Source organism: Methylobacterium haplocladii, from assembly GCF_007992175.1.
GTDB lineage: Bacteria > Pseudomonadota > Alphaproteobacteria > Rhizobiales > Beijerinckiaceae > Methylobacterium > Methylobacterium haplocladii.
This window is the reverse complement of record NZ_BJZT01000028.1, coordinates 1-56885: the sequence shown is the minus strand read 5'-3', so window position 1 is coordinate 56885 and position 56885 is coordinate 1. Positions and strand designations below refer to the sequence as shown.

Annotated in this window: 51 protein-coding genes and 3 tRNA genes (1 of these 54 running past the window's edge); 28 read left to right on the top strand and 26 right to left on the bottom strand. The window is 67.3% G+C overall.

Annotated elements, in window-relative coordinates; all coding sequences use genetic code 11:
* Nucleotides 1–938: the 3' portion of a glutamine synthetase beta-grasp domain-containing protein gene (locus MHA02_RS13035; RefSeq protein ID WP_147079277.1), read on the top strand. It extends 106 nt beyond the left edge of the window; only the last 938 of its 1044 coding nucleotides appear in the window; its start codon lies off the left edge, out of view; the stop codon is at nt 936–938.
* Nucleotides 939–1046: 108 nt separating this feature from the next.
* On the opposite strand, the gene MHA02_RS13030 is transcribed toward MHA02_RS13035, so the two are convergent.
* From MHA02_RS13030 to MHA02_RS13020, 3 genes are read right to left on the bottom strand one after another with little or no spacing between them, the layout of a single operon-like run.
* Nucleotides 1047–1976: a glutaminase gene (locus MHA02_RS13030; RefSeq protein ID WP_147079403.1), complete on the bottom strand. Its 930-nt coding sequence runs from the start codon at nt 1974–1976 to the stop codon at nt 1047–1049.
* Between the two features lie 46 nt (nt 1977–2022).
* Entirely contained in the window at nt 2023–2802 is a 780-nt protein-coding gene (locus tag MHA02_RS13025) for an isocitrate lyase/PEP mutase family protein (protein ID WP_147079275.1), read from the bottom strand.
* Between the two features lies 1 nt (nt 2803).
* Complete coding sequence (locus MHA02_RS13020; protein WP_147079273.1) at nt 2804–3142, bottom strand: P-II family nitrogen regulator; 339 nt, start codon at nt 3140–3142, stop codon at nt 2804–2806.
* Nucleotides 3143–3346: 204 nt separating this feature from the next.
* Between MHA02_RS13020 and MHA02_RS13015 the strand changes: the two genes are divergently transcribed.
* Nucleotides 3347–4867 carry an NAD(P)H-hydrate dehydratase gene (locus MHA02_RS13015; protein ID WP_147079272.1) on the top strand — a complete coding sequence of 507 codons (1521 nt, stop codon included), beginning with the start codon at nt 3347–3349 and terminating at the stop codon, nt 4865–4867.
* Here the strand turns inward: MHA02_RS13015 and MHA02_RS13010 are convergent.
* Nucleotides 4860–6278, bottom strand: coding sequence for a multicopper oxidase family protein (locus MHA02_RS13010; RefSeq protein ID WP_147079270.1), 1419 nt, complete (start codon nt 6276–6278; stop codon nt 4860–4862). The genes MHA02_RS13015 and MHA02_RS13010 overlap by 8 nt on opposite strands.
* Nucleotides 6279–6449: 171 nt before the next feature.
* Between MHA02_RS13010 and MHA02_RS13005 the strand changes: the two genes are divergently transcribed.
* The 6 genes from MHA02_RS13005 (at nt 6450) to MHA02_RS12980 (ending at nt 13695) form a co-directional block, all read left to right on the top strand.
* Nucleotides 6450–6534: transfer RNA gene (locus MHA02_RS13005), tRNA-Leu, on the top strand.
* A gap of 159 nt (nt 6535–6693) precedes the next feature.
* Nucleotides 6694–8097, top strand: coding sequence for a trigger factor (tig, locus tag MHA02_RS13000; RefSeq protein WP_147079268.1), 1404 nt, complete (start codon nt 6694–6696; stop codon nt 8095–8097).
* A gap of 124 nt (nt 8098–8221) precedes the next feature.
* Nucleotides 8222–8848 carry an ATP-dependent Clp protease proteolytic subunit gene (locus tag MHA02_RS12995; protein ID WP_147079266.1) on the top strand — a complete coding sequence of 209 codons (627 nt, stop codon included), beginning with the start codon at nt 8222–8224 and terminating at the stop codon, nt 8846–8848.
* A 225-nt stretch (nt 8849–9073) separates the two neighbouring features.
* A complete protein-coding gene (clpX, locus tag MHA02_RS12990) occupies nt 9074–10345 on the top strand; it encodes an ATP-dependent Clp protease ATP-binding subunit ClpX (protein ID WP_147079264.1) in 1272 nt (423 codons plus the stop codon).
* Nucleotides 10346–10602: 257 nt separating this feature from the next.
* The gene (lon, locus tag MHA02_RS12985; RefSeq protein ID WP_147079262.1) at nt 10603–13026 is read left to right on the top strand and encodes an endopeptidase La; all 2424 of its coding nucleotides are present in this window, start codon (nt 10603–10605) and stop codon (nt 13024–13026) included.
* 351 nt (nt 13027–13377) lie between these two features.
* The gene (locus tag MHA02_RS12980; RefSeq protein WP_147079260.1) at nt 13378–13695 is read left to right on the top strand and encodes a porin; all 318 of its coding nucleotides are present in this window, start codon (nt 13378–13380) and stop codon (nt 13693–13695) included.
* Nucleotides 13696–13699: 4 nt separating this feature from the next.
* On the opposite strand, the gene MHA02_RS12975 is transcribed toward MHA02_RS12980, so the two are convergent.
* The 3 genes from MHA02_RS12975 to MHA02_RS12965 are packed head-to-tail and all read right to left on the bottom strand — an operon-like array spanning nt 13700 to nt 15692.
* Nucleotides 13700–14179, bottom strand: a complete 480-nt coding sequence (locus MHA02_RS12975) for a hypothetical protein (RefSeq protein ID WP_147079258.1) — start codon at nt 14177–14179, stop codon at nt 13700–13702.
* Nucleotides 14166–14528: a rod-binding protein gene (locus tag MHA02_RS12970; protein WP_147079255.1), complete on the bottom strand. Its 363-nt coding sequence runs from the start codon at nt 14526–14528 to the stop codon at nt 14166–14168. Before MHA02_RS12970 ends, MHA02_RS12975 begins: the two co-directional genes overlap by 14 nt.
* 24 nt (nt 14529–14552) lie before the next feature.
* Nucleotides 14553–15692 carry a flagellar basal body P-ring protein FlgI gene (locus MHA02_RS12965; RefSeq protein WP_147079253.1) on the bottom strand — a complete coding sequence of 380 codons (1140 nt, stop codon included), beginning with the start codon at nt 15690–15692 and terminating at the stop codon, nt 14553–14555.
* Nucleotides 15693–15936: 244 nt separating this feature from the next.
* Between MHA02_RS12965 and MHA02_RS12960 the strand changes: the two genes are divergently transcribed.
* Nucleotides 15937–16368 carry a flagellar assembly protein FliX gene (locus MHA02_RS12960; RefSeq protein ID WP_147079401.1) on the top strand — a complete coding sequence of 144 codons (432 nt, stop codon included), beginning with the start codon at nt 15937–15939 and terminating at the stop codon, nt 16366–16368.
* 6 nt (nt 16369–16374) lie between these two features.
* Here the strand turns inward: MHA02_RS12960 and MHA02_RS12955 are convergent, their stop codons facing one another.
* On the bottom strand, nt 16375–18030 hold the full coding sequence (locus MHA02_RS12955; RefSeq protein ID WP_170249217.1) for a sensor histidine kinase: 1656 nt from the start codon (nt 18028–18030) through the stop codon (nt 16375–16377).
* Between the two features lie 244 nt (nt 18031–18274).
* Here MHA02_RS12955 and MHA02_RS12950 point away from each other — a divergent pair, with 244 nt between their 5' ends.
* From MHA02_RS12950 to MHA02_RS22185, 4 genes are all read left to right on the top strand, one after another.
* A complete protein-coding gene (locus MHA02_RS12950; RefSeq protein ID WP_147079249.1) occupies nt 18275–19648 on the top strand; it encodes an MBOAT family O-acyltransferase in 1374 nt (457 codons plus the stop codon).
* Between the two features lie 4 nt (nt 19649–19652).
* Nucleotides 19653–20681 (top strand): hypothetical protein, encoded by a 1029-nt coding sequence (locus tag MHA02_RS12945; RefSeq protein WP_147079247.1) that lies wholly within the window; start codon nt 19653–19655, stop codon nt 20679–20681.
* A gap of 330 nt (nt 20682–21011) precedes the next feature.
* Nucleotides 21012–21431 (top strand): RNA polymerase-binding protein DksA, encoded by a 420-nt coding sequence (gene dksA, locus MHA02_RS12940; RefSeq protein ID WP_147079245.1) that lies wholly within the window; start codon nt 21012–21014, stop codon nt 21429–21431.
* A 423-nt stretch (nt 21432–21854) separates the two neighbouring features.
* Complete coding sequence (locus MHA02_RS22185; protein WP_170249210.1) at nt 21855–22022, top strand: hypothetical protein; 168 nt, start codon at nt 21855–21857, stop codon at nt 22020–22022.
* Between the two features lie 13 nt (nt 22023–22035).
* On the opposite strand, the gene MHA02_RS12935 is transcribed toward MHA02_RS22185, so the two are convergent.
* Nucleotides 22036–22854 (bottom strand): FTR1 family iron permease, encoded by an 819-nt coding sequence (locus MHA02_RS12935; protein ID WP_147079243.1) that lies wholly within the window; start codon nt 22852–22854, stop codon nt 22036–22038.
* A 359-nt stretch (nt 22855–23213) separates the two neighbouring features.
* On the opposite strand from MHA02_RS12935, the gene MHA02_RS12930 reads away from it, so the two are divergent.
* The 4 genes from MHA02_RS12930 (at nt 23214) to MHA02_RS12915 (ending at nt 26071) form a co-directional block, all read left to right on the top strand.
* The gene (locus MHA02_RS12930) at nt 23214–23507 is read left to right on the top strand and encodes a hypothetical protein (RefSeq protein WP_147079241.1); all 294 of its coding nucleotides are present in this window, start codon (nt 23214–23216) and stop codon (nt 23505–23507) included.
* A 194-nt stretch (nt 23508–23701) separates the two neighbouring features.
* A complete protein-coding gene (locus tag MHA02_RS12925; protein WP_147079239.1) occupies nt 23702–24142 on the top strand; it encodes a hypothetical protein in 441 nt (146 codons plus the stop codon).
* A 169-nt stretch (nt 24143–24311) separates the two neighbouring features.
* Nucleotides 24312–25208 carry a GGDEF domain-containing response regulator gene (locus tag MHA02_RS12920; protein WP_147079237.1) on the top strand — a complete coding sequence of 299 codons (897 nt, stop codon included), beginning with the start codon at nt 24312–24314 and terminating at the stop codon, nt 25206–25208.
* A 215-nt stretch (nt 25209–25423) separates the two neighbouring features.
* Nucleotides 25424–26071, top strand: coding sequence for a response regulator transcription factor (locus MHA02_RS12915; RefSeq protein WP_147079235.1), 648 nt, complete (start codon nt 25424–25426; stop codon nt 26069–26071).
* A gap of 25 nt (nt 26072–26096) precedes the next feature.
* Here MHA02_RS12915 and MHA02_RS12910 read toward each other — a convergent pair whose 3' ends face one another.
* Complete coding sequence (locus tag MHA02_RS12910; protein WP_147079233.1) at nt 26097–27257, bottom strand: DNA topoisomerase IB; 1161 nt, start codon at nt 27255–27257, stop codon at nt 26097–26099.
* A gap of 101 nt (nt 27258–27358) precedes the next feature.
* Here MHA02_RS12910 and MHA02_RS12905 point away from each other — a divergent pair, with 101 nt between their 5' ends.
* From MHA02_RS12905 to MHA02_RS12885, 5 genes are all read left to right on the top strand, one after another.
* The gene (locus tag MHA02_RS12905) at nt 27359–28504 is read left to right on the top strand and encodes a glycosyltransferase (RefSeq protein WP_147079399.1); all 1146 of its coding nucleotides are present in this window, start codon (nt 27359–27361) and stop codon (nt 28502–28504) included.
* Nucleotides 28501–29157, top strand: coding sequence for a class I SAM-dependent methyltransferase (locus tag MHA02_RS12900; protein ID WP_147079231.1), 657 nt, complete (start codon nt 28501–28503; stop codon nt 29155–29157). The genes MHA02_RS12905 and MHA02_RS12900 overlap by 4 nt, the downstream gene beginning before the upstream one ends.
* 115 nt (nt 29158–29272) lie before the next feature.
* On the top strand, nt 29273–29782 hold the full coding sequence (locus MHA02_RS12895) for a DinB family protein (protein WP_147079228.1): 510 nt from the start codon (nt 29273–29275) through the stop codon (nt 29780–29782).
* A gap of 123 nt (nt 29783–29905) precedes the next feature.
* Nucleotides 29906–30394 carry a hypothetical protein gene (locus tag MHA02_RS12890; protein ID WP_147079226.1) on the top strand — a complete coding sequence of 163 codons (489 nt, stop codon included), beginning with the start codon at nt 29906–29908 and terminating at the stop codon, nt 30392–30394.
* Between the two features lie 554 nt (nt 30395–30948).
* Nucleotides 30949–31179, top strand: coding sequence for a hypothetical protein (locus MHA02_RS12885; RefSeq protein WP_147079225.1), 231 nt, complete (start codon nt 30949–30951; stop codon nt 31177–31179).
* A 46-nt stretch (nt 31180–31225) separates the two neighbouring features.
* Here MHA02_RS12885 and MHA02_RS22980 read toward each other — a convergent pair whose 3' ends face one another.
* The 3 genes from MHA02_RS22980 to MHA02_RS12870 form a co-directional block, all read right to left on the bottom strand.
* Nucleotides 31226–31822: a septal ring lytic transglycosylase RlpA family protein gene (locus MHA02_RS22980; RefSeq protein ID WP_373318353.1), complete on the bottom strand. Its 597-nt coding sequence runs from the start codon at nt 31820–31822 to the stop codon at nt 31226–31228.
* A gap of 264 nt (nt 31823–32086) precedes the next feature.
* A complete protein-coding gene (locus MHA02_RS12875; protein WP_147079223.1) occupies nt 32087–33457 on the bottom strand; it encodes a sensor histidine kinase in 1371 nt (456 codons plus the stop codon).
* A complete protein-coding gene (locus MHA02_RS12870) occupies nt 33441–34121 on the bottom strand; it encodes a response regulator transcription factor (RefSeq protein WP_147079221.1) in 681 nt (226 codons plus the stop codon). Before MHA02_RS12870 ends, MHA02_RS12875 begins: the two co-directional genes overlap by 17 nt.
* A 417-nt stretch (nt 34122–34538) precedes the next feature.
* On the opposite strand from MHA02_RS12870, the gene MHA02_RS12865 reads away from it, so the two are divergent.
* Nucleotides 34539–36665: a TonB-dependent receptor gene (locus MHA02_RS12865; protein WP_147079219.1), complete on the top strand. Its 2127-nt coding sequence runs from the start codon at nt 34539–34541 to the stop codon at nt 36663–36665.
* Between the two features lie 172 nt (nt 36666–36837).
* On the opposite strand, the gene MHA02_RS12860 is transcribed toward MHA02_RS12865, so the two are convergent.
* The 9 genes from MHA02_RS12860 to MHA02_RS12820 all read right to left on the bottom strand — a co-directional run bounded on the left by MHA02_RS12860 (nt 36838) and on the right by MHA02_RS12820 (nt 47086).
* Nucleotides 36838–36911, bottom strand: a tRNA-Gly gene (locus MHA02_RS12860).
* Nucleotides 36912–36968: 57 nt separating this feature from the next.
* Nucleotides 36969–37052, bottom strand: a tRNA-Tyr gene (locus MHA02_RS12855).
* 109 nt (nt 37053–37161) lie between these two features.
* Nucleotides 37162–38853, bottom strand: a complete 1692-nt coding sequence (recJ, locus tag MHA02_RS12850) for a single-stranded-DNA-specific exonuclease RecJ (protein WP_238180289.1) — start codon at nt 38851–38853, stop codon at nt 37162–37164.
* Nucleotides 38854–39010: 157 nt separating this feature from the next.
* On the bottom strand, nt 39011–40345 hold the full coding sequence (locus tag MHA02_RS12845; RefSeq protein ID WP_147079217.1) for an aminotransferase class I/II-fold pyridoxal phosphate-dependent enzyme: 1335 nt from the start codon (nt 40343–40345) through the stop codon (nt 39011–39013).
* Between the two features lie 254 nt (nt 40346–40599).
* Nucleotides 40600–43704, bottom strand: coding sequence for an efflux RND transporter permease subunit (locus MHA02_RS12840; RefSeq protein WP_147079214.1), 3105 nt, complete (start codon nt 43702–43704; stop codon nt 40600–40602).
* Nucleotides 43701–44801, bottom strand: coding sequence for an efflux RND transporter periplasmic adaptor subunit (locus tag MHA02_RS12835; protein WP_147079212.1), 1101 nt, complete (start codon nt 44799–44801; stop codon nt 43701–43703). The genes MHA02_RS12840 and MHA02_RS12835 overlap by 4 nt, the downstream gene beginning before the upstream one ends.
* Before the next feature lie 180 nt (nt 44802–44981).
* Nucleotides 44982–45701, bottom strand: a complete 720-nt coding sequence (locus MHA02_RS12830; RefSeq protein ID WP_147079210.1) for a cytochrome c biogenesis CcdA family protein — start codon at nt 45699–45701, stop codon at nt 44982–44984.
* A gap of 9 nt (nt 45702–45710) precedes the next feature.
* Nucleotides 45711–46103: a thioredoxin family protein gene (locus MHA02_RS12825; RefSeq protein WP_147079208.1), complete on the bottom strand. Its 393-nt coding sequence runs from the start codon at nt 46101–46103 to the stop codon at nt 45711–45713.
* Nucleotides 46104–46285: 182 nt separating this feature from the next.
* A complete protein-coding gene (locus tag MHA02_RS12820) occupies nt 46286–47086 on the bottom strand; it encodes a pentapeptide repeat-containing protein (RefSeq protein WP_147079205.1) in 801 nt (266 codons plus the stop codon).
* Between the two features lie 207 nt (nt 47087–47293).
* On the opposite strand from MHA02_RS12820, the gene MHA02_RS12815 reads away from it, so the two are divergent.
* The 3 genes from MHA02_RS12815 (at nt 47294) to MHA02_RS12805 (ending at nt 49772) form a co-directional block, all read left to right on the top strand.
* Nucleotides 47294–47968 carry a Crp/Fnr family transcriptional regulator gene (locus tag MHA02_RS12815; protein WP_147079203.1) on the top strand — a complete coding sequence of 225 codons (675 nt, stop codon included), beginning with the start codon at nt 47294–47296 and terminating at the stop codon, nt 47966–47968.
* Nucleotides 47969–48057: 89 nt separating this feature from the next.
* A complete protein-coding gene (locus tag MHA02_RS12810) occupies nt 48058–48255 on the top strand; it encodes a hypothetical protein (RefSeq protein ID WP_147079201.1) in 198 nt (65 codons plus the stop codon).
* 293 nt (nt 48256–48548) lie between these two features.
* On the top strand, nt 48549–49772 hold the full coding sequence (locus tag MHA02_RS12805; protein WP_147079199.1) for a GGDEF domain-containing protein: 1224 nt from the start codon (nt 48549–48551) through the stop codon (nt 49770–49772).
* Nucleotides 49773–49803: 31 nt separating this feature from the next.
* Here MHA02_RS12805 and MHA02_RS12800 read toward each other — a convergent pair whose 3' ends face one another.
* From MHA02_RS12800 to MHA02_RS12790, 3 genes are all read right to left on the bottom strand, one after another.
* Nucleotides 49804–50814 carry a GNAT family N-acetyltransferase gene (locus MHA02_RS12800; protein ID WP_147079197.1) on the bottom strand — a complete coding sequence of 337 codons (1011 nt, stop codon included), beginning with the start codon at nt 50812–50814 and terminating at the stop codon, nt 49804–49806.
* Nucleotides 50815–50929: 115 nt separating this feature from the next.
* Nucleotides 50930–52027, bottom strand: a complete 1098-nt coding sequence (locus MHA02_RS12795; RefSeq protein ID WP_147079195.1) for a CobW family GTP-binding protein — start codon at nt 52025–52027, stop codon at nt 50930–50932.
* Nucleotides 52028–52088: 61 nt separating this feature from the next.
* Nucleotides 52089–53555, bottom strand: a complete 1467-nt coding sequence (locus MHA02_RS12790; RefSeq protein ID WP_147079193.1) for a D-alanyl-D-alanine carboxypeptidase family protein — start codon at nt 53553–53555, stop codon at nt 52089–52091.
* A 243-nt stretch (nt 53556–53798) separates the two neighbouring features.
* On the opposite strand from MHA02_RS12790, the gene queE reads away from it, so the two are divergent.
* Nucleotides 53799–54431: a 7-carboxy-7-deazaguanine synthase gene (gene queE, locus MHA02_RS12785; RefSeq protein WP_147079191.1), complete on the top strand. Its 633-nt coding sequence runs from the start codon at nt 53799–53801 to the stop codon at nt 54429–54431.
* Here queE and MHA02_RS12780 read toward each other — a convergent pair.
* The gene (locus MHA02_RS12780; protein WP_147079190.1) at nt 54428–55585 is read right to left on the bottom strand and encodes a ceramide glucosyltransferase; all 1158 of its coding nucleotides are present in this window, start codon (nt 55583–55585) and stop codon (nt 54428–54430) included. The two genes, queE and MHA02_RS12780, sit on opposite strands and share 4 nt — an antisense overlap.
* Nucleotides 55586–55843: 258 nt before the next feature.
* On the opposite strand from MHA02_RS12780, the gene MHA02_RS12775 reads away from it, so the two are divergent.
* Nucleotides 55844–56740, top strand: coding sequence for a histone deacetylase family protein (locus tag MHA02_RS12775; RefSeq protein WP_147079187.1), 897 nt, complete (start codon nt 55844–55846; stop codon nt 56738–56740).
* Nucleotides 56741–56885 lie beyond the last annotated feature (145 nt).

Here is a 56885-nt window from a genome sequence, read left to right as displayed (position 1 = left end):
AGCAGCTTCCGATGTGGGGCTTCGACGGATCGTCGACCAAGCAGGCCGAGGGCGGTAGCTCCGACTGCATGCTCAAGCCCGTGCGCCACTTCCCGGATTCGACCCGGAAGAACGGCATCCTGGTGATGTGCGAGGTCATGATGCCGGACGGCGTCACCCCCCACGCCTCGAACAAGCGCGCCACCATCATCGACGACGACAACACCTGGTTCGGCTTCGAGCAGGAGTACTTCTTCTACAAGGACGGCCGCCCGCTCGGCTTCCCCACCGCCGGCTACCCGGCCCCGCAGGGCCCGTATTATTGCGGCGCCGGCTACTCAAACGTCGGCTCGATCGCGCGCCAGATCGTCGAAGAGCATCTCGACCTCTGCCTCGACGCCGGCATCAACCATGAAGGCATCAACGCCGAAGTCGCCAAGGGCCAGTGGGAATTCCAGATCTTCGGCAAGGGCTCCAAGAAAGCCGCGGACGAGATGTGGGTCGCCCGCTACCTGCTGCAGCGCCTCTGCGAGAAGTACGAGATCGACGTCGAGTATCACTGCAAGCCGCTCGGCGACACCGACTGGAACGGTTCGGGCATGCACGCCAACTTCTCGACCGAGCACCTTCGGACGGTCGGCGGCAAAGAGTACTTCGAGAAGCTGATGGCGGCCTTCAAGGACAACATCGCCGACCACATCGCGGTCTACGGCCCCGACAACCACATGCGCCTGACCGGCAAGCACGAGACCGCGGCGATCGACCAGTTCAGCTACGGCATCGCCGACCGCGGCGCCTCGATCCGCGTGCCGCATTCCTTCGCGAACAACGGTTACAAGGGCTACCTGGAAGACCGCCGCCCCAACAGCCAGGGGGACCCCTACCAGATCGCCTCGCAGATCCTGAAGACCATCGCCTCCGTGCAGATGGAAGCTTCGATGAGCGAGGCCGCCGCCTAACTTTTTTGCGAGACGATCAACACGGTGTGCGGCGCGGTCCTTCGGGGTCCGCGCCGCTTCTCTTGCTACGGTCGAAATCGCGCGGATGCCATTCGCCGTATTTCGACGTCAATTCCCGAAGATCGACCAGCCCATGCGCTTCGTCAGCCGCTCCAGACTGAGCCGGCCGAGATGCGAGTTGCCGGCGGCGTCGAGCCCCGGCGACCACACTGCGATCGAGGCCTGACCCGGCGCAATGGCCAGGATGCCGCCGCCGACACCACTCTTGCCCGGCAGGCCGACCCGGTAGGCGAAGTCCCCGGAGCCGTCGTAGTGGCCGCAGGTCAGCATGATCGCATTGATGCGGCGTGCGCGCTCGGGCGAGATCACCAGCAGGCCCGTCGAGGGGTTGCGTCCGTTATGGGCGAGGTAGCGCCCGGCCATGGCGAGCTGCCGGCACGACATGGCAATGGCGCAGTGATGGAAATAGACGCCGAGGGTGAAGTCGACAGGGTTCTCCAGCACGCCGTAGGACTTCATGAAATTGGCGAGGGCGACGTTGCGGAAGCCCGTCCGCTTCTCCGAGGCCGCCACGGCCTGATCGATGGCGATGGTGGGGTCTTCGGCCAAGAACTGCAGGAAGCGCAAGATCTCGCCCAAAGCTTCGCGCGGCTCGTGCCCGGACAGGATGGCGTCGGTGACGGCAATAGCACCGGCATTGATGAACGGGTTGCGCGGTACGCCCTTCTCCAGTTCGAGCTGGACGATCGAGTTGAACGGGTTGCCCGAGGGCTCGCGGCCGACGCGCTGCCAGAGCCGGTCGCCGATCTTGCCCAGTGCCAGCGTCAGCGTGAATACCTTGGTGATGCTCTGCACCGAGAACGGCACGTCGCAGTCGCCGGCAGCCACGACCTGACCGTCGTTGCCGATGACGGCGATGCCGAAGGCCTGCCGGTCGGCGCGGGCCAGCTCGGGGATGTAGGTGGCGACCTCGCCGCGATCCGGCCGGCGCCGCATCTCTTCGGCGATCTCGCTCACGACGTCGTTGAGGTTCGGCAGGGGATCGCTCGCAGTGTTTTGCGGGTTCAGCGAAGCGCCATGGCGCTCAGGCGCCCTTGAAGCTCGCGGCCGGCAGCGCGCCGTCCTCCAGCAGCATCCGTGCCGCCGCCTCGAAGCCGGCCCAAGCCGCGAAGGCGAGGCGGCTGCCGGTGCTGACCCGGCGCACGCCGCTGTCCGCGAGGTCCGCCACGCGCATCGCCGGCGACGCCAGCAGCACGTTGACGGATTTGGGCGCGACGGCCCGCACGATGGCTCGGATGTCGTCGGGATCGGAAAATCCCGGCGCATAGAGGCAATCCGCTCCGGCCTCGGCATACGCGACGAGCCTGTCGATGGTCTGCCCGAGGTCCGTCCGGCCGATCAGAAACCCCTCGCTGCGGCCGATGAGCACGGCTTCGGAATCGACGGCATCGACCGCAGAGCGTGCCGCCGCGATCCGCTCCACCGCCAGTGCCGTCTCGTAGAGCGTGTCGCCGGTGCGATCCTCGATCGACAACCCGGCGACGCCGGTCGCCATGGCCAGCGTCACGTTGGTGGCCACGCCCTCGGGATTGTCGGCGAAGCCGGATTCATAGTCCGCGTTCACAGGCAGGTCGGTCGCGGCGCAGACGTTACGGAGGTGGCCAAGCACCGCGTCGCGGGTCATGGCCCTGTCGTCGAGTCCGGCGCTCCAGGCGAAGCCCGCGCTGGTCGAGGCGAGCGCAGGAAAGCCGAGCGCTTCGAGGCGCCTCAGGCTGCCGATATCCCAGGGATTCGGAAGGACGAAACAGCCCTGCGCGTGCAGGCTGCGGAAGGCGCGGCGGGCGGCTGTCGCCTTCTCGCCCATCTCAGATGGCGTCCGGCCCCGTCTCGCCGGTGCGGATGCGGATGGCGTCCTCGATCGTCGAGACGAAGATCTTGCCGTCGCCGATGCGTCCGGTCTGCGCAGATTTTCGGATCGCCTCGACGGCGGCCTCGACCTGCGAATCGCCGAGCACGATCTCAAGCTTCACCTTGGGCAGGAAGTCCACGACATATTCCGCGCCGCGATACAGCTCGGTGTGGCCCTTCTGCCGCCCGAAGCCCTTCGCCTCGATCACGGTTATCCCTTGAAGCCCGACATCCTGAAGGGCCTCCTTCACCTCATCGAGCTTGAACGGCTTGATGATCGCTTCGATCTTCTTCATTCGGGGCGCCTGATCTGCGCTTTCGCGAGGATACGGATTCGTAGCACCGCCTCCCGAGGACCGCCACGGCGTTCTGCCACGCCACCGGCGTAAACTGCGCAAGCACTGAGCAGATTCTGCACATCATTCGGGCAGTTTGTTCGAAACGGCCCATTCCAAAGGCAACGCCTGAGCGATGCGCGAGCAGAGAGCCGAATGCCGCCGATGACGACCAACCGCCTGCTCACGGTCGCGGCGATGCGGCGGGTCGATGAAACCGCGATCGCCGACGGCATGCCCGGCTACCGGCTGATGCAGGCCGCCGGCGCTGCCGTGGCCGAACGCGTCCGCGCCCTGGCACCGTCCGGCGGACGCATCCTGATCCTCTGCGGCCCGGGCAACAATGGCGGCGACGGCTTCGTCGCCGGCAGGCTGCTCTCCCGAGCCGGTTTCGGCGTCGTATTGCGGCGGATGGGGGAGGTCGCCGGCCTCTCCGGAGACGCGGCCCTCGCCGCAACCGATTGGGTGGCAGCGGGTCAGCCGGTCGACCCGGCAGGGCCGGGGAGCGACCTTTCCGGTTTCGACCTGATCGTCGACGCGCTGTTCGGCGCCGGGCTCTCGCGCGACATCGATGGCGAGGCGCGGGCGTTGATCGCCGCGATCGACGCCTCCGGAACAGCCGTCCTCGCGGTCGACGTGCCGAGCGGCCTCGACGGCGACAGCGGCGCGGTTCGCGGCGCGGCGGTCACGGCGACGGAGACGATGACCTTCGTGGCCCTCAAGCCCGGTCACCTGCTCCAGCCGGGACGCTCGCTCTGCGGCGCGCTCCACATCGCCGATATCGGCACTGGCGAAGCGGCTCTGGAAGCGGGGCTCGCGGTCGACAGTCTCGCGGCCTTCCGCAACGGACCGGATCTCTGGATCTCCGCTTTTCCGAGGCCCGGCGCGCAGGGCCACAAATACACCCGTGGTCACGTCCTCGTCCTGTCGGGGCCGGCCTTCAAGACCGGCGCGGCGCGGCTGGCTGCCCGCGCGGCGCTCCGCGTCGGGGCGGGGCTGGTGACCGTGGTCGCCCCGAGCGGCGCCATGGCCGAGAACGCCACCCATCTCACCGCGATCATGCTGCGCGCCTGCGACAGCCCCGACGACCTCGACGACATCCTCACCGACGAGCGCCTCGACACCGTGCTGATCGGACCGGGCCTCGGCATCGGAGAGGCGACCCGCGACCTCGTCGCCGTCGCAGCCTCGGCTGGCCGCAAGCTCGTCCTCGATGCCGATGCGCTGACGAGCTTCAAGGGACAGGCCCCGCTGCTCGCCGACCACATCGCTCAGGGCGACTCACAGGCCGTGCTGACGCCGCACGAGGGCGAGTTCGCCCGGCTGTTCGCCAACACGGACGCCACCGACGAAGGTCTTAACAAACTCGAACGTACCCGGCGCGCGGCGGCGATCCTCGGCGGCGTCGTGGTACTCAAGGGCTCCGACACCGTCATCGCCGCGCCCGACGGCCGGGCCGCGATCAACGACCACGGCACGCCCTATCTCGGCACTGCAGGCTCCGGCGACGTGCTCGGCGGCCTGATCGCCGGGCTGCTGGCGCAGGGCATGCCGCCGTTCGAGGCCGCTTGCGCCGGGGTCTGGCTGCATGGCGATGCGGGGCTGCGGCACGGGCCGGGGCTCATCGCCGAGGATATTTCGGAGCTGATGCCGGCGGTGCTGTCGGGGCTGCTGGCGCTTAGCTGACGTCGAAACTCGTCCACAGCCCCGTATCGAACCGCTCCAGCACCGTCGAGCTGATCAGCCAGCGGCCGGGGTTGTCGGCAAGGAAGGCGATGCGGGCGAGCTTTCCGTCGAGAAGCTGGAAGGTATCGAGCCAGTAGGGCTCCCAGCCGTCGTCGAGGGGGTGGAGCAGGCGGAAGGCGTGGCCGTGGACGTGCAGGGTCTGCAGGAACGATGTGTCGTTCCGGACCGTCAGCACTACGACTTGGCCGCGCTTCACGCTGAAGGCGGGGGCCGCGCCGGCGGTCCCGCTGACGCCGTTGACCTGCCAGATCCGGGTCGGGTCGCCGGTGAAGGCCGGCTCGACGCCCGGCTTGTTCGTGTCGATCTTGGCCCCGCCGGTGAGGACGAGGTCGCGGCGGAACGCGTTCTGCAACCGCACCTCGGCCGGCAGCAGCGTGTTGTTGCCGATGCCCTTGATCTCCGGACGCTTCTGCGTGAGCGGCGCGCCATTGGCGGTGATGGTGGCCAGCGCCAGTCCGCTGCCGATCAGCGCGTTGATCGTCACCGCGGCGCCGGCCTCGGCCGGCATGTCGAGCAGCAGGTCGTAGCGGGTGCCCGGCGCGAAGGGCAGCGTCGCGCGCAAGGGCTCGAAGGTATCGGTCGGCTGGCCGTCGACGGCGACGACATAGGCCTTGGCCCCATCGAACCTGATGCGGGTCGTGCGGGCGTTACACGCATTGGCGATCCGCAGGCGCAGGCGGCTTCCCGGTGGCACCTCGACCGCATCCGGGATCGGCCGGCCATTGAGGGTGACGAGATTGCCGAGCCGGCCCGAGGCAGCGGCGAAGGACACCTGTCCGAACGGCAGCGGCTGGCCATCCTCTTCCAGCCGCACGTCCTGCAAAAGGAAACTCAGGTCGCGGTCGACGGCCGGCGGCGTCTTCTCCTCGACGACGAGCAGTCCGGCAAGGCCGCGGCCCGACGGCTCGCTCGAACCGCCGACGACGAGGGGCCGGATCACCGACGTGCCGGCATCCGGCGGCGTGAAGGCGTAGGTGAAGCTCGCGCCCGGCGCGATGGGAGGCTGCGTCACCCCGCCGACGCCGTCCATGGCGTTCTGGTTCCGCACGCCGTGCCAGTGCAGCGAGAGTGGTTTCTCGGTTTTGTTGTCGAGCTTCAGTCGCACGGACTCGCCGTGCTTGATCCGCAGAACCGGCGGCGCCGACTTGCCGTCGAAGCACCAGATCGGGGTTTCCTTGGCCGGCTCCGGCTTCAGTCGCGTCTTGCCGGGGCCGGCCGTCCAGATCGTCTCCGCCTGCGCCGCGCCCGGCGCTGCTTGCGAGAAAGCCGGCCGCGGTACCCAGGCGAGCGCGGCGGCGCCTCCGAGGAGGGCGCGTCGGGACGGTCCGGACCGGGCTTTGCGTGACGGCATGGCACTCGGGTTCGCGATGGAGGAGCGGAACGCTGCGGCTGTTCCTTAACGGCGTGTGCCTGCCGCCGCCACCGGGCCGCCGGACGCCTGAAGTTTTTTGCTGCGGCCCGGAATGCCCGTGTTATAGAGCCGCCCCTGTGCGGCCGGACGTGTGCCTCCTCGCAGGTGCCCGCGGGCGTGGCGGAATTGGTAGACGCGCTGGTTTTAGGTACCAGTGTCGCAAGACGTGGGGGTTCGAGCCCCTCCGCCCGCACCAGTCCAGCCGCCGTGACCGCCGAGGGGCCTGTGACGGGCTGACCCGCGGTCGCGTCGAGACGGCCCCCGACCCCCGGATCGGTCCGTCGCCCCGTCACGGGTTCGCCCGCGGCGGACGAAGCCATTGCGTACGAATTTCAGAGAAGCGGACGAGACGACGATGCAGGTGACCGAGACGACTTCCGAAGGGCTGAAGCGCGAGTTTCAGGTGCTTCTGCCCGCGAGCGAACTCGAGGATCGCCTGAACACCGAGCTCTCGAACATCAAGGGCAAGGCCCAGCTCAAGGGCTTCCGCCCCGGCAAGGTGCCGGTGGCGCATCTGCGCAAGGTCTACGGCAAATCCGTCATGGCCGACGTGCTGCAGAACGCAGTCAACGAGGCGAACCAGAAGATCGTCGCCGACAACAGCCTCAAGCTGGCTCTCGAGCCGCAGATCGAGTTCCCGAAGGACGAAGACAAGAACATCGTCGAGCGCGCGCTCGACGCCAAGGGCGACCTCGCCTTCAAGGTGAAGCTCGAGGTCCTGCCGACCTTCGAGCTCGTCGATCTCTCCGGCGTCACGCTGACGAAGCCCGTCCTCAAGCCCTCCGACGAGGAGGTGCAGGAGGCGCTCGACCGCATGGCCAAGCAGAACCGCGACTTCACCCCGAAGGACGAGGGCGCCGAGGCTGCGACCGGCGACAAGGTCACCATCGATTTCGTCGGCAAGATCGACGGCGTCGAGTTCGAGGGCGGCAAGGGCGAGGACGTCGAGCTGGAGCTCGGCTCGAACAGCTTCATTCCCGGCTTCGAGGACCAGCTCGTCGGCGCCAAGGCCGGCGACAGCCGCGTCGTCAAGACCGCCTTCCCCGAGGGCTACCAGGCCGAGCAGCTCGCCGGCAAGGACGCCGAGTTCGACGTCACCGTGAAGGCGATCCAGGCGCCGGGCGAGGTCGTGATCGACGACGAGCTCGCCAAGCGCTTCGGCATGGACGATCTCGAGAAGCTGAAGGAGGCCGTCAGCAAGGCGATCGGCACCGACTACGAGGCGCAGTCGCGCCGCAAGCTCAAGAAGGCGCTGCTCGACGCCCTCGACGAAAAGTACGCCTTCGAGCTGCCCCCGAGCCTTGTGACCCAGGAATTCGCGAGCGTCTGGGCCCAGGTCGAGCAGGACCTCAAGACACGCGAAAAGACCTTCGAGGACGAGGGCACCACCGAGGAAAAGGCGACCGCCGAGTACCGGACCATCGCCGAGCGGCGGGTGCGTCTCGGACTGGTGCTTGCACAGGTCGGCGAGACGGCCGATATCAAGATCTCCGACGAGGAGGTCAACCAGGCCCTGTTCGCCCGGGTGCGTCAGTTCCCCGGCCAGGAGAAGGTGGTCTACGACTTCTATCGGAATAATCCGCAGGCGCTCGCCGAGCTTCGCGCGCCGCTGTTCGAGGAAAAGGTCGTCGACCACGTCCTCGGTCAGGTCACGCTCGTCGAAGAGCCGGTCTCCAAGGAGACGCTCTTCGCCGACGACGACGAAGAGGCCGCACCTGCCGAGACGAACGAGGCGGCGACCGAGACGGCCGCCGGCTGAGGCCCGCACCCGGGTTCAGGGAGGCGGGCCTGATCAGGCGGTGTTAAGAACCGCCGTAGTTGGCTTGTAACACCGGCTTCGGAGCGATTCGCTCCGGCCGGTCCCTGACCTTGAGGGCGTGACGATGAGAGATCCGGTCGACTATTTTCAGAGCAACCTCGTCCCGATGGTGGTCGAGCAGTCGAGCCGCGGTGAGCGCGCCTTCGACATCTATTCGCGCCTGCTGCGCGAGCGCATCATCTTCCTCACCGGCCCGGTTGAGGATTACGGCGCTTCGTTGATCGTCGCGCAGCTGCTGTTCCTCGAAGCCGAGAATCCGAAGAAGGAAATCTCCTTCTACATCAATTCGCCCGGCGGCGTGGTGACCTCGGGCCTGTCGATCTACGACACCATGCAGTTCATCCGCTGCCCGGTGACGACGCTCTGCACGGGTCAGGCGGCCTCGATGGGTTCGCTGCTCCTCTGCGCCGGCGAGCCCGGCCAGCGCTTCTCGCTGCCGAACGCCCGCATCATGGTCCACCAGCCCTCCGGCGGATTCCAGGGCCAGGCGACCGACATCCTGATCCATGCCCGCGAGATCGAGGCGCTGAAGCGGCGCCTCAACGAGATCTACGTGAAGCACACCGGCCGCGACTACGAGACCATCGAGAAGGGCCTGGAGCGCGACAACTTCATGACCGCCGATGCCGCCAAAGAGTTCGGCATCATCGACGACATCCTGCACAAGCGGCCGGAGCCTGCGGCGGCGTGACCTGCGGCCGGGGGAACCCGGCGGCGGCCCGATGCGTCCTTTTGGCGACGGATCGGGGTGCTCCGCCGGTTGATCCGGAAGCGGCAGCATGATTGCATCGTGGTTCTGACTCCTTCGGCACCGATGTAAGCCCCGAGGTGACTGTTTCTTTAGGCAGATACCTTTAACTATGAGCGATGCGCGTTCGTCCCTTGCCGGCGTCGCGCTCGCGGAGCGGAGACCGACATGAGCAAGACTGGCGGCAACGACTCGAAGAGCACGCTGTACTGCTCGTTTTGCGGCAAGAGCCAGCACGAGGTCCGCAAGCTGATTGCGGGCCCGACGGTGTTCATCTGCGACGAGTGCGTCGAACTGTGCATGGACATCATTCGCGAGGAGTCGAAATCCTCGCTCGTGAAGTCGCGCGACGGCGTCCCGACCCCGAAGGAAATCCGCCGCGTCCTCGATGACTACGTCATCGGCCAGGACTACGCGAAGAAGGTCCTCTCGGTCGCGGTTCACAACCACTACAAGCGCCTCGCCCACGCGACGAAGCACTCGGACGTCGAGCTGGCAAAATCCAACATCATGCTGATCGGGCCGACCGGTTCGGGCAAGACGCTGCTCGCGCAGACGCTCGCCCGCATCCTCGACGTGCCGTTCACGATGGCGGATGCGACCACCCTCACCGAGGCCGGCTATGTCGGCGAGGACGTCGAGAACATCATCCTCAAGCTGCTCCAGGCCTCCGATTACAACGTCGAGCGGGCGCAGCGCGGCATCGTCTACATCGACGAGATCGACAAGATCTCCCGCAAGTCGGACAACCCCTCGATCACCCGCGACGTTTCGGGCGAGGGCGTGCAGCAGGCGCTCCTGAAGATTATGGAAGGCACCGTCGCCTCCGTGCCTCCGCAGGGCGGCCGCAAGCACCCGCAGCAGGAGTTCCTGCAGGTCGACACGACGAACATCCTGTTCATCTGCGGCGGCGCCTTCGCCGGGCTGGAGCGGATCATCTCTCAGCGCGGCAAGGGCACATCGATCGGCTTTGGCGCCACCGTGCAGGCCCCGGACGACCGCCGCACAGGCGAGGTGTTCCGTTCGGTCGAGCCTGAGGACCTTTTGAAGTTCGGCCTCATCCCCGAATTCGTCGGCCGTCTTCCGGTCCTGGCGACGCTTGAGGATCTCGACGAGACCGCGCTGAAGCGCATCCTGCAGGAGCCGAAGAACGCCCTGGTGAAGCAGTACGCCCGCCTCTTCGAGATGGAGAACGTCGAGCTGACCTTCCAGGACGAGGCTTTGTCCATGGTCGCCCGAAAGGCGATCGAGCGGAAGACCGGCGCCCGCGGCCTGCGTTCCATCCTTGAGACGATCCTGCTGGAAACGATGTACGACCTGCCCGGCCTCGAATCGGTCGAGCAGGTGGTGATCGGGCCGGAGGTGGTGGAGGGCAAGTCGCGGCCGCTCTACATCCACGGCGATCGCAACAAGGAAGCGCCCGCCAGCGTCAGCGCGTGAGACATCCGGGCCGTGCCGCACCAGCGTCACGGCCCGTTCGCTGCGGCGAATGTGAAACTTGAAAGCGGTGGCGGCGAGCGCCACCTCAGCACCAGCGCAGTGGCCGCACGCTCCCTTTTCGAGGTGCGGTGCCGCGCCACCAGCCGCACACGTTCGATCCGATACCCGACCATACGCGGCCCGGTCGGCCCGTGGCAGGATGCTTGCTCGTCAAAGAGGAGCGAATGCCCGGCGTCAGAGCACGAGGGAAGCCACTTATGACCCAGTCGAAATCGCGCCAGCCGGTCGTCCCGGGCTCGACGGGCTCCTATGCCGTCCTGCCCCTGCGCGACATCGTCGTATTCCCGCACATGATCGTGCCCTTGTTCGTCGGGCGCGAGAAGTCGATCCGCGCCCTCGAGGAGGCCGTCCGCACCGATCGGCACATCTTGCTCGCCACGCAGATCAACGCAGGCGACGACGACCCGTCGACGGACCAGATCTACACGATCGGCACGCTCGCATCCGTGCTGCAGCTGCTGAAGCTGCCCGACGGCACCGTGAAGGTGCTGGTCGAGGGCGCCGGCCGCGCCAAGATCGAGGCCTTCACGCGTTCGGACGAGTATTACGAGGCGACCGCTGAGACCCTCGCCGACGATCTCGGCGACCGCGTCGAGGCGGAGGCGCTTGCGCGCTCGGTGATCTCCGAGTTCGAGAACTACGTGAAGCTGAACAAGAAGATCTCGCCCGAGGTCGTCTCCGCGGTCACGCAGATCGACGAGCCCTCGAAGCTTGCCGACACGGTCGGTTCGCATCTGGCGGTCAAGATCGCGGACAAGCAGGCGATCCTCGAGATCCCGACGGTCGCAGCGCGCCTCGAGCGCGTGCTCTCGCTGATGGAGAGCGAGATCTCCGTTCTGCAGGTCGAGAAGCGCATCCGCACCCGCGTCAAGCGGCAGATGGAGAAGACGCAGCGCGAGTACTACCTCAACGAGCAGATGAAGGCGATCCAGAAGGAGCTCGGCGACGGCGAGGACGGCCGCGACGAGCTGGCCGAGCTCGAGGAGAAGATCGAGAAGACCAAGCTCTCGAAGGAAGCCCGCGAGAAGGCCACCGGCGAGCTCAAGAAGCTCCGCCAGATGTCGCCGATGTCGGCGGAAGCGACCGTCGTGCGCAATTACCTCGACTGGATGCTCGGCATTCCGTGGAACAAGCGCTCGAAGATCAAGAAGGATCTCCTCGGCGCCCAGGCCATGCTCGACGACGATCACTTCGGCCTTGAGAAGGTCAAGGACCGGATCGTCGAGTACCTTGCCGTGCAGCAGCGCGCGAACAAGCTCACCGGTCCGATCCTCTGCCTCGTCGGCCCCCCTGGCGTCGGCAAGACCTCGCTCGGCAAGTCCATCGCCAAGGCGACGGGCCGCGAGTTCGTGCGCATGTCGCTCGGCGGCGTGCGAGACGAGGCCGAAATCCGCGGCCACCGCAGGACCTATATCGGCTCGATGCCGGGCAAGGTCGTGCAGTCGATGCGCAAGGCCAAGACCTCGAACCCGCTCATCCTCCTCGACGAGATCGACAAGATGGGCATGGATTTTCGCGGTGATCCGTCGGCCGCTCTGCTGGAGGTCCTCGACCCCGAGCAGAACGCGACCTTCAACGACCACTACTTGGAGGTCGACTACGATCTCTCGAACGTGATGTTCGTGACGACCGCCAACACGCTGAACATCCCTGCGCCGCTGATGGACCGCATGGAGATCATCCGGATCGCCGGCTACACCGAGGACGAGAAGGCCGAGATCGCCCGCCGCCACCTGATCCCGAACACGCTGAAGAAGCATGGCCTGGATGCGAAGGAGTGGTCGATCACCAACGACGGCCTGATGATGCTCATACGCCGCTACACCCGCGAGGCGGGCGTGCGGAATCTCGAGCGCGAGATCTCCAACCTCGCCCGCAAGGCGGTGAAGGAGATCCTGATCAATAAGGTCAAGACCGTCGAGGGCACGCCGGAGACCCTGCCGGAGTTCCTCGGACCGCCGAAGTTCCGCTACGGCGAGATCGACGCCGACGATCAGGTCGGCGTGGTGACAGGTCTGGCCTGGACCGAGGTCGGCGGCGAGTTGCTGACGATCGAAGGCGTCATGATGCCCGGCAAGGGCAAGATGACGGTCACGGGCAACCTGCGTGACGTGATGAAGGAGTCGATCTCGGCGGCGGCGAGCTATGTCCGCTCGCGGGCCATCGATTTCGGCATCGAGCCGCCGCTGTTCGAGCGCCGGGACATCCACGTCCACGTTCCCGAGGGGGCGACCCCGAAGGACGGTCCGTCGGCCGGCATTGCCATGGCCACCGCGATCATCTCGACGCTGACCGGCATCCCGGTGCGCCGCGATGTCGCCATGACCGGCGAGGTCACCCTGCGCGGCCGCATCCTGCCGATCGGCGGCTTGAAGGAGAAGCTGCTCGCTGCGCTTCGCGGCGGCATCAAGACGGTGATGATCCCGGAGGAAAATGCCAAGGACCTCGTCGAGGTACCCGATAGCGTGAAGAACGGCATGCACATCATCCCGGTCGCCCGGATGGATCAGGTCCTGATCCACGCCCTGGTGCGTCAGCCGATCGCGATCGAGTGGGACGAGCCTCTTCCGCCAGTGAAGAAGCCGGGCCAGGACGATGGCGCGGCGGTGGTCGCTCACTGAGGCGATCATCCGAGACCAGACGACGACGAAAGACCTCCGGGGCGCGCCTCGGAGGTTTTTTCTTGCAATGACATGATGGTTGGCCGATCGATCCGGTCCATCCCGGCATCCATCGTCTGCCAAATAGGACATCCCCTCCTCGTCGTTGCGAGCGCAGCGAAGCAACCGACGGCGATGTCTTCAACGGTGGGGACATTGGCTCTGGGTCGCTTCGCTGCACCCATGATGACGGGGGAAGGCCGATCCCATCACTTGGAAGCCGAGCGTAACCCGTTGCTGCGAAGCGCTTGGCCCGGCCGATCCGATGGCTTAGCTTGAGGCCATCGCTCGGTGCCCGATGGAGTTCGCGCCATGGCACGGCTCTCCTGCTGCCACGCAATCGCTCTGCTCATGACCGTGGCTCCGGCGGCGGCTTTCGAGCGCGCGCCGCTGCCTTCGGAAGGCGCGCTGGAAGCGTGCCCGGAGCAGGGCGCCGGCTTCGGGCGCATCCCCGGCACCACAACCTGCATCAGGGTCTCGGGCCGTATCGCCGTCGGCACCGATGCCGGCGCGCGGGTCCGCTCACCGTCGACGGCGGCGAGTTACGGCAGGCTCTCGGTCGACACACGCAGCCAGACCGATGCCGGCCCGCTGCGCTCGTTCGTGCGGATCGACGCGGGGCAACGCTGACCCCTCAGAGGCTCCGCGAAAACACCAGCGGTGCTCGGCCGGCGTTGCGTCCGTAGGGGGAGGGAGGCGACGATGGCCGGCCGTAGACGGCAGACGTGCTGGCGTTGCCGAGTTCATCGGCCAGCGTCCGGATCAGGCCCTCGGAAACGGTGCGCGCGGTGGCAAGTACGGCCTGGTTCGTCTCGACGACGGCCGTGAAGCGGCGATGGGCCGCCTTGAGGGCCTCGATGCCTGTGGGTGCGAAGCGGGTGAGCGCGATGGCATTGGCCTTCGCCGCCTCGAGGCCGTTGAGATAGGCGGAGGCGAGCTCGGCCTTGCGCGGTGCATCGACCATGGCCTCGCGGATGCGCCCGATGCGGACGCCGTCGCTCTCGCTGGCGAGTACCGCATCGAGATCCCGCATCGTTGCCATCAGCCCGGCGACGAACGCGTCCGCCGAGGCCTTGTCGTGAATGCGGACGGCGTGCGGATCAGGCGCCTGCACGGCCGGCCTCCTGCATCTTCATCATCTCGCCGTAGACTTGGCTGGCGATGCCGACGCCGCCGCTCTTCACGATGGCGCCGGCATATTCCTTGGTGAGCATCGAGCGCCAGACGCCGCCGCCGTTGCCGTTCTCGCCGAGCGGCCCCTCGGTGCCGCTCGATTGCGTGAGCGTTTCCATGCTGTTCTCGAGGAACATCGACTCGAAGTCGTTGGCGGTCTTGCGCGCCTTGGCCGAGGCCGTGGCCTTGGCGGTGTCCATGGTGTCGCTGTCGGTCTTGGCGAGCGCCCCGGCCAGGGCCTTGCCGACGCCGACGGCGGCGGATGCTGCGAAAGTGGCGAGAGGAAGCATGATCGGGTCCTCGTTTTCTGGAAATCACATGAGTTCGATGTCGGCCTGGAGAGCGCCGGCGCTCTTGATGGCCTGGAGGATCGAGATCAGGTCGCGCGGTCCGACGCCGAGGGCGTTGAGGCCGTCGACGAGCTCACGCAGCGTCACGCCCTCCTTCACCAGCGCGAGCTTGTTGCCGTCGCCGGTATCGACCTTCACGGCGGTGCGCGGCACCACCACGGTCTGACCGTTCGAGAGCGGAGCCGGCTGGCTCACCTGGGGCTGCTCGGTGATGGTCACTGTCAGGTTGCCCTGGGCGATGGCCACGGTGGAGACGCGCACGTCGCGGCCCATCACGATGATGCCGGAGCGCTCGTCGACGATCACGCGGGCGGTCTGGTCGGGCTCGACCTTCAGCTGCTCCACCTCGGTGATCAGGCGGATCATGTTGCCGTGGTACTTCGCCGGGATCTGCAGCGTGACGGTGGCCGGGTCGGTGGGCTCGGCCGTGTCGGTTCCCATGAAATCGTTGATCGCCGAGGCGATGCGCTTCGAGGTCGTGAAATCGGGGTTCCGCAGCGACAGGCGCAGGGTGCGCGCATCGTTGAGCTTGAACGCGACCTCGCGCTCGATCATCGCGCCGTTGGAGATGCGGCCGTTGGTCGGCACGCCGCGGGTGATCTTGGCGGCCTCGCCCTCGGCAGAGAAGCCGGCGATGGCCACCGATCCTTGCGCGAGCGCATAGACCTCGCCGTCGGCACCGAGCAGCGGCGTCACCAGCAGCGTGCCGCCCTGCAGCGACTTGGCGTCGCCGAGGGAGGACACGGTGACGTCGATGCGGTTGCCCTGCGTGCCGAAGGGCGGGAGGCTCGCCGTCACCATCACTGCAGCGAGGTTCTGCGTGCGCATGGTCGCGCCGCGCGTGTTGACGCCGAGCCGCTCGAGCATCGCCTGCAGCGACTGCTTGGTGAAGGGGATGTTGTTGAGGGTGTCGCCGGTGCCGTTGAGGCCGACGACGATGCCGTAGCCGACGAGCTGGTTCTGCCGCACGCCCTCGATCGAGGCGAGGTCCTTCACCCGCGACAGGGCCGAGGCCGTGCCGGTGGCCGACAGCCACAGGGCGAGCCCCAGCGCCAGGAGCGCCAGGAGGGGGAGGGAACTTAGCCGGACGGGACGCGGGGTCATGAGGGACTCGATGAATGTCGAGACCTAACCTGCGAGGGCCGTGCCATCGTTCCGGTTTATCTAATGCGTTGAAATATCTCCAATTCCTCGTCTCGGCCCGGTCGTCGTCACGGCTCTGCCACACGTCTGTTCCTGCCGGCCCGGCAGCTTCTGCCGAGCCGTTTACCGGTGGTTAACCATGGCGGCCGGAAGACTGGACGGGCCGAGCCCTTCGGGGCACCCGTTCCCACCCGTGGCCAGGATCATGCGCGTCGAGCACCGCTTTGCCACGACCGCCACCGGACCGGCTTCCGCCGGGCGCAGAACCGAAGGCGCGCGAGCGTTCGTGCTCGCCGAGAGCGCACAGCCGGCTCGCGCCGGCACGAGCGCAACCGCGCAGACCGGGATGCTCGCCGGCCTCGACGCCATCTTGACGCTACAGGGCAACGCGGACGAACCGCAGGAGCGCCGCCGCCGTTCGGTCAAGCGCGGACACGATCTCCTCGACGGCCTCGACCGCCTGAAGGCCGCGATCCTCGGCGGCCGCGTCGCCACACACGAATTGCAGGCGATCGCGGGCCGTCTGTCCGACCGGGCCGAGTCGAGCGGCGACCCCCGCCTGGACGGATTGGTCGCCGATATCGAGCTGCGTGCAGCAGTGGAATTGGCCAAGCTCGAAGCCCTACGCGGGGTCTGACGCCGGTCAGCCCCCCAGCGGCGCCTCGAGCCTGCAGCTCACACCCTCCGGCGCATACTCCGTCCTCACCGTTCCGCCCGCCAACCCGCGTTCGATCAGACGCGACCCGAACCCTTTTCGCGATGGCGGCGCGATGGTCGGCCCGCCGCGCTCGGTCCAGGTCAGACGGAACGTGGCATCCTCGCCGGCGCCGTCGACCGCCCAGACCACCGAGACATGTCCGCCAGCCTGTGAGAGCGAGCCATACTTCGCGGCGTTCGTCGCCAGTTCGTGCAGGATCAGAGAGAGGGACAGGGCGACGGCCGGGTCGACATGCACCGTCGGCCCGTCGATGGCGAAGCGGCCGACGCCGTCGGCGTGGAGAGCCAGCGCGCCGGTAACGATATCGGTCACCTCGGCGCTTTCACGGCTGCCGGCGAGCAGGATGTCGTGTGCCTTGCCGAGCGCGATCAGGCGCGGGACGAGGTCCTCGCGGGCCGCGTCGAGGTCCGCGGCATTGCGCAGGGTCTGCGTCGCGATCGACTGCACCATGGCAAGCGTGTTCTTGAGCCGGTGGCTCAGCTCGCCGTTGAGCCAGCGCTGCTGTTCCTCGGCGCGCACCCGGGCGACGGCGGCCTGGGTCCGGTCGGCCACCGTGCGCACGAAGGCGACCTCCTCCTGCGTCCAGGCATGCGCCCGGTCGTAGTGGACGAAGGCGACCGCCGCGAGCCGGCCGCGCTCGACGATCGGTACGTTGACGAGCACGCGGATGCCGAGACCGAGCAGTGCGTCCGACATGGCGCGGGTGCGCGGATCGGCCGTCACGTCGGGGATGATCACGGTCTCGCCGCGCTTGAGGTCGTCGATGAACGAGCCGTAGTCCCGGAAGCGGTGCAGGCCGGCGATGCTGGCGGTGCCGGGCATGCGCCAATCCGGCTGCATCGTCACGGTCTCGCGGGCGTGGTCGACGAGGCCGTAGCCGGCTCGCGTCGCGCCGAGCGCACGGGCGATGACTTCCGCCGCCGCGTAGGCGATCGCCCCGACCTCGTCGAGATCGCGAAGGCGGTCGCCGAGCTCCACGAGCGCGTCCTTGCGCTGCTCGGCGGACTTCCGTTCGGTGATGTCGATGGCTATGCCGGGATAGCGCGAGGGCCGTCCCTGCGCGTCGTGATAGCAGCGGCCGCGGGCGTAGATCCATGTGACGGTGCCGTCGCCGGACAGCAGTCGGTACTCCTCGCGGAACTCGCCGGCCGTGGCGATCGCGTGTTCGATCCGCTCGCCGACGAAGGCCCGGTCGTCCGGATGGATGCCGTCGATGAAGTCGAGGATCGGCGCGCCCGCAGCGGCCACCGTCGGATCGACCTCGTACATGCGGGCGAAGGTCTCGCCCGCATAGACGCGATCCTGAGTGATGTCCCAGTCCCACCAGCCGAGCGACCCCGAAGCCTCGACGGCGAAGGCGAGCCGCTCTTCGCTCAGCGCCAGCGCGGCGCGGCTGACGCGGAGCTCGGATTCGAGGTCGTCGGAGGCCGCGAGTTCGGAGACGGCACCCGCGAGATCGAGCTGATAATCCCGGTCGGCCGCCTGCATCTGCCGCTGCACGAGCCGCCGGGCATCGAGCCCCGCATCCCGCAGCAGGGCGCGTAGGCGCGCATTCTCCGCCGCAAGCTCTTCGACCGACATGTGTTTCTGGTTCTGCCCGGTCACGCGCCGCTCGTCTCGACGCATCCGAGCTTAACGGGAAAACACTGTCCGGACAACGAGATGGAGACGATGCGGGCGCAAGCGCATCGCCGCAGGATCGGTTTCCCCGGCAGGCCGGGTTCAACGCTTCGTTGACGGTGCCGCAACGATCCTCGACAAAGCGCCCGCGTGAGGGGGCGAACGCAAGCGACGCGCCCGGGATCGCGCGGCCGATGCAGCGTCGATGCTCTTCAACTCCTTCATCTTCCTCCTCGCCTTCCTGCCGGCCGCCCTCGCGCTGCATGCGCTCGCCGAGCGCTTTCGGCCGGCCTGGCGTTTGCCGCTCCTCGTCCTGCTGTCCTTCGTGTTCTACGGTTGGTGGGACGTGCGCTTCGTGCCGCTGCTGCTGTCCTCGATCGGGCTGAACTGGCTGGTGGCGCGGGCCTTCCTGGCGCGTCCCGTCGCATGGCTGATCCCGGCGGCGATCGGCGTGAACCTGCTGGTCCTGGCGCTCTTCAAATATCTGAACTTCTTCGCCGATCTCGTCTCTCTGCTGCCCGGCATCGCAGCGCCTCACCTGGACTGGGTGCTGCCGCTCGGCATCTCGTTCTTCACCTTCCACCACATCATGTACCTGACCGACTTGAAGGCCGGCCGCGCGCCGGCCTTCGGGCTGACCAAATACGCCCTCTACATCGCCTTCTTCCCGCAGGTTCTCGCTGGCCCACTCGTGCGCTGGAGCGAGATCATGCACCAGTTCGACGAGCGCCCCTATGCCCGCGCCGACGCCATGGAGCGGATCGGGCGCGGCATCCTGCTGCTCACGGTCGGCCTGGCGAAGAAGGTGCTGCTCGGCGATCCGCTCAGCGTCTACGTGAATCCGGTCTTTCAGGCCGCCGCCGCCGGCAAGGTCGTGACCATGGCCGAGGCTTGGCAGGCGACGCTCGGCTTCACCTTCCAGATCTATTTCGACTTTTCCGGCTACACCGACATGGCGCTCGGGATTGCCCTGCTGTTCGGGCTGGTGCTGCCGCAGAACTTCGATGTGCCCTATCGTGCGACGTCGCTGCGCGATTTCTGGCGGCGCTGGCACATGACGTTGTCGCGCTTCCTGCGCGATTACCTCTACATCGCGCTCGGCGGCAATCGCCGCGGTCTCGCGCTCCAGATGGCGGCATTGTTCGCGACGATGACGCTCGGCGGCCTCTGGCACGGCGCCGGGCTGACCTTCGTCGCATGGGGCGCGGCACACGGACTCGGCCTCGCCGTTGGCGTGCTCTGGCGCAAGGCCGACCGAACCATGCCGGCGATTCTCGGCTGGGCGCTGACGCTGCTCTTCGTGATGCTGAGCTGGGTCCTGTTTCGCGCCACCTCCTTCGAGGCGGCGCTCGCCGTCTTCAAGGGACTGTTCGGGCTGGCGCCCGTCGGGTCCGGCTTCAAATGGCGCACCATCGCCATCGCAGCCGCAGTGGCGACGCTCGGCCCGAGCGCCTGGGCGGCGGTCCACAAGGCGCCGCCGAGCCGGGCGCTGGCCATCGGCGTCGCCGTACTGTTCGTGGTCGTGCTCCTGAAGATCGGGGACGATGCGAATTACGAGTTCATCTATTTCCAGTTCTGAGCGGATGACCGGCCCCGAAACACCCACTGCGGAGACACGCTGGGCCGGTTGGGCCCGGACCTTCGCCTATGGGCTCGCCGGTCTCGTCGCCGGCTATCTCGCGCTCGCCTACGCCATCGATCCCTACGACAGCGGGCGTTCATCCCTGCTCTCCGTCGATGCGGTGCGGCCCCAGGGGCCGCGAACCTCGGCGGCCGTGCGCGGCCGCGATCCGGCCTATCGGGGCGCGATCTTCGGCAACTCGCACATCCAGCTCATCGACCCGGGCCGGCTCTCGCAGGCGACCGGCATTCCGTTCGTCCAGCTTTCGGTGACGGCGACGGGGCCTGGGGAGCAATTCACGCTCATGGACTGGTATCTGCGCCATCACGCGGCACCGCGTGCCTTGGTCGTCTCAGCCGACAATTTCTGGTGCACGGACGACCCGCATCTCTCGAACGACAAGCCGTTTCCGTTCTGGCTGTTCTCGGACCGCACAGTCGTCTACCTGCGCGGCCTGCTGCGCTGGTCGGTGCTCGAAGAGCTGTCGGACCGGATCGGCTGGCTGCTGCGCAAACGGCACGAAACGGCGCCACGCGACGGCTGGTGGGACTACGAGGCGGACTATTCTGCCCTCGGCTATGCCGGCGATCCAGTGAAGGCGGCCGAACGCGAAAAGCCGGCACCCGAGGCACCGGAGGCCGGCCGTGCCGGACCGTCCTTTCCGGCGGCCGAGCGCTTCACGGCCATCGCGGCGGCTCTACCGGCTGAGACGGCGCTGATCCTGGTCTTCCCGCCGATCTACGCCGCCGCCCTGCCGCGGCCCGGTACGCCGCGTGCGCGGGCGGAGCAGGCCTGCAAGGCCGCTCTCATCGCATCGGTGCGCGGTCATCGGCGGAGCGCTGTGCTCGATTGGCGCCGCGACGGGCCGGAGGCCCGCGACCCGGCACTGTTCTTCGACCAGTCACATTACCGGCACCCACTGGCGCGCAAGGTTGCAGCAGACATCGCCGCCGCGATCGCGCGCCTGGAAGGCGACGCCAGAGCGCATTGATCGTCGAAAACCTGCGGTTGAACGAGACGCGTCGCTGACGACGCGCCGGCGCGAGACTGCCGAGCGGCGTGCACGTTCCGAAATGCTCTATTCGCGGCAGGCCACATCCCGGCAAAAAAGATTTTCTTGAAACTCGATCATTGAAATTCGGATCAAATTTGATTTTTCTCAATGTTTGATACGAAGGACCGTGACGCGTTTGCCGCATCGCGGCGACTTTTCGTGTCGAACGGTCCGATTGCCGCGCCGTACGTTGTGAACCGACAATCCCTCGCTTATACGCTCGCCCACTATCGCGGCTGACCGACAGGGATTGGCGTGAGGCGGACCATGACGAAGGTGACGATCGACGAGAGCTACGCGCCCTCCGACGCCGAACCTTTCATGAATGAGCGGCAGCGTGAGTACTTCCGTCGCAAGCTCATGAATTGGAAGAGCGAAATCCTTCGCGAGGCACAGGGCACGCTGACGGCTCTGCAGAGCGAGAACGAAAACCATCCCGATCTGGCCGACCGCGCCTCGTCCGAGACCGACCGAGCGATCGAGTTGCGGGCCCGCGACCGTCAGCGCAAGCTGACCAGCAAGATCGACGCAGCGCTGTCGCGGATCGAAGACGGATCCTATGGCTTCTGCGAAGAGACCGGCGAGCCGATCTCGCTCAAGCGTCTCGACGCCCGGCCGATCGCTACGCTGTCGCTCGAAGCACAAGAGCGGCACGAACGCCGCGAGCGCGTCTATCGCGACGATTGATCGCTGAAACCAAACGCCGACTAGAATATCACGAAACAGCCAAGATAATCTTGGCTGTTTTTCTTTATCTCAGCGCCAGAACTATTGTGCTCAAGGCCAGGAACAACGGTGGCCGGATCGGCTTCTCCGGGAACCCACTCGGAGATACAATTCAATGTCGAATGACGTTCTCATACCGCTACTGGCCATTTTCACGATCGTCGCAGTCGCCGCCTTCGCGATCTGGCAGCGCGGTCGCGTCGCAAAGGCCAAGAATCAGCCCGAGCGCTCGGCTTTCACCCAACAGCACGGGGAAGCCCCACGGCAGAACAGGCCCGGGACCGAGCACTGACGCAATCGGGACGGCAGCGACCCGGTTACGGTTTCCACACTGCTTCCAGTCGATGATCGGCTCATAGCCGAATCAAGGCCGGGAGATCCGACATGGACGGGTTGTATCGCGGGATCGAAACCTCGCTCCTGGCTTGTACGCTGATCCTCGGCCTCGCGGCCGCGGCCACCTCCACGCTTCCGCCGAGCGCCCCGGCGGCGGCGGTGATCGCGACCACGTTGCCGATGATCTCCGTCACCGCCGGCGAGCCGACGGAGTAGTTCGGGGTGCCGCTCAGGACGCGGTAGCGGTCCGGCTCGCCGCCGCGGTCTTCCCGCCACGGCGCGTCAGCAGCAGCAGGCCCGCCAGCGCTGCGACGGCGACGATCACGGCCTGCGTACCGAGCGCTTCCCAACTCCCGTTGAGGCCCCAGGACCCTACGAATTCCGGGACGCCGTCATTGTGGACGGACACGATCGCCTGCTCCTGAAGCTCCTGGAAGGCGGCCCCGACCATCTTCAGGGCCATGACGAACAGGAAGGCGGAAGTGACGATGAACATCGGCCGCAGGGGCAGGCGCAGCGCGAGCCATTGCATCGCCACGAACATCGCGACCAGGGCGAGCGACGCAACGGCAAGCCCGGCCAGTAGGCTCGTATCGAACCCGTTGGCGCCCTTGGCCAACGCGTGCAGGAACAGGATCGTCTCCGCTCCCTCGCGGAACACGGCGAGGAAGGCGATAGCGGCGAGCGAGACGATCGTCCCGGCGCCGAGCGCCTTCTCGGCGAGGCGGTTCAGGTCGGCTTGCCACGCCCGCGGGTCCTGCCGCAGGAAGAGCCAGCCGCTCATGTAGAACATCAGCGCCGCCGCGATCAGCATCACGCCTGCCTCGAACAGGTCGCTGTGGTTGCCGTCGTAATAGGTCTCGAAGACCCAGGCCATGGCGAGGCTCGCCAGCACTGCCGCGGCGGCGCCCGCATAAAGCGGCCCAATGCGCTCGGCCGCGCCTGCGCGGCGCAGAAAGGCCGCAAGAGCCGCGATCACCAGGAGCGCTTCGAGGCCTTCTCGGAACAGGATCGTGAAGGCTTGTGCGAACGTCGACCCATCCACCATCGCGAAAGTCTCCTGCCCAACTTTACCTTGCATCGGGCTGTCGTTCTACATGAACCCGAAGCTTCGGGCGCCGAAGATCCATGCGATACGTTGTTTGGAATTGTTCCGAACAAGCAATCGCAGGACCAATGACAGGTGGAACGGCCGGCTCGATTGTCCGACGACGCACTACCCTCGTTTCGGAGATCTTTTCAAGGCCTCCGGGACTGCAGCGGCGTCGCGGCAGAGCCGCGTCGGAGGGCGGCACGGCGAAGGTGGATGCTCGGATTTCGTGCAGTGAAAATGTCCACAACCTGCAACCGAACAGCCAGGCTCGGAATTGTATCGGTACAGGTTCAGCCGAGCGTTCCCGGCGAGAATTGATCGAACACAGCGTGTCGTCAGAAGCGATGCGCGGGCAGGGCACAATGGCCGTCAAAAATCGTTTCGCCGCCGTCGCCACTGGCACGTTTTTCCTTGGGTTCGCGGCATCGGTCGCCATGGCCGCACCGGCCCAGGTCGGGAGCGGCCCGACCAAGGTCGCGGATGCCGTTCAGGCCCAGCCTGCAGCCGCGATCGAGGATGACGATTCAGCCACGTGCAGCAAGTCGCGCAAGCGGCTCTGGGTGGAAGGTGAGGGCTGGATCATCCGCCGGGTCACGATCTGCCGCTGAGGCGACGGAGCCATCCCGAACCACCGAGCTCGACCCGAAGCGGGGCGTTGTTCGTATGCTGAGCGGAACGTCCGTCTTCAATTCCTCGGGATACCGGCTGGTGTCAGCATTCTGCATCGCTGGCGGGATGCAGGCATCCGGAACGACCTGGGACACGTGCGATTGGTGTCGCGTCGACTCGGGAGTTGTCTCAGATGCGTACAGCCCTTCACAGCCTCGGCCTCGCCATACTCGTGTCAGCCGGCTCTATTTCCGGGGTTACGGCCGGCGAGCGCTACGGCTACGACGGCTACACTGGCGGCTATGGTGATAGAAGCGGTTACGGCTTCGCGGCCGAAGCGATCGGCGGCAGCTATATCGGAGCGCCCCTGACGCGGTTTCCCCGCCCGAACGAGCTCGTCCCGTCGGCATGGGGCTACGGCACCTACGGGGTGCCGACGGTGACCGGCATCCGTCAGGCACCGACTGCAGCACCGACGCTGACAGTGATCGACGGCTACAAACCTGCGCCGCGCCGGCGTGCCGCGAGGGGGCCTTACCGCGGCATAACGGGGCAATGGGCACGCGAAGCCGAAACGGCAGGTTCGGGCCAAAGCGGCGTGCGCGTCATCTCGGTCACGGTCCCGAGGCGCTGACGAATGCTGCCTCCGGAGAAATCCGCGGTTGCCGGGAACACGCTTCGCGCCCTTTTTGCAGTCCCCGGATAGCACAAGTTGCAGTGGCTTCTGGGGTGTGTCTTAACCTCTTGGCTGCACTCTTCCCCTTAGAGTCGTGCCCAGTCGGGGGCGACCGCTAGGGGATCGTATGCACATCGCGATCGTCGACTCGAGCCGCGTCGTACTTAAGCTCGTGGCCGGGCTTCTAGAACCGCGCGGACACGTGATCGAGCCGTTCACGGATTCCGCTCAGGCGCTCGACTACATCTCGGCGCATCCATCGATCACCGCGCTGATCACCAGTCTCGAAGTGCGGCCGATCAGCGGCTTGGAACTGTGCTGGGCCGCACGTCTTCTCGGCGATGCCAGCCGACCGCTGTCGATCATCGTGATGTCGTCGTCCCGCTCGACGCACACGCTCGCCGAAGCGCTCGACAGCGGCGCCGACGACTTCATCGAGAAGCCGCCGAGCGCAGAGGAACTGCACGCCCGGCTGCGGGCGGCCGAGCGGCTCAACACCATGCAGAGCGCGCTGATCCGGCTGGCCGAGACCGATCCGCTGACGGGCCTCACGAACCGCCGGGCCTTCATGCGGCGCGCACACGAGGCGGTCGCCGATGCAGGGGCCGGCGGGAGTCTGGCTGCGATCCTCGTCGACATCGACCACTTCAAGCGGATCAACGACGCCCATGGGCACGATGTCGGTGACGAGGCGATCAAGGCGGTGGCCTCCCTCATCTCCGGGAACGGCATTGCCGGCCGGCTCGGTGGAGAGGAATTCGCGCTTCTGCTGCCCGATCGCGACATCGCCAGGGCGCTCGTAGTCGCGGAGCGGTTGCGCCGACGCGTCGTCGCCTTGCGCATTCCGGCGGAGGGGGGGCCCGTGAAGCTCTCCTGCAGCTTCGGCGTCAGCGCGTGGCGAAGCGGCGAGACCGTGGACGGCCTGCTCAAGCGCGCGGACATCGCCCTCTACGAGGCCAAATCGACCGGGCGCGACCGGGTCGTTTCCGCGCGCGAAGAACGGCCGCTCAGCAAAGCCTGCTGAGACGGGCTGGAACGCTTTTCGCTAACCATTAAGAAACACTAACGAAAGGTTACCGCAACTGTCCCGCATCGGGATCAGGATGGCACAGATCTTCGTAGTGCAGATCGAAATTGAACCGAAACTACCCTCCAAAGCGCTGGAACGACTCTTGTTCTGAATACCCCCGACCCGACCGCGATGTTCTGCGGTGGGACGCTCAATTGGGGGAATGCGGCATGAGTAACGCCGTCGGGGTGCTGATCATCGACGAGCCGCCCGGGCTCGATCCAAATTTCCGGGCCACGCTGGAGCACACGCCGGCGTTGCGCACGATCGGCGAGGAGGATCTCAGCCGTGGCGAGCCGGATAGCTCCGTCGCCTTGGTCTGCCTCCGCGACTCGTTGCCGGAAGCCACCTGCGAGCGGATCGCGGCCTTGCGCGACGGCCATCCGGCCTTGCGGATCCTGGTGGTCTTCCAGACCCTTCGGTCGGAAGATCTGCAGCGGCTGCTCGCTGCGGGCGCAGACGCCTTCATCGGGCGTGGCATCCCTATTCGCGACGTCTGCGGCGTCATCCTCGGCCTCGCGGGGGCCACGGCCGAGATCGGCATCGACATGCGCGAGCGCGGCTTCCTTGCCGCCCCCGAGACCCTGTCGCTGACGCCACGCGAGGCCGAAGTGCTGCGCTTCCTCAGCGCCGGGTTTTCGAACAAGGAGGTCGCGCGGCGGCTGTCGCTTTCCGTCCGCACCGTCGAGACGCATCGGTTGAACCTGCGCCGCAAGACCCAGACGGGACGCCTCAAGGATCTCGTGATGCTCGCCCGCCAACTTGGTCTCGACCCCGTTGTGGACGTCGATCTCCCGCGCCGTGGCGCCCCGCATTGAGGCGGCCGGCACGGCTGTTGAGGGATCAAGCGGCGCGCCGACCCTTCGTGGGGCGCGCCTTCGCCGGTGCTCCCTTGCGCCTCGCGCTCGTCCGCTTCGTGCTCGGAGACCTCGTGGCATCCTGTAGCCGGTTGCGGAGCAGGCTCAACACGGCCGCCTCCTCCGGCTTAAGCTGGTCGAGTTCCTCGGCCAGCTCATCCTCGACCGCCTCCTTCACCTGCAGCAGCAGCGCACCTTCGAGGTAGCAGTCGACCACCTGCGGGTGGATGTAACACTTGCGGCAGATCGTCGGCGTGTTGCCGAGACGGCTCGCGACGGATTCGATGGCATCGCGCACGTTGCGCTTGGCCTTGGCCTCGCTGTCGAAGGTCTCGAATTCCTTGAGCGCCAGGGCCGCGAGCACCGTGCCCGCCCAGGTGCGGAAATCCTTTGCCGTAAAATCCTGCCCGGTGATCTCCCGCAGGTATGCGTTGACGTCCGACGAGGTCACGTCGCGCCGTTCGCCGTCTTCGTCGAGATACTGGAACAGCTCCTGGCCCGGCAGGTCCTGGCAGGCCTTGACGATCCTGGCGACGCGCCGGTCGCGGATCGACAGGTTCCACTCCTTGCCGCTCTTGCCCTTGAAGCGGAAGGACAGTTCGGCCCCGTCGATCTTCACGTGCCGGTCGCGCAGGGTCGAGAGGCCGTAGCTCTTGTTCGCGCGGGCATAGTCGTCGTTGCCGACGCGGATCAGCGTGCTCTCGAGGAGATGCACCACCGTCGCCAGTACCTTCTCGCGGTTCAGCCCGCGCTTGCCCATGTCCGTGTCGATGCGGGCACGGATGCCGGGCAACGCATCGGCGAAGGCCATGATGCGTTCGAACTTGGCCGTCTCGCGGGCCTGCCGGAATTCCGGGTGATAGCGGTACTGCTTGCGCCCCTTGGCGTCCCGCCCGGTCGCCTGGATGTGGCCGTTGGCGTGGCGGCAGATCCAGACGTCGGTGTAGGCAGGCGGGATCGCGAGCTTCTTGATGCGCGCGATCAGGGCCTTGTCGCGGATCGTCGCGCCGTCGGCATCCTGGAAGGAGAAGCCGCTTCCGCTGCGCTTGCGCGTCAGGCCGGGCTTCGAGTCGTCGACGTAGCGCAAACCGGCCTCGACGGCGGCTTCGCGCGGATCGACGGTTCCGGTGTCCTCACAGGCTGACATGCTGGATTTCTCACGCGACGTGAGGGCTCAACCGGCATCCGATGCGGCGTGTTCCGGCGTCCCGTGCCGCACCGTCTGCGGCCATGCTACACACCGCCGCGATGGACACCCCAACTCTACAAAAGAAGACCCTCGCCTACGTGGTCACCGAGGACTGGTTCTTCGCCTCGCACTTCCTGCCGATGGCGCGTGCCGCCGTGGCGATGGGCCTGTCGGTGGCGGTGATCACTCGGGTGCGCGCGCACAGGGCCGTCATCGAGGCGACCGGCGCACGGGTGGTCGAGCTGGAGGCCGAGCGTTCGAGTCTCAACCCGATGGCGGCAGGCTACGCCGCCGGGCAGCTCTCCGCGATCCTGAAGGCCCTGAAAGCCGACATCGTGCACTGCGTCGCCCTGCGCGGCATCCTCGTCGGCGGCACGGCGGCGGCGATGGCGGGCATTCCCGATCGGGTCTACGCGCTCACCGGCCTTGGCCTCCTCGGCGCCCGCGAGGACCGCACCGGAAAACTCGCGCGGCTTGCGCTCAAGGGCCTGATCCGCGGGCCGCTGGCAAGCCGGCGCACCCGCTACCTGTTCGAGAATGCCGACGATGCCCGCGCGCTCGGGCTCGACCCGTCCGACACTGCCGTGACCATCGTCGGCGGCGCCGGCGTCGATCCCGACGCCTTCGCGCCGTGCCCGCTGCCACCGATGCCGCCGCTGAGGGTGGCGATCGTGGCGCGGATGCTGTGGTCGAAGGGTATCGACATCGCGGTGGAGGCCGTGCGGCTGGCGCGAGGGCAGGGGGCCGCGGTCGAACTCTCGCTCTACGGCGCGCCCGACACCTCCAACCGCCGCGCCATCCCCGAAGCCACCTTGCGCGCCTGGAGTCAGGACGGCGTCACCTGGTACGGGCCGACGCGGGACGTCGCGGGCGTGTTCGCCGCCCACCACGTCGGTTGCCTGCCCTCGCGCGGTGGAGAAGGACTGCCGCGTACGCTGCTGGAGGCCGCCGCCAGCGGTCGTGCGATCCTCACCAGCGACGTGCCGGGCTGCCGCGACCTCGTCCGGGACGGCATGGAGGGGTTTTTGGTCCGGCCCGACGATGCTCCGGCATTGGCCGCAGCGTTGATACGTCTCGCCGGCGACCTGGCGCTGGCGAAGCGGATGGGGGAGACGGCCCACGCCCGTATCCTCGAGGGCGGCTACACCGAGGAGGCCGTGGGCGGTGCCGTGGCCGGCATCTACGCCGAAATGCTGTCCGCGTGACGCCCTCCCGCGATCCGCTCGCCTTCATCCGCTCCAACACCCGCCTCACGCCGGTGCCGTACGCCCCCGAGATCCGGCTGCACGTCGCAGACGAGGCGACCGAGCTTTGGCAGAAGACCGAAGAGGAACTGGAAGAGATCGGCCTGCCGCCGCCCTTCTGGGCCTTCGCCTGGGCCGGAGGGCAGGCGCTGGCCCGGTACATCCTCGACCATCCCGAGACGGTCGCAGGCAAGCGCCTGCTCGACTTCGCCTCCGGCTCCGGCCTCGTCGCCATCGCGGCGGCGAAGGCGGGAGCGGCGCATGTGCTCGCGAGCGACCTCGACGCCTTCGCGCTCGCCGCCATTCCCCTCAACGCTGCCGAAAACGGAGTCGCCGACCGGATTACGGCGACGGGCGAAAACCTCATCGGCTGCAATGGCCCGTTCGACGGCGTGCTCGCCGCCGACATCTGTTACGAGCGCGACCTCGCCGGCGCGGTCGGGGGTTGGCTCCATGGGCTACACGCCATGGGCACGCTGGTCCTCATCGGCGATCCGGGCCGCTCCTACCTTCCGCGTGACCGGCTGGATGCCATCGCGACCTATGAAGTGCCCGTGACGCGCTCGCTCGAGGATGCCGAGATCAAGCAGTCGAGCGTGTGGCGGTTTCGCTGACGTGGCTCATGCCGGGTTGGCATTTCCGCCTGCGGCAGCATCATTTCGAGATCGAGTCACAGACGGCCGGACGTCCGACCGAGTGACGGGCCGGTCGGGAGCCAGGAGGACGGGCATGATCACGCCGAGCTATGCGCGCACCATGGCGGCCTACAACACCGCCATGAATGCCCGGATCTACGACGCGGCCGGACGCCTCTCCGAGGCCGAGCGGCGAGCCGATCGCGGCGTCTTCTGGCGCTCGATTCACGGTACGCTCAATCATCTGCTCTGGGCGGACCGCATGTGGATGAGTCGTATCGACGGCTGGGAGAGGCCGGCGCAGGCACTGGCCGAGAGCGACCGACTCCACGAATCCTTCCAAGCCCTCGCCGCGGCGCGTACCCGTGTCGACGTGGACCTCGTCGCATGGGCCACGCGTCTCGACGAGACTCTGCTCGGCGGGTCGCTCTCGTGGTTCAGCGGTGCGGCCGGCCGCGAGATGACCGCGCCGCGCGCCTTCATCGTCACACATCTCTTCAACCACCAGACCCATCATCGCGGGCAGGTACACGCCCTGCTCACCGCCGCCGGCGAACGAAGCGGCGACATGGACCTGCCGCTGACCGTCGCCATGATCGCGTGAGATGCGACGGCACGGACGGGTGGTCCAACGGGCTTGGAAAACTCGTGGGAGCCCTTCTCAGCATCCAGGGCACGGCGTAGATTTCCGGGACTGGTAAACGCTGCGCCAGGGAGGTTTCATCCCATGTCCCGACTGATTTTCGCCGCCTCGATCCTCGCCCTGACGATTGGCGCGAGCGGGCCGGCCTCGGCCCTCTCCGCCAGCGAATGTTCCACCAAGTACCAGGCCGCCAAGAAGGACGGCTCGCTCGGCGCGACGAAGTGGAACGACTTCCGTAAGGCCCAATGCGGTGCCGACGCGCAGCCCGCCGCAGCAACGACCACCACGGCTCCCGCGGCTGCCCCGACGGAAGCGGCCAAGCCCGCCCCGACACAGACTGCCGCCAAGCCCGAGCCGACCGCAAAGCCGACGACCCCGGCCGCCTCCGGCTCTGCGGTCTTCCCGAGCAAGATCGACCCGAAATACGCCAGCGAGTCCGCCGGCAAGCAGCGCCAGAAGACCTGTCTCGATCAGTACAACATCAACAAGGCCAATGGCGGCAACGGCGGCCTGAACTGGATCATGAAGGGTGGCGGATATTATTCGGAGTGCAACAAGCGGCTGAAAATCTGACCGGACGACGGAATTTTATTTGATCGCAACGAACTTCGCATTGGATTCGAAAGCCATCGACCTGATTCAAATAGGTCGATGGCTCAAGGACATGCCGCGCGCTCGTTTTCGCCGACCCGGCATCACCGTCAATCGAGTACGTTGAAGACGAGGGCGCCCTCGGCGCCCTCGACAAGAACGAACGTATCGCACGCGGACACCGCTGCTCATTGTCACTCCGCCGCGCGTCCGCGCCGAACGGCCTTTCAGGCTGCCAGAGCTTAGCCAGAGCGTCAGGATCACGACGAAACACGTCGGCCGACATGGCTAAACGCGCGTTGGGGACAGGTGTGCAGCACTGCCCGATACCGCAATGGATCGGGGATCAACGCTGACAAAACGGCCAAACTGTCGACTAGTGGACAAATTCCGATGATTTGTCTTTTCTGACGTCGGCGAAATCTGACTTGGTCCGACAGCCTCAAATGATTGCAGGCGTGACCTTCGCGCACTAGCCCAACGAATCACGCGAGCATTAAATAACCGTGCAATTCGCCTTTCAGGGGTCTCGGGCGATGATTGATCACACGGCTAAAGGTGCCCTGTTGTGCAGAGCAATCCGCGTTCTGGCCGATTTCGATGTCAGCCTCGTCATCACCAGCACCGCCGGGCAGGCGTATCATTTTGAAATGGATGGCGAGCCGGCTCAAGAAGGCGATCTCATCACGCGCGCAGCCATGCTCGACGCGACGTTCTTCAATGTGCGGCAGGACAATCGTTCCGACGAGCGGCGCCAGAGGGCATGAATCGACCGAACGACAGTGGCTCCGGATCGCAGCACGGTCCGGCCAGTCAGTCGGCCTTGTAAAGCGCAACCTGGGCGACGCCGTCGATGCCCAGGGCCCGCGCGCTGCCGCGCGAGAGATCGATGATGTAAGGCCGCTTCTTCTGGGTCTGCTGGTTCGTCCGGTCCGTGATCCTCACGATCACGGAGCGTCCGTTCCCGTTGTTCACCACGCGTACCCGGGCACCGAGGGGCAGCGTGTGATGTGCAGCGGTAAGGCCATCGGGCTTGAACGTCTCACCACTCGCAGTACGGCCGGGATGCTGGTACCAGCTCGCGCGGCCGCTGCCGAGCTTCGTCGTATTCCGCGTCTCGACGCGCCGCCGATGCGGCCCAATCGAACCCGAAATGTCGCTCCGGGCCGTCGCCGTCGAAGTCGTCTCTGCGCGCTCGGCGCCCGGCGCCAAAGCCGGTAAGGGGGACGCCGACGGCGGCTGTGTGAAAGTGGGGCTTACCGGCCCCGGCATTGTCAGGTGCGGATCGAACAGGCTCGCCGTCGCAGACTTCTCCTCGGCGCGTGCGCCGCATATGCCAGATACCACCAACAGAGCCGCCATCGCTACGGTAGGCGCAGCAATTGATTTTCGATCATCGGCATCCGGCATAAGAATCGCTCCAAATCATCATGGTTTTTGATTATCAAAAACTCTTTTCATGATTCGGTTCCATGAATTCGATTCAGCGGCGACCGAACTGCACTGAATTCAGAGCGTCGCGCATTGGCTCAGACCGGCCGAGCGTTCTGCAATTTTTCGTGCATGTTGAGAGCGTCAAACGGATGGTTGGCCTGATGCGAGACGGCTCTGCCAATCGCCGCCGCGCACTCCGTCGCATCTGATTTTCGCACGGCATCTCGATCGAAATGCCGGCTAGGCTACCGATGGGGCGAAGGTGGCGGTGACACGAAGGCCGGGCGCGTTGTCGGCGATCTCCAGGTCGCAACCGTGCAGATCCGCAACCGCTGCGACCAGCGTCAGGCCGAGACCGTGTCCGGTGGTGCCGCGGCTCTTCTCGACCCGATAGAACCTGCGCAAGACCTTGTCGCGCTCATCGACCGGAATGCCGGGGCCGTCATCGGCGATGCTTGCCCGTGCCATGCCGTCGATGGAGCGGAGTTCGATCCGGATCGTCGCGCCGACCGGCGTGTGTTGCAGGGCATTCTCGCAGACGTTCGAGAACAGTTGGGTGAGCAGCTCCTTGTCGCCGTTGACGCGCATATCCGGATCGATGTCGCAGATCAGCCGCCGGCCTCCGTCCTCGATGGCCGGGGCATAGGCCTCGGCGACTGTCCGAACGACCAGCGAAAGGTCGATCGCTCGAAACCCGGCGCGGCGAGCCCCCGCTTCGATCTGTGCGATGCGCAGGAGAGCCGAAAAGATGTCGAGAATTCCGTCGATCTCCGTCACCGCCTTGTCGACGGCAGCACGATACTCCGCATTCGTGGAGGGCCTGCGGTTCGCGTTCTGCAATCCTTGCTGAAGACGCGTGAGCGGTGTTCGCAGATCGTGGGCGACGTCGTTCGAGACCTGCCGAAGGTTGTTCATCAGGCCGGAGATCCAGTCCAGCATCCGGTTGAAGGTTCGGGCGAGCCGGTCGAAATCGTCGCCGGAGCCCGTGGTCGCAATCCGTCGTGCGAAATCGCCTGCGATAATGGCCTCGGCCGTTCGGGTCACGGCATCGACCCGGCGCAACAGGGCGCCGGAGACGAACAGACCCAGGACCAGCCCCAGCGCGGCGGAGGCGAACAGCGCCGTCGTGAAGGCCTGCTTCACGATCGCCCTGACGTCCTGAATGCTCTGGAGATCATCGACCACGATGAGGGTCGTCCCATCGTCGAGCGCCTGAGCAGCGACGATCACGGGTTGGCCCGATCCCGTCCTGTCGACATCGTCGAAAGCATGCGCCGACGGACTGGCGCTGGGTTTGAAAGCGGCGAGTTTGGGGTCGCCTAAGACGATACGACCGTCCGTTTCGACGATCGCGAACCGCTGACGCGCCTCGTCGCCCGTCGGACGCCCGGCCAGCGCCGCTTCGAGATCGGCGCGACCGCCATGGACGAACTCGACGGCGAGCGCGCTGATCTCGCGGTCGACGTGACCGCGGGTCTGGACCCGCAGGGCATCGGTGACGGCCTTCTCCACCAACCAGCCGATCGCGGCGACCGAACATACCAGGGCGACGGTGTAGAGGAGCGCGTATCGAAATCCGGCGCTGCGGACGAGCTTACGAAGGAAGGCCACGAAGCAGGTATCCGGAGCCGCGTACGGTTTCGATGAGCCAGCAGTCGAAGCCCCGGTCCACCTTGGCGCGCAGGCGGCTCATATGGGTTTCGACGATGTTGGTCTTCGGGTCGAACTGGAATTCCCAGACGTTCTCGAGCAGCTGGCGGCGGGTCACCAGACAGCCTGCATTGCGCAGGAGAAACTCGAGCAGCTGAAATTCGCGCGGCTGCAGTTCGATCGTACGCCCGGCGCGCCGGACCTTCCGCGCGATCAGGTCCATCTCGAGGTCCGCCACCCGAAGAACCGTCCGGACGGTTGCGAGCAGCGGCCGACGTCCGAGAGCGTTGACCCGGGCCAGGAGTTCCGGGAAGGCATATGGCTTGACGAGGTAGTCGTCCCCGCCGGCTTCGAGACCGTCGACCCGGTCGTCGATGCCGGACATCGTCGTGAGAAACAGAAGCGGCGTCTGTATGCCGGCGGCGCGCAGCATCCGCGCGAGGTTGAGGCCGTCGATCCCCGGCAGCATCCGATCGACGACCGCGACGTCGTAGCTGCCTTCGCGCGCGAGCCGCAGACCCTCGATGCCGTCGGCAGCGTGCTCGACGCTGTGTCCTGCTTCCGACAGGCCGGCAGCCACGAGGGCGGCGGTGCACGCGTCATCCTCGATGAGTAGAACTTTCACTGTCGAACTCGAGAGTTGCGGCTGGGGAGCAGCCCGTTTTCCACAGGCCGACCGTGTGATGCCGATGCGGGTGTCCTGAAAGCCACACCCAGGCTTACGATATTCTCACTCGGGCCTTCGACAAGCATAACGTCGTGATTTTCAGCAAAGACGCAAATATGTCTCGGATCGAACGGTGCAGAAGCCAGTATTTTTATTGGGCCCTTGATTTAGACAGGTTCTAAAAAGCAAACATTGGTGATCCGTAATTTGACCATACACTGACCCCTCTGCCTAGACATGCCTCGGCGAAAACCTGCGCGAAACGTCGCTGGATCGCCCGTACGGTGTGGCTCGGGGGCTTCTATGCACAAGGTCGTCATTCGCGGCAGGGTCCGCGCATTCCTAATTGTCTGCGGATCGGCGGCGGGTCTCGGCATGGCCTCGGCCGCCCCACGCGAACCGGGAGCCGACACGACCGGAGCAGCGCTGGCCGGGGCGACGGCGACGACCCTCGACGAACTCAGCGTCGCGGGCGAGGGCGGCCTGCGCCAGGAGCCATTGGGCGGCGTCACCGTCGGCTATCTCACGAAAGCCACGCGCAGCGCCACCAAGACCGCGACGCCGCTGATCGACACGCCGCAATCCGTCACGGTGGTGACGCAGCAGCAGATCCGCGACCAGGGTTTTCAGAGCATCGAGGAGGCCGTGCGCTACGTGCCGGGCATCATCCCGCACCAGGGTGAGGGCAACCGCGACGATCTCGTCATCCGCGGGCAGCGCTCGAACGCCGACTTCTTCGTCAACGGCATCCGCGACGACGTCCAGTACTTTCGCGATCTCTACAACACCCAGCGCATCGAGGTGCTCAAAGGCCCGAACGCGCTGATCTTCGGCCGCGGCGGCGGCGGCGGCGTCATCAACCGCGTGCTGAAGGAAGCCGACGGCGTTCCGATCCGTGAGATCGTCGCCCAGGGCGGCCAGTTCGACAACAAGCGCGTCGCGCTCGATGTCGGCGACCGGATCTCGGACAGCGTGTTCTTCCGCCTCAACGGCGTTTTCGAGGATACCGGGACCTATCGCGACTTCGTCGACATCCGCCGCTACGGCGTCAATCCGACGATGACCTTCCTCATCGGGCCGCAGACGACGCTGAAGCTCTCCTACGAGTACTTCCACGACGAGCGCACCACCGACCGCGGCATCCCCTCGCAGTTCGGCCGGGCCTATCGCTACCGCCAGAACACCTCGACCTATTTCGGCAATCCGGACCTGAGCTACGCCAAGGTCGACGCCAACATCGCCACCGCCACCCTCGACCATCTGTTCGAGTCGGGCGTGGCCCTGCACAGCACACTGCGCTTCGCCGACTACCAGAAATTCTATCAGAACGTTTATCCGGGCGGCCCAGTCAACGCGGCTGGGACGGCGGTCAACATCACCGCCTACAACAACGAAACCCCGCGCACGAACTACTTCTCGCAAAACGATTTCACCTACCAGTTCGCGACGGGGCTCCTCAAGCACACCGTCGTGGCCGGTTTCGAACTCGGCTACCAGGAGGGCCTCGCCTTCCGCGAGGAGGGCTTCTTCTCGACGACTGGTACGCAGACGCTGGTGGTGAACCCGCTTTCGCCGGTGACGCGCGTGCCGGTAACGTTCCGCAACACGACAGGGGCGAACAACACCTACAGTCTCGGCCTCGCCGCCGTGTATGCCCAGGACCAGATCGAGGTGAACGAGCATCTGCAGTTCATCGGCGGCCTGCGCTACGACCATTTCGACTTCTCGTCGCAGGACCGGCGCACGGCCGCGGTCAATGCCCGCGTCGACGACCTGGTCTCGCCACGCGCCGGCGTCGTGGTGAAGCCATTCGCGAACCTCGCCTTCTACGGCAGCTACGCGATCTCCTACCTGCCCTCCTCGGGTGACCAGTTCTCGACGCTGTCCCCCGGCCTCGCCATCACCGAGCCGGAGCGCTTCGAGAATGCCGAGATCGGCGTGAAGTACGATGTCTCGCCGGTTCTGCAGTTGACCGGCGCGCTTTATAACCTCGACCGGTTCAACCAACGCCTGAACGACCCGAACCGGGCCGGGTTCTTCCTCGCCAGCGGCCAGACCAACACGCAAGGCGCGGAAATCGGCATCAACGGCTACGTCACCGACTGGTGGCAGGCCTCGGGCGGCTACTCCTTCATCGACGCGACCATCGTCTCCGGCTTCGGGGCGGCGACAGCCGGCATCAGGCCGGGCAACCGCGTCGGGCTCGTGCCGTTCAACGCCTTCACGCTCTGGAACAAGTTCGACGTGACGGACGAATTCTCCCTCGGCGTCGGCTACATCCAGACCGGGCACACCTTCGCATCGTCGGACGACACCGTCAGGCTGCCGGGTATCACCCGCTTCGATCTGGGCCTGTTCTACAAGATCAACGAATACGCGCGCGCCCAGGTCAACATCGAGAACGTGTTCGACCGGCGCTACATCGCCACCGCCGACGGCAACAACAACATCAGCCCCGGCGCACCCCGCACCGTTCGGGCGCAGGTCGTCGTCCGCTGGTGATCGCCGCTACGATGGATCACGGACGGGCCACGGCCCGTTCGCTCCCGGGCAGCCTTCGACCGAATGGCCGGATCCGTTCAGATCGCGAAATGTGTACGGGCGTCGTCAGGACCTGAGCAAAAAGCGGGGCAAAAACCCCGCTTCAGTCATTCCGCCAAATGCCAGGACATGATGGAGCGGGTACCGGGAATCGAACCCGGGTATTCAGCTTGGAAGGCTGCTGCTCTACCATTGAGCTACACCCGCATACGGCACCGGATAGCATGGCGCCGAAGCGTTGAGAAGGCATCCGTCGTGTAGGTTTGGTGGGGGAAGTAGGACTCGAACCTACGAAGCTTACGCAGCGGATTTACAGTCCGCCCCCTTTGCCGCTCGGGACATTCCCCCAAACCGCAGGACCGCCCCGAGGGGTGGTCTCGACAGGGCGTCCTTATGGTGAGGGCGTTTCCGGGTGTCAACAGGATCGCGGGCTGCGCGAACACGACGCGCCGGAGTGTCACTCCGGGACCGCAAGATCGCCGATGCGCAGCTGCGCCCGCTCGGCCCCCCGCCAGCGATCGGTGGAGAGGGTGCCGGCGACGTGGAAATCCTGGCCGATGCCGCCGAGCAGCGCCAGCCCGAGCGGTCCCTGGGCGACGCGGAAGGCGATGGCGCCGACGATCTGCCCGTCGCGGCTGCGGAAACGGGCGCGGACATGGCCGTTGCCGACGACGGCCGCATCGACGAGGCGGTGCCGGGGAAGGGCGAGGACGGGCTCCGGCGCACCCTGGCCGAAGGGGCCGGCGCGCTGGATCGTCTTGACGAGTTCGGCGGTGGCGCCGCCCGCGCTGACGGTGCCGTCGATCAGCAGGGCTTCCGCATCACGGGCCGCGGTGACGGCCGAGCCGAGTGCCGATGCGAGATGCGCGGAGAAAGCGGAAAAATCCGAACTGGGCAGGGTTACGCCCGCCGCCATGGCGTGGCCGCCGCCCTTGATCGCAAGGCCGGCCTCGACCGCATCGTGGACGGCACGGCCGAGATCGGCGCCGAGGATCGATCGGCCGGAGCCGGTGGCGGTGCCGTCCGAGCGGATCGCGAAGGCGAAGGCCGGGCGACCGAAGCGCTCCTTCAGACGCGCCGCGATCAGCCCGACGATGCCCGGATGCCACGCATCCGAGCCGGTGACGAGGACCGGCCGGCCGGGTTCGCCCATCAGGTCGCGATCCATCGCGGCCTCGGCCTCCTCGACGGCCAGCGCCTCGATCGCCTGCCGCTCGCGGTTCAGCCGGTCGAGTTCGACGGCGATGCGGTGGGCTTCGGCCGGGTCCGCTGTGCCCAGAAGCTGCGAGCCGAGCCCGGCATCGCCGATACGTCCACCCGCATTGATGCGCGGGCCGACGAGATAGCCGAGATGCCAGGCCTCCGGCGGCTCGCTCAATCCAGCCGCGTCGAACAGCGCCGCGAGTCCGGGCCGGCCGCGCCCGCGCATCACGGTCAGGCCCTGCACCACGAAGGCGCGGTTGAGGCCGACGAGCGGCACCACGTCGGCGACGGTGGCGAGGGCCACGAGGTCGAGGGAATCGGTGAGCGCCGGTCCTTGGCGGTTGGCGAAGGCGCCGAGTTGGCGAAGGCGGCGATTGAGGGCAACGAGGGTCAGGAACACCACGCCCGCAGCGCAGAGGTGGCCGAGGCCCGACAGGTCGTCGAGGCGGTTCGGGTTCACCAGCGCGACCGTCGGCGGCAGGCGCTCGGTGGCGGCGTGGTGGTCGAGCACGATGGCGTCGAGGCCGAGCGCCCTCGCGGCTTCCAGCGGCGCGTGGCCGGCGGTCCCGCAATCGACGCAGACGAGCAGGCGCGCGCCGTTCTCGGCCAGCTTCGTCACCGCGGCGACGTTGGGGCCGTAGCCCTCGGTGATGCGGTCGGGAATCCAGATCTGCACCGGCACGTCGAGCGCCCGCAGGTAGCCGGCGAGGAGCGCGGCGCTGGCCGCGCCGTCGACGTCGTAATCCCCGAAGATGGCCACCGGCTCGGCGGTCTTGACGGCGCGGGCGAGGCGCTCGGCAGCGGCCTCCATGTCCACGAGCACGGACGGGTCCGGCATCAGGTCGCGGATCTTGGGGGCCAGAAATGTCTCCGCCTGTTCCGGCCGCACGCCGCGGCTCGCGAGGATGCGAGCGAGCAGGTCCGGCAAGCCGTGCGCCTGCGTCATCGTCGTGGCGAAGGCGTGCTGCGTCGCGTCGGCACCGCGCTCGCGCCAGGGCCGGCCGAGCACGGAACGCGAGACGTCGAGGAAGGGGCGGGGCTGAGCGGGGATCACTGGGCCGGGTATAGCCGGATCGGTGGGAATGCGCGCCCTCGGCGAGGCGCTACGCCGCCATCGCCCGCGAACGCGCCTCGCGCACCGCCGCCATGATTCGCGCTTCGTCCACCGCGAGCTTGATCGCTTTGACGGCGTGCCGGATGTTTTCCTCGGAATGGCCGGCCATGACCTGCAGCCGGAAGCGCGCGGCACCCTTGGCCACGGCGGGGTACTCGACGAGGTTGGCGAGCAGGCCCAGCGTCGGCAGGCGGCGGCTGACCATACGGGCGATGCTCTCGGCTCCGACCTTGGCGCAGACGATCGCCGAGGGGTCGCCGTAGACGTCGAGGCCCTGCTCGCCGAACTGCCTGCGCAGGCTGACGACGTTCCGCATCAGTTTTTCGCGAAGCATCTTGCCCTCGGCGGAGGCGACGATCTCGAAGGCCTTGCCGATCACCGCGGTCTGCACCGGCGAGAGCGCGTTCGAGAAGGTGGTCGAGGGGCTGTAGTAGCGAAGGTATTCCTTGATCGCGCGCCGGTTGGTGGCGACGAAGCCGCCGTTCGAGGCGAAGGTCTTGGAGAAGCTGCCCATCACGAGGTCGACCTTCCCCAGCATCCCCTGGATGCCGATATGGCCGCGTCCTTCCGTGCCGAGCGCACCGAGATCATGGGCGACGTCGACCATCAGCGTGGCGCTGTATTCGTTGCAGAGCGCCTGCAGCGCGGCGAGATCGGGCGTGTCCGAGTCCATCGAGAACAGGCCCTCGGTGATGACCATGACGCCGTTTCGCGCGTCCTTCGCGCGGATCGCCTGGAGCTTCGATCGGCAATGGTCGAGGTCGAGATGGCGGAACAGCGAGATGTTCTGCGTTGACGCGCTGGCGCCCTCCTGCAGGCAGGTATGCGAGAGGGCGTCCATCACGATGTGGTCGGCCGAGCGCACGAGCCCGCGGATCACGCCGTAGCCGGCCGCCCAGCCGGTCGGATAGAGCACGGCCTGCTCCATCTCGAGGAAGTCGGCGATGCGGCGCTCCAGGGCGACCGAACTCGCGGTGTTGCCGACCAGCACGGCCGAGCCGGCGCTGTGGACGCCGAAGCGCTTCACGGCATCGGTCGCGACCTCGGCGATCTCCGGATGCGCGGCGAGGCTCAAGTAGTCCTGCGAGGAGAAGTTGACGCCCTCCATCGGGTTGCCGCTGTCGTCGCGTGCTCGGCAGGCGGTGCCGGGGCGGGTCTCGGTGGAGCGCGAGAACGGCCAGTATCCGTTCTGCCGCCGTGTCTGCTGCCACGCGAAGAAGCCGTCGCCGCGCCCCAGCAGATCCGGACCGCCCGGGACGCGAAAATCGCGCGCGCTGCCGGTGAGGCCGGATCGGCCTGCGTCGCTGGTGTCGATGATGCTCATGCCGTGCCCGCCGCTCGCGCTTGTGGTTGCGCGTAGTGGAAGGAGTTTTGCGATTGCGGATTGCTTTCGGCTTAATTCTCAACGGCGTGGCGCAGCTGGGTGCGGACGCGATTAACGAATGATGTTGGGCGATGGGTTCGGTTTGGGAAAGGCGGCGCAGGGACGGTCGGTGTGGTGGGACCGCTGCGAGCGACTTGCGCTCGTACGGTATCGCTCCAACCCACCCCCCTGTGCGCGACAGTGTCTGGCGGGCGTCATGCACCGACCGGCTCGGCCGGCATCCACACTGACTCCTCCGCCGCCGCAACGACCGGTGCCGCCACCCGGAACCACAGCGCATACAAGGCCGGCAGGAAGAGCAGCGTCAGTACCGTGCCGACTCCCACCCCGCCGATCAGCACGTAGGCCAGCGCGCCCCAGAACACCGAATGGGTCAGGGGGATGAAGGCGAGCATGGCGGCGAGCGCCGTGAGAATAACCGGCCGGGCGCGGCGCACCGTCGATTCGACGATGGCGTCGTAATCCGAGAGGCCGGCCGCCTTCTCTCGATCGATCTGGTCGACGAGAATCAGGGTGTTGCGCATCAGGATGCCCGACAGCCCAATGAGGCCGAGGATGGCGTTGAAACCGAAGGCCTGGCCGAACACGAGAAGCGTCGGCACCGCGCCGCAGAGCCCGAGGGGAGCGGTGGCGAGCACCATGAACATCGTCGAGAACGAGCGGACCTGAAACATCAGGACGGTGAGCGTCACCACGAGCATCAGCGGAAAGACTGCACCGAGCGCCGCCTGCGCCTTGGCGCTGTCCTCGACCGAACCGCCCGTATCGATGCGGTAGCCCGGCGGCAGCCCGGCCTTGATCGGCTCCAGCAGCGGCAGGATCTTCGCCGTCACGTCCGGCGGTTGCCGCCCGTCGCGTACGTCGCCCTGCACGGCGATGCAGGGATTGCGATCGTAGCGCTTGAGCACCGCGTCCTCGCTGCGGCTCTCGAGCCGGGCGACCTGTGAGAGCGGCACGGCTTTTCCATCGCTCGTAACCAGGGTCATGCTGCCGATGGAGCCCAGCGTGCGGCGCTCGGCCGAGGGACTGCGCACCATCACGTCGACCGGGCGCAGGTTTTCGCGCACCTGCGTGGCCGGTGCTCCGTTGAGCATGGTCTGGAGTTGCATCGCCGCGTCGCGGGGAGAGAGGCCGAGCAGGCGCAGGCGCTCCTGGTCGAAGGCGAGGCGCAGGTTCGGCGTCCTGTCGCCCCAGTCGAGATGTGCGAGGCGCATGTCCGGGTTGGCGGCGACGACGTCCCGCACCCGCGCCGCGATCTTTCGCAGCTCGTCGAGATCGGGGCCGATCACCCGGAAGAGAACGGGATAGCGCACTGGCGGCCCGAACACGAACTGCGTCACCCGCACCCGCGCCTCGGGAAACAGCCCGGCCTCGACCATGGCCCGCGCCTTGTCCTTGAGCCGGTCGCGGGCGTGGCTGTCGGCGGTGAGCACCACGATTTGCGCGAAGGCCGGATCGGGCAGTTCCGGATCGAGCGGCAGGATGAAGCGCGGCAGGCCCTGGCCGACATAGGCCGTGACGATCCGGGATTCCGGCTCGGCGCGCAAAGCCGCCTCGATCCGCTTCACCGAGGCCTCGGTGACGTCGAAGGCCGTGCCCGGCGGCATGTTCACCTCGACGATCAGCTCCGGCCGGTCGGAATTCGGAAAGAACTGCTGCTCGACGAGGCCCGCGCCGGCCGCCGCGAGCACGAACAGGCCGAGCGTCAGCCCGGCGACGAGCTTTTTGCGGTCGACGCAGAGGCGGACCAGCCGGCGCAGGCGTGCGTAGTGCTTGGTCGCGTAGATCGCGTCGTGCCCGCCTTCGACCCGCTTGATCTGGGGGAGCAGCTTCACGCCGAGATACGGCGTGAAGGTCACCGCCACGAACCACGAGACGATCAGCGAGAACGCCACGACCCAGAAGATGTTGCCGGCGTATTCTCCGGCGGTGGATCGGCCGAAACCCACCGGCAGGAAGCCGGCAATGGTGATGATCGTACCCGAGAGCATCGGCAAAGCCGTCGTGCCCCAGACATGGGTGGCGGCGCTGATCCGGTCGGCACCTTCCTCCATGCGCACCACCATCATCTCGATTGCAATGATGGCATCGTCCACCAATAGGCCGAGCGACAGGATGAGGGCGCCCAGGGTGATCCGATCGAAATCGCGGCCGGTGGCCATCATCACGACGAACACGGCCGACAAGGTCAGCGGCACCGCCAGCGCCACGACGATGCCGACGCGCAGCCCGAGCGTCAGCAGGCTGACGCCGACGACCACGGCCAGCGCCGTGAAGAATTTGACCATGAACTCGTCGATGGACGCGTCGATGACCCGCGCCTGATCCGAGATCTTTTCCAATTTCAGGCCGGCCGGCAGCGAGGCGCGGATGCCGGCCTCTTCCCTCACGAGGGCCGCGCCGAGGCTGAGGCCGTTCGTGCCGGGCTTCATCACGAGGCCGAGCAGCAGGGCCGGCTCGCCGTCGTTGTGGATCACGAAGCTCTTCGGGTCCTCGTAGCCGCGCGTGACCTCGGCCACGTCGCCGAGCTTGAGGCTGCGGCCGCCCGTGCCGACGGGGATCGCCTTGACTGCCTCGATGCCCTCCAGCGCCCCGTCGAGGCGGAGATAGGTGCGTGGGCCGGCGGTCTCGACGAAGCCGCCGGGCGTCAGGTCGTTCTGCGCGGCGATCGCGGCGAACAGCGCCTGTCCGCTGATGCCGAGCGTAGCGAGGCGCTGATAGGAGATCTCGACGAAGATCTTCTGGGCCTGCTCGCCCAGAATGTTGACCTTGCCGACGCCGGGCACCCGCAGCAGCCGCTGGCGCAATTCCTCCGCCTGCGCAACCAGATGGCGATGCGGCATGTCCCGGGCCTGCAGCGCGTAGAGCGAGAAGTAGACGTCGGAGAATTCGTCGTTGACGAAGGGACCGTAGACGCCGCGGGGGAGGGTGCTCGCGGTATCCGCGAGCTTCTTTCGGGTCTGGTAGAACTGCTCGGGCACCTCGGCGGCCGGGGTGCCGTCCTTGAGGTTGAGCTTCATCAGCACGAGGCCCGGGCGCGAGGTGGTCTCGACGCGGTCGTACCAGGTGAGTTCCTGAAGACGCTTTTCGAGAGGGTCGGCGACCTGCCGCTGCATCTCCTCGGCCGTCGCGCCGGGCCACGCAGCGGAGACCACCAGCGTCTTGACGGTGAAGGAGGGATCCTCGGCGCGCCCCATCTTCACGAAGGCGAAGCAGCCGGCGCCTATCGTCGCAATGATCAGAAACAGCGTGATCGCCCGCTCGCGAACCGCCAGCGCCGAAAGGTTGAAGCCGGTCATTTCACGGCATCCGCCACGCGCTCGGCGCCGACGCGGACGCGCTGCCCACCTTTGAGCAGATGCGCGCCGAGCGCGACGATGCGGTCGCCCTCGTTGAGCCCGAAGGCGATGTCGGCGCTTTCCTCGCGCATCCGGGTGACCAGCACCGGCTGGGCGGCGACGGTGCGGGTGGCGGGGTCGATCTTCCAGACTGACGGGCCGTCGCCACTGTCGAAGAGTGCGCCGAGCGGCACGGAAAAGCTCGCGTCGTTGCCGCGCAGGCTCGCCTGCAGCGCGACGGTGACCGTGGCACCCAAGGCTGCGGATTCGCCGGTGCCTTCGAGAACGTAGCGGGCGCGATAGGTGCGCGTCGCCGGATCGGCCATGGCCGAGAGTTCGCGCAGATGCGCGGGGAAGGCGGCATCACGGCTGGCATAGAGCGCGGCGGTGGCGTCGGCATTGGCCATGCGCTCGGCGCCCTCGGGTAGGAAAACCTCGGCCTCGCGGGCACCGTCGCGGGCGAGGCGCACCACGGTCTGGCCGGCGCCGACGACCTGTCCCGGCTCCGCCGGCACTTCCATGACCACGCCGTCGGCATCGGCCTGGAGTTCTGCATAAGCCGCCTGGTTGCCGATCTGGCCGGCCTGAGCCTCGGCGGCGGCGAATTGCGCGGCCGCCGCGTCGGCCGCAGCCTTGATCTGGTCGTAGGCCTGCACCGAGACCCAGCCCTCGGTGGCCAGCCGGCGGCTGCGCTTCTCGTCGGCGGCCGTCTTCACCATCTGGGCCCGCGCGGCGTCGACGGTGGCTTTGGCCGAACTCAGCGCGAGGCCGAAATCGGCGTGGTCGAGTCGCATCAGCGGCTGGCCGCGCTTCACCCGGTCGCCCGGATCGACGAGGCGCTCCGAAATCTTGCCGGCGACACGGAAGCCGAGCGCGCTCTCGGTCCGCGCCCGCACCACACCGGTGAAGCGCTGCACGCCGGCTCCCCCGGGCGCCACCACGAAACTCCGCACGAGCGGCGGCGGCGGCCCGTCGGCATCCGGGCCGCAGGACGCGAGCGCGAGCGCCGCCAAGCCGAAGACCGGCGCCGGCCGCGTGAAACGCGGGAATCGAGCCACGCAGGGGGCCTCCTCGGGCGATCGGCAGACACAGGCGCGATCGCAGCCGGGCTTACCAAAACAGCGTTTACGGGCGGTCAACGCGAGAGGAGGCTGGTGGTCCTGGCACGGAGCGAAGCGTCGGACCCCGTGCCGGATCGCCTTCCGCTCAGGCTTCAGGCGTCCGGTAAAGGGAGCCGGTCAGAACCGCGTGGTCAGGTTCGTCAGCCAGTCCGGCGAGGCGTCCACCAGGGCCGTCTCCAGCAGCTTGTCGTAGCCGGATACGATGACGAGGCCGGTCACCACGAGGATCGCGCCGAGCGCCGCCCTCATGCCCTTGCCGAGGCTCATCATCCGGTCGCGCCAGCGCATCAGCATCTCGCGCGAAAGCATGCCGAAGACGAGGAGCGGCAAGGCTGCGCCGAGGCCGAACAGCAGCATCGTCACCGCGACGGTGCCGAGATCCCGGCCCTGCGAGGCCAGCAGTGACGCCGCGCCGAGCGTCGGGCCGACGCAGGGGCTCCACACCGCCCCGAGCAGCAGGCCGACGCCAAATTGTCCGGCGAGCCCAGTCGTGGAGAACCCGCCGAAGCGCGTCTCCGTCCAGTTGCTCACGGGGCCGGCGGCGGTGGCGAGCCGGGTCTGCAGCACCGGCAGTATCAGCACGAGGCCGACGCCGATCAGCAGGATCGCCGCGACGGTGCGAAACACGCCGGTATCGAGCCCGAGCGAAAAACCGATCGTGGCCACGAACAGTCCGATCGCGACGAAGGAGATCGCGAGCCCCGCCGCAAGCGCCGCCGGACCGTATCTATGCTCGGAGGCCGCTGCCCCGAGCACCAGCGGCAGCAGCGGCAACACGCAGGGCGACAACACAGAGAGGATGCCCGCGAGGAAGGCGAGGCCGAACGTCGTGACCATGGCAGGCCCTCAGAGCGCCTTCTCGAGCAGCCCCTCGATCCATTCCGGCTGGGTTTCGCCGACGGAACGGCCGACTTCGGTGCCGCCCTTGTAGGCGATGAGCGTGCTCTGGGTGCGGGCGTCGAAGGTGCGCAGGGCCGGCTTCTGGCTGTCGAAGTCGATGTCGAAGATCTGCAGGTCCTTGAATCGCGGGTCCTTGGCAAGTCTGGCCAGGATCGGCTTCTGCGTCTTGCAGATCGGGCACCAGGGCGCGCTGACCTCGACGAGGATCGGCTTGCCGGCCTTCTGCGCGGCGGCGAACGCATCGGGCGTGTAGGCCACGCTCTCGCCGGCCCGGGCGGGGGGCGCGAGACCGAGCGTGAAAAGAGCCGCGAGGGCGAGGAGGGTTCGGCGAGGGAGCATGGTTTGACCGGCTTCGTTGGCTTGCTCGGGAAACGGAGCGGCTCGAGACGACCACGACCTATCCGCTTCAGGCCGGGTCCATTCGACTGGGCCTGTCATTCGGTTACTCGTAGCCCTGGACGGGCATCCTGTCCGCGGCCCAGGCCGGCCACGGCCGGTGCAGACATCAAACTCTTGCGTGATCACCGGCTCGTATCGGCGATCGCCCGGTCGGCGTTGACGAGATCGGCCCAACCCCTGGCAGTGTCCCGGCCTTTGATCCCCAGCAGCTTGGCCCCGCTCACGTCCATGCCCTTCACGCTGGCGCCGGTGATGATGGCTCCAGACAGATCGGTGCCGGAAGCGTCAGCGGCGGTCAGGTTCGCCTCGCTGAGGTCGGCGCCCTTGAGGTTGGCATAGTCGAGTTTGGCGTGGCTCAGACCGGCGCCCTTCAACGTCGCGCCCTCCAGGTTCACGCCCGTGAACACCGTGCCCATCAGGCCCATGGACTGGTTCCTCATGTCGGCGTTGCCCTTGAGATCGGTCAGCGTTGCGCCCCTGAGGTTCGCCCCGGAGAAGTCGCCGATCGGCTTGGCCCGGCTGAGATCGGCTCCCGAGAAATTCGCGTTGCGCGCCGTGATGCCGAACATGTCGGCTCCGACGAGCTTGGCCCCGCTGAGGTTCGCCTTCAGGAACCAGGCCTGCTGCAGGTTGGCGCCGCCGAGGTCGGCGCCCTGGAGGTCGGTGCCGTTGAGCCGCGCGGTGCGCAAGTTGGCCCCCCTGAGGTCGAGCCCCGACAGGTCGAGACCCGACAGACTCCTGTCATGGAGGTCGATCGGCTTACCGCCGGCTCCCGCGATCAGACCCTCGATATCCGCACGGGTCATCTCGGCCTTCGTCATCTTGTCCGAGGTCATGTCGGCCCCCAGCAGCATGTCCTGTGCGGCGAGGGCCGGACCGGCGGCAGCCAGCGCGACGAGAAGGGCGAGGGCAGGGGCGCGCACGGCAGGGTATCTCCCGGGGGTGCCGGACGGCGCCGGCAACTCTGCGCGTCGTCGAGCCACGGCTTATGATCGGTGTAGGGGAGTGTTATCGTGGAAGGCCGCTCATGTCGGTGACCCAGGTCACACAGGAAGCCCTCCGGCGGGAAGAACTTCCAAAAAAAAAGGGGCCGGCCGCCTCGACGGACCGGCGACAGGCGGACGCCACGCATGCCGGACAGTCATCGGATCGAGCGCTGGATCGAGCGCTTTCCGCTCATCGGAAACTTCTCCGCGGCGCATCTCCAGATCGCGCGCGGCACCGTGCAGTTTCCGGTGCTGGAGGCGAACGCCGTCGCCTACGAACTCGAGGGACCTTGCGCCTACTATCTGATGTGCATCGACGGGCGCACCCGCGTCTTCCGGGTGTCGGAAACCGGCCGTGAGATGCTGATCTACAAGGTGACCGGCGGCGGCACCTGCGTGCTGACCACCCAATGCCTGCTGTCCGGTGGCAATTTCCCGGCCGAGAGCGTCGCCGAGACACGCACCGAACTCGCCGCGCTGCCGATCGACATTTTCCGGCAACTCATGGCCGAGAGCGCCGAATTCCGTGCCTTCGTGCTCGACGACTATACCCGCCTGCTCTCCAGCCTGTTCACCCTGGTGGACGACATCGCCTTCGCGTCGCTGGAGCAGCGCCTCGCCCGCCGCCTTCTGGTCGAGGCCGATGCCGACGGTATCGTCGTCAAGACCCATCACCAGCTCGCCTCGGACCTCGGCAGCGTGCGCGAGGTGATCAGTCGCATCCTCGGCGAGTGGGCCGAGCGTGGGTCGGTCGTGCTCCGCCGCGGCCAGATCGTCGTCGCCCATCGCGTGGCGCTGGCGGCCTTTCGGAGCCGTTGACGTGTTTTCCGGCACGCTTGCGGCCGATTCGACGCCACGGCCGCGCGATCTATCTTGGTTCCGGGCGCCTTGCGTGGCATGAGACCGCTATGAACGATAACGAGACGCACCCCTACACCCTGGAGATCATCCCGCCGAAGGCCGACGGGGGCTCATACCAGTGGGCGATCCGCAAGCACGGCAAACTGGCCCAGCGCTCCGACCGCAACCACCACTCCGAGGCCAAGGCCCGCGAGAACGGCATGGCGCAGATCGAGAAGCTGCTGTCGGGCTTCGGCGACCGCTGACGGATTTGGGGACGGCCGGACCGGATGTCCGCCGTCCTGTCCGCTATTGCGCGTGCCGGATCGGGTTCCTCCGACGCCCAGCCCAGCCGGGACAGGATGTGGAGCCACGAGGATAAGGCTGCAGCGCTGCTTTCGGTAGCTTAGCCGCAAGGCTCGGTTTTCGGAAAACCGACTTCCACTTTTCGCACCCCCTTCTCACGGGTCGCGGTCTTGTGGCCGTTGACGAAAAACCGTTCGTAAAGCACGGCCGCGTAGTAATCCGGTCCGTCTTCCACCGCCGGTAAGTTCGTGTCATGCCCGCTGAGGGACAAAAGCGTGAGCCCGAGCGGCTCGCCGCACTCGACCGTTACGACATCCTCGACACGCCGTGCGAAGAGGCGTTCGACCGGATCACGCGGCTGACGCGGCGGATCTTCGACGTGCCGATGTCGACCATCACGCTGATCGACGGGCATCGTCAGTGGTTCAAGTCTCGGACCGGCGTCGCAGCCTGCGAGACGCCCCGCGGACCGGCCCTCTGCGATGTCGCCATCCGCGAAACCCGCGCGCTGATCGTCCCCGATACGAACGAAGACCCGCGTTTTCTGGCCAACCCCTTCGTGGTCGGCGCGCCCCACATCCGCTTCTATGCCGGCGCGCCGCTGATCACCCCGGAGGGGCACGGGATCGGCACGCTCTGCGCGATGGATACGAAGCCGCGCAGCTTCCTCGACGATCAGGTCGAGACGCTGACCGATCTCGCGCGAATCGTGATGAGCGAGCTGGAACTGCGAATGCTCGCCATGACCGACGGTTTGACCGGCACCCTGTCCCGACGCGCTTTTCGCGAGGAGTTTGCGCGGGCCTTCGCCCTGGCCCAACGGCACCGGCACGATCTCTCCTGCATCATGGTCGATCTCGACCACTTCAAGTCGGTCAACGACCGGCACGGCCATGCGGTCGGGGACCTCGTGCTGGCCGCGGCGACGGCGGCCTGCCGCGAGGAGCTGCGCAAGTCCGACGCCTTCGGCCGGATGGGCGGCGAGGAGTTCGCGGTCCTGCTCCCGTATACCAGCCTCGCCTCGGCGCTGAGAGTGGCCGAGAAGCTGAGGGCGGCGATCGCTCACGTGCGGATCCCGACCCCGGGGGGTGCCCTCCAGGTCACGGCGAGCTTCGGCGTCGCGGCCCTCGACGGCGCGACGGCTGACATGGATGGCCTGCTCGAGAACGCCGACGCCGCGCTCTACGCGGCCAAGCACGAGGGCCGCAATCGCTGCCGCGAATGGCGGACCGTCGCGATCGCCCACCAGGGCACCCGGCGCCGGGTGCTGAAGGCCGGGCTGATCTCGTTCAACGGCGGCCGCTCGTCCCTCGACTGCACCGTCCGCAGCCTCTCGGACGAAAGCGCCTCCCTCCGGATCGTCGACACGGCCGGCGTGCCGGAGACCTTCAAGCTCCTCATCGAGGCGGACGGACTATCGCGAAAGTGCCAGATCGTCGCCAAGGCGGATCGGCGGCTGGACGTGGCGTTCGTGTGAAGGGGTGTGCCCCTCGATCATCGGAGCGAGCTTACGACACGACCAGCCTGATCACGGCCGGGCGCTCCACGGCGTCAACCAACGCGATCTCGACATCCGCCGTGCGCGGTTGGACCGGAAGAGCCTCGTCGAGGTTGGCCGAGCGCCAGAGCATGCGCTCGCCCTCGCGGCCGAGACGGATCGCGGCGGACACGACCTCACCGAACGCCGAGTGCAGCTCGACTTCGATGAGACCGCGACGGGCGAAAAGGCGGGACACGACGCGGAGCGTCGAGACGGCGGCGGGATAGGGGAGCAGCGGCCGGCGCGAACGGCACGCGTCCGCCAGCAGGAAACGCTCGATCGCGTCGCGGATCTTGTCGGGGGCGGTGATCCGCTCGATGCGAGATACGGTCTGGCGCAGGCCGACTCGCACGAACTGAGCCTCCGGGATCACAGGGTGTGTCTCACGGTCCGCGACACGGAAGCGCGCGTCGGCGCTGAGATCCGCGAGCAGGGCGCCGGTGGCAGCGATGCCGGAGAGACGCAGGCTCGCGCGCGGGTTGGTCTCGGCGAGATGATCGAGCAGCGCCGCGATCGCACCGGCCGCCGCACCGTCGGCGAAGACGGGCTCGACCGGGCGGGGCGACAGTGGCGCCTGCCAGAGGGCGACGGCCGGACCACCCCACATCGGATGCGGCAGGGCGAGCGGGATCACGCCGCGCAGGCGCTCGATTCCGGTCTCGTTCGTGGAGAAAACGAGGGCAAAGGCGATGCCGCCCGCATTCCCGCGCGGCACGTGCAGGGCTGCAGTGGCCAGAAAATCCGGATCGGCGAAGGGATCGAGATTGGTGGCGCGGGCGGCGAGCGCCCGCCATTCCTCGATCTCGGCCTCGCGCAACTCGGCCGGACGGCGCACGTCCACGCGCCATCCGGCCGCGGCGGCGGCTTTCGCGGTGGGCGCATCCGTCACCAGAGCGAGCCCGGCGCGGCCGGGCATCGGGACGGCGCGCGGCGCCATTTCCGACAGACCGCCCTGGATGATGGTGAAGCGTGGCTGCATCGACCCGTCCCGATCCCCTGCGCCGCAGTCCCGTTACGGGACGATCTGCCGGCGCGCCCGTGAGCACGGGGTTAAGGGTTCAAGAACGGTGCCGGGAGGGTTTGTCCGAAAACGGTCAGCCGTTCGGGATGGCGAGGGGGTTGGCGGACAACGCCGCCGCATCCGGCCCGTCGATCCGGGGGCGTCCCAGGAAGGCGTCCCAGATCCGCTCGACGAAGGCAGGGTCGAGGTCGCGCACGATCAGGACGAGGCGCGAGCGGCGGTCCGCATCGGGCCAGGCCTCGAGCGTCACCGGCGCATGGACGACGTGCTGGACGCCGTGCACCACCACCGGCCGCTCCGGATCGTCGGCCATCGCGACGAGCCCCTTGAGGCGCAGCAGCTTCGGGCCGTGTGCCGAGCGGATCAGGTCCAGAAACATCTCGAAGGCCGGGCGCGGAACGGGTGTGTCGCTGACGAGATGAAACGCGCGGATCGCCGCGTCGTGGCGGTTCACGTCGTGATGATGGTGGCCGTGGCCATCATGGTGATGATCCCGGGCAGCGTCCTCGGCGCCGAGCCATTCACGGACGTCCGCACTCTTTGCGTCGAGTCCGAAGAAGCCGCCGAGGAGCGTCTCGGCCGCAACGTCGGGCTCCTCCAGCCGGGCACCGGGGTTGAGTTGGCGGAGCCGTGAGGCCAGCAGCTCGGGCTCCGCGCCGGACAGATCGCGCTTCGTCATCACCAGGATGTCGGCGACGGCGGCCTGCCGCACGGCCTCGGTGTGCTCGTCGAGGGTGGAAGCGCCGTTGACGGCGTCGACCACGGTCACGACGCCCTGCAGTCGGAACCGCATCGACAGGTAAGGGTGCGCGATCAGCGCATGCAGGATCGGGGCAGGGTCGGCGAGGCCGGTCGTCTCGATCACGACCCGGCGGAACGCCTTGATGCGGTCGTTGTCGCGCTTCTTCAGGAGGTCTTCGAGCGCCGCGATGAGATCGCCGCGCACGGTGCAGCAGAGGCAGCCGGCGCCGAGCAGGATCATGTCTTCGTCGACAGTCTCGACGAGCAGGTGATCGAGCCCGATCTCGCCGAACTCGTTCACGATCACCACGGTATCGGCGAGCGCCGGATCCTGCAGGAGCCGGTTCAGGAGCGTGGTCTTACCTGCGCCGAGAAAGCCGGTGAGCACGGTCAACGGGATCGGCGCCGGACGGCCGTTTCGTTCGGTCATATCAGTGGGCGCGATCTCGGTGGCTATCGCACCGGGACATAGGCGCTCGCGGCGCTCGGTTCTACTCGCTCGCAGCGGCGCTCTTCTTCTTCGCCGCGGGCTTGGCCGCAGCCTTCGTAGCGGGCTTGGCGGTGGGCTTGGCCACCGTCGCCGGGGACGCCTTCACGGCAGCCTTCCCAGCTGCCTTGGCCGGCTTCTTCTCCGGGCCATCGACGGCCGTGTAGGCGCTGGTCGTCGCGGGAACGCCGGCCTTGCCGTGCGGATGCGGCGCGGTGACAGCTGCGGCACGGACCTTGGCGGCCTTCTCGGCTTTGGCCTGCTTGGCCGCCTCCCGGGCCGCCTCGCGCTTCTCCTTGGCGGCCGCGAGCTTGGCAGCCTTGCTGTTCTTGGCCTCTTCCTCTTGTTGGGCGAGCGCTGCGGCGCCCGCGGCCGGGCTGCTGCCAGTCCAGACGGCGATCGGCTGCAGAGGAGCCCGCGGCGGCAGGCTGCGGCCGCGCATGTTGGCGCTGTTCAATGTGGCGAGGGCGACGGGAGCGGCACCGGCCTGGGTCGCGCCGAGGAGCTGCGAGAAGGCGTTGTCGGCGCCGGCGGGCGCGTTGGAGGTGATCGCGGCCTGGCCCTCGTCGACCGGCATCGGCTTCTTCCGGTCGCAGATATAGGGGCGCATGTCCGGCGGCGCGCCGATCGTCGAGGAGGGCAGGGCTTCGAGCGTCGGCGCGGTCCAGCCGGCGGACTGGCTGAAGCCGTAATCGAACAGGTCGGCGGCCTTGAGGTCGCGCTCGCGAGCGCTCGGCTGGCCCATCACCACCGTGATGATGCGCCGGCCATTGCGGGTGGCGCTCGCCACCACATTGAAACCGCCCGAGCAGATGAAGCCGGTCTTCATGCCGTCGGCACCCGCATAGCGGCCGAGCAGGCCATTGTGGTTCGCCATCACGGCCTTGCCGAACTGGATCGCCGAGATCGAGAACAGCGCCTGCTGGTCGGGAAAGTCGCGCATCAGGGCGCGGCCCAGAATCGCCATGTCGCGGGCCGAGGTCCATTGGCGCGGCTCGGGCAGCCCGTTTGGGTTGTACCAGCGGCTCTCGCGCATGCCGATCCGGCGCGCGGTCTCGTTCATCATGTCCGAGAAGCCGTCGACGGTGCCGCCGAGGTTCTCGCCGATCGCCCAGGCCACGTCGTTGGCCGACTTGACCATGATGATCTTCAGGGCGTTGTCGAGGGTCAGCTGCGTGCCGGGCTTGAAGCCCATCTTCGAGGGTGGCTCGGCAGCAGCTTGGGGCGAGATCGTCAGCAGCGTGTCGAGGGACACCTTGCCCTGGCGCACCATGTCGAGGGCGACATAGGTGGTCATCAGCTTGGTGATCGAGGCTGGGTACCAGGGGTCGGTGGCGCCCTGGCTGTAGATCACCTTGCCGGAATCGACCTCGACTACGACAATCGGCGCCGTGACCGCGACGGCCGTCCCCGCGAAAGCGGCGAGGACGCCGAACGCCCCGATCACCCGTCCAAGAACCCGGTTCAGCATCGATAGGTCTCAGTCGCGAGAGGTTTTGGGGCGTGCCGCCCCCGGCGCAGTGTCGGGCGCGCGACATCCATCTTCAACGCAGCCTCCATGGCGAGAGCAAGGCGAAGCGGGTTGTCCCCACCGAACTCGGCCTGGCGTTGGATCCGCGTCATGGCCGACGCCACGCCGGTGGCGATCCGAGTCCATCGGGGCTATCTGCGGCGGCAAGACCCGACGGATGCCGCATCGGCGGCGGGATGAGCGATGGCCTACGCGGTCAAGGAACTGTTTCACACGTTGCAGGGCGAGGGCGCGCAGGCCGGCCGCGCCGCCGTCTTCTGCCGCTTCACCGGCTGCAACCTCTGGTCCGGCCGCGAGGAGGACCGGGCGGACGCCGCCTGCCGCTTCTGCGACACGGACTTCGTCGGCATGAACGGAGACGGGGGAGGGCGCTTCCCCAGTGCCGCCGACCTTGCGGCCGCGATCGACGCGGCGTGGGAGGGCGGTGAGGTCGATCGCTTCGTGGTCTTCACGGGCGGAGAACCCCTGCTGCAGCTCGACACTGCGCTGATCGCCGCGGTCCACGGACACGGTTTCGAGATCGCGGTTGAGACCAACGGGACCCTGCCGGCGCCCGAGGGTATCGATTGGATCTGCGTCAGCCCGAAGGCCGGCAATCCCCTCGTGCAGACCAGCGGCCACGAACTGAAGCTGGTGTTTCCGCAAGCCGGCGCCGAGCCGGAGCGTTTTGCTGATCTCGCCTTCCTCCGCCGCTTCCTGCAGCCGATGGACGGGCCCGACCGACTTGCCAACACGCAGGCCGCGATCGCCTATTGCCGGGGCGACGCGCGCTGGCGGCTGTCGCTGCAAACGCACAAGATCCTGGGGATCCCCTAAGCGGCCGTTGCCCTCGTCCGCAGCCGCAGCGGTGCCTTGCGGATGTCCATGGCGTTGCCGCGCCAGACGATAGCGCTGCGGAACCACGCACCGCACCAGACCGCTGGCAGCATCGTGTCCCGCACCAGCATCGCGAGAAGCAGCCGGGCCGGGCGGTACCAGCCGGCGTGGCGGGCCAGAATGAACTCGGCGCCGTACCAAAGCATGGCCAACAGGCTCAGCCCGGCAGCAGCCTCCGCTGTCCCCGCGAGTGCTCCGGCGAGCACGAAGGGAAACAGCGCGCCGATGCCGATCTCCGGTGCGAAGAACACCGGGAAGGTGATCCGGCGCAGCCGCGCCCAACGCAGCTGCCGCGACCAGACCTCGGAGAGCTTGCGCCGCCCCAGCGGCTGGCTGAATGGCAGGGCGACGAGATGAACCTTGCGGCCGGCCGCCCGCACCAGCTTCGTCGCTGCCGCATCCTCGGCGATCTCGGCGCCGAGGGCGCGGATGCCGCCGCGCTCCTCCAGGAACGGCTTGTGCCAGAGCATGCTCTTGCCCTGCGCGAAGCCGAGGCCGAGGGCGGCCCCGGAATACTGCCAGCGTGCCTGCAGCGTGTTGAGGAAGGCGCACTCGACCTCCGCGAAGAAGCCGTCCGGACGGGCGCCGATCGGCGTCGAGCAGACGAGGCCGGTATCCGCGCGCCACGCCGCCTGCAGCTGCCACAGATAATCGTGCGGCATCAGTACGTTGGAATCGGCGAGCACGACCCAATCGTGCCGCGCCGCCTCCCAGCCCCTCACGCAGTTGTTGAGCTTCGGGTTGTCGCTGACCCGCAGATCGCCGACGACGATGCGGGCCGGAACGGCCGGATGCGCCGCCATCAGCCGCCGCACCAGCGGCAGGACCGGGTCGCCGGCATCGGCGACGCAGAACACGATCTCGTAATCGGGGTAATCGAGGACGAAGCCGCGGCTGAGCGTCTCCTCGCTGAAGGTCTCCAGCCCGCAGACCGGGCGCACCAGCGAGACCGGCGCACCGGCCGGAAAGGTCGAGGCTCCCCGGCTTCGGCCGAGGCGGCTTGCGGCCAGCGCGATGCTGACGAGATGGATCAGGGTCAACAAAGCGCAGAACGACAGGGCAAGAAGGGTTGGGGTCTCGAGGCTGCCGACCATCCGCAATCCCTCCGAGTCGCCTGCGACTCCGCGTCCTCGCCGGCCAGAGGGCCGGAATGCACATCGGGTGGCCTTAGCGGGCAGGCGATATCAGCCGTATGACAACAGTATTTCCGAACGGCGGATTTCGCGGCCGACGTCTTGATGGCCATCCGCTGCGTCGGTGGCGGCGCACGGTCGCGCTTGCCGACGACCGATCGCCGGACAAGTCGCTCTCGACGGCTTTTGACTGTCAGACACGAGGAGGTGATCCGGCACGTGGTCCCGATCCTGTTCCATCCCGCCTACGAGGCGGCGCTGCCCGAAGGCCATCGCTTTCCGATGCGCAAATACGGGCGGCTCGCCGAAGTTCTGACCGCGCGTGGCCTCGTGCCGTGCGGATTTCTGAGGCCGGAGCCGGCGGATGCCGATCTGATCGCGCTGGCCCACGACCGCGCCTATGTCGACGCCGTCTTCGCGGCGGCGGTGTCTCCGGACGTCGAGCGCACCATCGGCTTCCATGTGGACGAAGGCGTCGCCGCACGGTCCCGAGCGTCGTCCGGCGGCACGCTCGCGGCGGCGCGGCTCGCCCTGGCGCACGGCCTCGCCGGCAGCGCGGCCGGCGGTAGCCATCATGCGCGGCGGGATGGCGGACGCGGCTTCTGCATCTTCAACGACGTGGCGGTCGCGGCGCTTGCACTGAGGCGCGAGGGAGCGGTGGGGCGGGTATTGATCGTCGATCTCGACGTGCATCAGGGCGACGGTACGGCCGATTGCCTGTCGGGGGAGCCGGACCTGTTCACGCTGTCGATCCACGCCGAGCGAAACTATCCGATCCCGAAGGTGCCGGGCGATCTCGACATCGGGCTGTCGGACGGCCTCGACGATGCTGGCTATCGGGCCGTGCTCGAAGCGCGGCTGCCGTCTCTGATCGATACCATTGCCCCGGATCTCATCTTCTACAATGCCGGCGTCGACCCGCATCGGGACGACCGGCTCGGACGGCTGAGCCTCACCGATGAGGGCCTCGCCGCGCGCGACCGTTTCGTGATCGGGCAGGCACGGTCGCGCGGCATCCCGTTGGTTTCGGTCATCGGCGGCGGCTACGACACCGACGTCGACGCGCTCGCAGGCCGCCACGCCCTCGTGTTCGAGGCTATGGCAGCGCTGGCTTGAATGCGTCGCCACCCACGGCGGTCGTTCCGGGGCTTGCCGAAGGCGAGAACCCGGGTCGAACACCTCGGCGTTTCTGGATCCCGCGTTCCGATGCCCAGCCCCGGAAATGACGGAGACGTCAGCACTCAGCCGGCGTGGTCTAGCT

Coding starts and splice junctions, on each gene's coding strand:
- MHA02_RS12915 (WP_147079235.1), top strand. CDS start 25,424: ATGAGTAACGCCGTCGGGGTGCTGATCATCGACGAGCCGCCCGGGCTC.
- MHA02_RS12800 (WP_147079197.1), bottom strand. CDS start 50,814: ATGCAGCCACGCTTCACCATCATCCAGGGCGGTCTGTCGGAAATGGCG.
- MHA02_RS12780 (WP_147079190.1), bottom strand. CDS start 55,585: ATGGTCGGCAGCCTCGAGACCCCAACCCTTCTTGCCCTGTCGTTCTGC.
- MHA02_RS12935 (WP_147079243.1), bottom strand. CDS start 22,854: ATGGTGGATGGGTCGACGTTCGCACAAGCCTTCACGATCCTGTTCCGA.
- MHA02_RS13015 (WP_147079272.1), top strand. CDS start 3,347: ATGACGACCAACCGCCTGCTCACGGTCGCGGCGATGCGGCGGGTCGAT.
- MHA02_RS12910 (WP_147079233.1), bottom strand. CDS start 27,257: ATGTCAGCCTGTGAGGACACCGGAACCGTCGATCCGCGCGAAGCCGCC.
- MHA02_RS12960 (WP_147079401.1), top strand. CDS start 15,937: ATGCGCGTCGAGCACCGCTTTGCCACGACCGCCACCGGACCGGCTTCC.
- MHA02_RS12845 (WP_147079217.1), bottom strand. CDS start 40,345: ATGAGCATCATCGACACCAGCGACGCAGGCCGATCCGGCCTCACCGGC.
- MHA02_RS12805 (WP_147079199.1), top strand. CDS start 48,549: ATGCCCGCTGAGGGACAAAAGCGTGAGCCCGAGCGGCTCGCCGCACTC.
- MHA02_RS12965 (WP_147079253.1), bottom strand. CDS start 15,692: ATGACCCCGCGTCCCGTCCGGCTAAGTTCCCTCCCCCTCCTGGCGCTC.
- MHA02_RS13010 (WP_147079270.1), bottom strand. CDS start 6,278: ATGCCGTCACGCAAAGCCCGGTCCGGACCGTCCCGACGCGCCCTCCTC.
- MHA02_RS13020 (WP_147079273.1), bottom strand. CDS start 3,142: ATGAAGAAGATCGAAGCGATCATCAAGCCGTTCAAGCTCGATGAGGTG.
- MHA02_RS22185 (WP_170249210.1), top strand. CDS start 21,855: ATGGACGGGTTGTATCGCGGGATCGAAACCTCGCTCCTGGCTTGTACG.
- MHA02_RS12905 (WP_147079399.1), top strand. CDS start 27,359: ATGGACACCCCAACTCTACAAAAGAAGACCCTCGCCTACGTGGTCACC.
- queE (WP_147079191.1), top strand. CDS start 53,799: ATGGCCTACGCGGTCAAGGAACTGTTTCACACGTTGCAGGGCGAGGGC.
- clpX (WP_147079264.1), top strand. CDS start 9,074: ATGAGCAAGACTGGCGGCAACGACTCGAAGAGCACGCTGTACTGCTCG.
- dksA (WP_147079245.1), top strand. CDS start 21,012: ATGACGAAGGTGACGATCGACGAGAGCTACGCGCCCTCCGACGCCGAA.
- MHA02_RS22980 (WP_373318353.1), bottom strand. CDS start 31,822: ATGCCGGATGCCGATGATCGAAAATCAATTGCTGCGCCTACCGTAGCG.
- tig (WP_147079268.1), top strand. CDS start 6,694: ATGCAGGTGACCGAGACGACTTCCGAAGGGCTGAAGCGCGAGTTTCAG.
- MHA02_RS12980 (WP_147079260.1), top strand. CDS start 13,378: ATGGCACGGCTCTCCTGCTGCCACGCAATCGCTCTGCTCATGACCGTG.
- MHA02_RS12815 (WP_147079203.1), top strand. CDS start 47,294: ATGCCGGACAGTCATCGGATCGAGCGCTGGATCGAGCGCTTTCCGCTC.
- MHA02_RS12925 (WP_147079239.1), top strand. CDS start 23,702: ATGCGTACAGCCCTTCACAGCCTCGGCCTCGCCATACTCGTGTCAGCC.
- MHA02_RS12865 (WP_147079219.1), top strand. CDS start 34,539: ATGGCCTCGGCCGCCCCACGCGAACCGGGAGCCGACACGACCGGAGCA.
- MHA02_RS12840 (WP_147079214.1), bottom strand. CDS start 43,704: ATGACCGGCTTCAACCTTTCGGCGCTGGCGGTTCGCGAGCGGGCGATC.
- MHA02_RS12825 (WP_147079208.1), bottom strand. CDS start 46,103: ATGCTCCCTCGCCGAACCCTCCTCGCCCTCGCGGCTCTTTTCACGCTC.
- MHA02_RS12945 (WP_147079247.1), top strand. CDS start 19,653: ATGACCGGCCCCGAAACACCCACTGCGGAGACACGCTGGGCCGGTTGG.
- MHA02_RS12795 (WP_147079195.1), bottom strand. CDS start 52,027: ATGACCGAACGAAACGGCCGTCCGGCGCCGATCCCGTTGACCGTGCTC.
- MHA02_RS12890 (WP_147079226.1), top strand. CDS start 29,906: ATGTCCCGACTGATTTTCGCCGCCTCGATCCTCGCCCTGACGATTGGC.
- MHA02_RS12830 (WP_147079210.1), bottom strand. CDS start 45,701: ATGGTCACGACGTTCGGCCTCGCCTTCCTCGCGGGCATCCTCTCTGTG.
- MHA02_RS12955 (WP_170249217.1), bottom strand. CDS start 18,030: ATGTCGGTCGAAGAGCTTGCGGCGGAGAATGCGCGCCTACGCGCCCTG.
- MHA02_RS13025 (WP_147079275.1), bottom strand. CDS start 2,802: ATGGGCGAGAAGGCGACAGCCGCCCGCCGCGCCTTCCGCAGCCTGCAC.
- lon (WP_147079262.1), top strand. CDS start 10,603: ATGACCCAGTCGAAATCGCGCCAGCCGGTCGTCCCGGGCTCGACGGGC.
- MHA02_RS12970 (WP_147079255.1), bottom strand. CDS start 14,528: ATGCTTCCTCTCGCCACTTTCGCAGCATCCGCCGCCGTCGGCGTCGGC.
- MHA02_RS12885 (WP_147079225.1), top strand. CDS start 30,949: ATGATTGATCACACGGCTAAAGGTGCCCTGTTGTGCAGAGCAATCCGC.
- recJ (WP_238180289.1), bottom strand. CDS start 38,853: ATGACGCAGGCGCACGGCTTGCCGGACCTGCTCGCTCGCATCCTCGCG.
- MHA02_RS12950 (WP_147079249.1), top strand. CDS start 18,275: ATGCTCTTCAACTCCTTCATCTTCCTCCTCGCCTTCCTGCCGGCCGCC.
- MHA02_RS12895 (WP_147079228.1), top strand. CDS start 29,273: ATGATCACGCCGAGCTATGCGCGCACCATGGCGGCCTACAACACCGCC.
- MHA02_RS12995 (WP_147079266.1), top strand. CDS start 8,222: ATGAGAGATCCGGTCGACTATTTTCAGAGCAACCTCGTCCCGATGGTG.
- MHA02_RS12790 (WP_147079193.1), bottom strand. CDS start 53,555: ATGCTGAACCGGGTTCTTGGACGGGTGATCGGGGCGTTCGGCGTCCTC.
- MHA02_RS12810 (WP_147079201.1), top strand. CDS start 48,058: ATGAACGATAACGAGACGCACCCCTACACCCTGGAGATCATCCCGCCG.
- MHA02_RS12920 (WP_147079237.1), top strand. CDS start 24,312: ATGCACATCGCGATCGTCGACTCGAGCCGCGTCGTACTTAAGCTCGTG.